We start from the raw sequence: 57671 nt of genomic DNA on the forward strand, positions 1-57671 counted from the left end.
CGCTGCAAAGCGTGCGACGCGATCAGGTGGCCGCGCGGTTTGGCTTCGTTGCGAGCCCGGCGGCGCAGGTCTGACGCGCGCTCACGTCCACCCTACCCTTTCTCGTCGAGCCGCTCCTCCTTGTAGCGGCTCTCCATCTCGTGCAGGCGCGTCGACGGTCGCGAGGTCGTAATAGCCGATCGTATTCAGGTCGCGCGCGTCCTTCAGCTGCCGGATCGCCGATGGCCACGCGCCCTCCAGCGCGAACTTCTCCGCCATCGCGCGATGCTGCGTCAATGCATCGCCACTGCCCGCGCTCGCCTGCGCGAGATAGAGCCACCACGCGGGTTGATCGGGATGCGCCCGGGTCTCCTGCTTCGCGAGCGCCTGCGCGTCGGTGAAGCGATGCAGCGTCAACAGCGTGCGGATATGCATGTCGATCGCCGCGTTCGATTGCGGCCAGCGCTTCTGCGCGAGCTCGGCGAGACGCGCGGCTTCGTAGGTGTGACCGGCACTCCGTGCGATGTCGGTCGCGAGCACGTCGAGGCTCGGCGAATCGCGCTCGGGCTCGCCTTGCGCACGCGCGCCCGAGACGAACGTCGCGCGCGCGTTCGCGAGCGAGGCCGCCGCGTCGTCGTAGCGCTCGAGCAGCATCTGCCCGTAAGCGATGCCGTACCAGTTCGCCGCGACGTTCAGCGCGGTGCGGTCCTCGATTTCCGAGCGCAATCGCGAAATCTCGTCCACCTATTCGCTGCGCGAATGGTCCTGCAACAGACGCGAGCGCGCCCGCACGAAGCCGTACTCGGGATCCTGATGCGGTTGCCGGTACGGCGCGCGGCGCGCGCGGTCCTCCATGCCCGCGATCCGCTCGACGGTCAGCGGATGCGTGCGCGCATAGGCCGGAATGCCGTTTTCGTTCATCGCCGCGGGGTCGAGCCGGTGGAGGAACGTGGGCATCGCGTATGGATCGTAACCGGCGCCGGCGAGCAGCAGAAAACCGACGCCTGCCAGCACGCCGAACAGTACACCGACGCGAGCTCGGACTCCGTCTGCGTCGTCACGATCAGCCCCGTGTTCACGCCGATGAAACCGCCCGGCAGCGAAAAGGCGTTGATCTGCGCGTCGCGCACCGCGAACAGCTCGAAATCCGGACGATTACCGCCGATGTACAGCGCGCTGGCCGCTGCCGCTAGCTTGGCGGCAACCGCATTAAGATAGTCGCACACGAGCCAGTCGTCGAGATGGTCGGGGTCGCGGCGTATCTCACGCATCACGCGCTCGCCGAGCTTGCGTTCGGCCTGTGGACTCAGCGAGCCGGCGCCGCCGCTGCCGAGATCGGGCAACTGCTGCGCGACGATCGGCGCGCGCCAGTCGTTGCTGCCGGTTTTGCCGCCAGTGCCACCGCTACCGCCGCCATTGGAAATGGCAGCTTTGCGCGCCGCCGTTGGTGCCGAACACGCCGCGCGCGATGTCGGGCGGCAGGATCGGATCGCCATGCGCGTCGCTCGGGCCGCTCACGAGCGGCGCCTCGGACGATGACGTTCCCGGCACGGTGGCTGCCCCGCCCGTCGATTGCGCGAGCGCGCCCGGCGGCATCGCGAGCGCGATGGATAGCGACGCAGCGAGGAATCGTTTTGGATGCAACGCGAAGCCGGTCTGACGAAGTCGAAAAACGCCGCCTGTGGCCCGGACTAAGATAACGGGCAAGGGCGTCGCAGGACGCGTACGAGGCAAAACTCAGAGCACGACACAGCGCAAATGTAATCAGTCGCCGCGACGATTCGAGGCCGCGCCGCACTGCTATGATAGGCGCCCTCTGAAGGAGTCAACCATGCCTGAACTCACTCATTTCGATGCGGCCGGTGACGCGCATATGGTGGACGTCGGCGGCAAGCAGGAGACCAGGCGCATCGCGATCGCGCGTGGCTCGATCCGCATGCTGCCCGACACGTTCGCGCTGATCCGCGACGGCAACGCCAAAAAGGGCGACGTGATCGGCATCGCGCGGATCGCGGCGATCCAGGCCTCGAAGCGCACCGCCGATCTGATTCCGCTCTGTCATCCGCTCGCGCTGACACGCGTGAAGGCCGATTTCGAACTCGACGAGCAGATGCCCGGCGTGCATTGCACGGTCCAGGTCGAGACGTTTGGACGCACGGGCGTCGAAATGGAGGCGCTTACCGCCGTGCAGATCGGGCTGCTGACCGTGTACGACATGTGCAAGGCGGTGGATCGCGGGATGACCATCACCGATGTGAAGGTGATGGAAAAGCATGGCGGGAAATCGGGGGATTGGGTGGCGCAAGCTTGACGTGCGGTTCGACAACTATCCGGATAGCAACATGACCATCGACGAACTGCTCGAGCAGCTACTGGCGTTTCGCGACGCGCGCGACTGGCGGCAGTTTCACACGTTGCGCAACCTGATCGTTTCCACCGGCATCGAAGCCGGCGAGCTGTTGGAGACGATTCAGTGGAAGACCGATGCGCAGATCGACGCGCTGCTCGGCGATCCCGCGCAATCGACGAATCTCAGGCACGAGTGCGCCGACGTGTTCATGTATCTGCTGCTGGTCGCCCATACCGCCGGCTTCGATCTCGTCGACGCGGCAGCGGAAAAACTGAAGCTGAACGAAGCGCGCTACCCCGTCGACAAGGCGAAAGGCACGGCCGCGAAGTATTCCGAGCTTTGAACTATGAAGGGAGGAAGCCGCGGCACCAGCACGCCTAAGCTTCCGCGGTCCGATCAATCGTCGTCGCTGTCGTCTTCCGGCGTCGCATCGGCCGCCGGTGTGCCGTAGCGCTTCACCAACTGCTGCTTGAAGCCCGCGAGCGACTTCTGCTCGTCGACGAGCTGGTAGAGGTAGCCGAGCTGCGCCGGCCAGTCTTTCAATTCCTCGGCGAAGATCCGCAAGCGTTCGACCGTATCGAGCGCCGCCGCGGTATCGCCGGTCAGCGCCTGCAGCACCGCGTAGCGACGCAGCACCGTCTCGCCCGGCAACAGCGCGATCGCCTGCTTGTGCATCGCGAGCTTGCGCTGCAGGTTCAGCGGATTCATCGGCTGCAGCGTCGCGAGACCGTATTCGCCCCACGCGCCGAACATGAACGACGGATCGGCGCCGTACTGCTCGGCCGGACGCGCGCCGTAGTAGAGCACCTCGGCACGCGCATAGTCGCGATACACCGGATACAGCGCGGCGAGTCCGCCGAACACCACCACCGCGAACGCGCCGAGCGACAGATTCGCCGGCACCGCGCGCAACGGCCGCGTTTCGAGCAGGCCGAACACGAACATCGCGGGCAACAGGAAGAACATGTACTGCTGCGGATACTCGACGAGCGCATGCATCGTCAGCACGCCGATCAGCGCGATGCCGAACACGCGCGCGGCGCTTTGCGGCGCACGCACGACGCGCACGAGCCACGCGACGAGACCCACGAGCACGATCGCGAGACCGATCAGACCGGTTTTCGCGAGCAGGTCGACGAAAATGTCGTGCGAGTTGTTGGCGATTTCGACGCCGCCCAGCTGCTTGACGAGCTCGAACTGATGGCTCGGAAATTCGCCCCAGCCGACGCCGAGCAGCGGATGCTGCTTGAACATCGTCCAGCCGTATTTCATCAGCGCGAGGCGCGGCGCAATCTGGCCGGCATCCTGGAAGCGCTCGGCCGCCGACTGCCCGAGTTCTAGGTGAAAGCGCACGTTGGTCCAGCGGATCAGCGCATTGACCACGAAAAACAGCACTGCGAGCGCGATCGGCACCAGCCATTCACGGTTGCTGCGGCGCAGTTTCGGTTCGTTGCGGGTCTGCGCGAAGGCCATCCAGAAGCCGGCGACGACGATCACGCCCATCTGCAGCCATGGACCCCGCGACACGGTCAGCGCGAGGCCGACCGAGAAAATCGTCGACACGAGCAGCCAGATGGGCACCGCGATGCGGCGCGTCTGCACGAGGTACAGCGCGCCCGCCATCGCGAACGCGATATACGTCGCGAGGTGGTTCGCCTGCGCCATGTTGCCGAACGGCCGGCGCTCGACGGTTATGTTGTACGCGACGACGAGCGGAGCCACGCGCGTCTCGAGGTGAAACAGCTGGATCACCTGACTGAACACCGCGAACAGACCGCCGACGATCAACGCCCCCGCCGCCCAGCGCAACGCGGTCTCGTCGAGCTTCACGCGCGTGAAGCCGTAGCCCACATGCACGGCCATCCACGCAGCGAGCAGGAAGCCCGCGCCGAGCCAGTTCATCGATGGCTCCGCGACCGGCAGCACCAGCGTCTGCACGACCAGCACGAGGCCGAACAGCAAGGGTACGAGCGCGACCGTGGGCGACGCGAAGCTCACGCGCGGCCGGGTGGTCGCGACCAGCAGCACGACGGCCGCCCCGGTCAGCAGAAACAGCGCGAGCGTGGTGAATTCGGCGTAGAAGGTTGGGATCGGATACGTATGGTTGGCAACCGCGTAGGGCAGGATCAACGCAAGAGCCAGCAGTACGAGAGACAGGTAGCGCGCGAAAGGGGTGGGCATCGAATCAACGGTGGGCGTCAGCAACCGGCGCACTATACAAAAATTTCGTTGCACTGTGCGCCGGTCCGGCCGAAATAGGCTGAAAATCAGCCCTTTGCGTTGTGGCTTCGACTCATCCAGTCAGCGCTCGGCTGCTGTCTCGTTCACTCACTCATTTGCCCCTTATGAACGGCATTCGGGCGGCGCCAGATTCGCGGCGAGCGTCGGCGCCTCGCCTGGCATCGGCCCCGAACCCGGCGCCGGCAACGACGACGCGCTCTTGCCGCTCGCAAAGCATTCCCACGTCAGCGCGCCGGTCTGCACCGCGTCCTTGCTCAACGCGACGCGCGCGCTCGGCGCATCGACGTTGTCCGGGACCGACGGCACCAGCGTCATGGTGTTTGCGCCGGCCTGCGCGACACGCGTCGAGTACGTGATCGTGATCTGACCAGTGTCGTCGTCGATCTGGATGGACTCGACGTTGCGGGTGGCGGGCGGCGACGCATAACCGCCGCTGAACGCGTTGCCGCTCGCGGCGTTTTCGGCCACCGCGAGCCGCGCCGACGCCGCGAGCGACAAGCCCTCGCCGACCCGGCTGCGCGCCAGATAGTCCTGATACGCGGGAATCGCGTAGGCCGCGATCACGCCGACGATCGCGAGTACGATCATCAACTCGATCAGCGTGAAGCCGACGCCGCAGCGGCGGCAGATGCGCGCGAACCAGCTCGCGCGCCAGCGTGCGCGGCGCGACCTACGCGAGGATTGCGTCGATTGAGAGTAAGGGGAATATGGCAGGGTAACGATCATCGGCAGACTCCTGATACGAGAAACGCCTGGCCCGTGGATCGGGAACAGGCGTTTTAATCGTAGCGAGCGAAACTCGCGCGTCACAGTCAGCCGGATGGCCAGGCTTGCATTCGGACGGCATCACGAATCAGACAGCGATGCACCGTCAGCGCCATGCTCACACCGCCGCGCGTTTCGCGTTACGGCGCTTCAACAGATAACCGACGATCACGACGAACAGCGCGCCCGCGATGCTCATCCCGTATTCGGCGACTGGCGTGTCGAGGATCGGCCAGCGGTCGCCGGCCGGGTCGTTGACCATCAGACCACCCGCGATCCAGCCGAGCAGGCCCGCGCCGAACAGTACGATGCCGGGAAAGCGATCGAGCAGCTTCAGAATCAGCTGGCTGCCCCACACGATCAGCGGAATGCTCACGACGAGGCCAAAGATCACCAAAGCCAACCGGTGCTCGTGCTCGGCGGCTTCGGCGGCGCCCGCGATCGCGATCACGTTGTCGACGCTCATCACCGCATCCGCGATGATGATCGTCTTCACCGCCGAGATCAGCTTGTCGGCCGGCTCCACGTTGTCGTGAGCGTCGTGCGCCGGCGCGAGCAGGCGCACGCCGATCCACAGCAGCAGCAAGCCGCCCGCGAACTTCAGGAACGGCGCGTCGAGCAGCACGACCGCGAACGCGATCAGCACGACGCGCAGCGCGATCGCGCCGGCGGTCCCCCACACGATCCCACGCATGCGCTGCGACCGCGGCAGGTTGCGGCAGGCGAGCGCGATCACGACCGCGTTGTCGCCGCCGAGCAGAACGTCGATGACGATGATCTGAAAGACCGAGCCCCAATGGAGGGTCGTGAAGAATTCGAGCATGGAAAAAAGCATAAGAAAAAATCGACCGCGCGGACAGAACCGCGGCGCAAGCGCGGACGAAAAAAAGCGGGGGAGTCTGCACTCCCCCGCTTTTCGGGACCGCCCGCTCACGAAAGGAGTTCGTAAGCGTATCAAAATCGCGCGCCAACGGCACGCGAATTCGATTTACAGCATCGCCTTCAGAAGACGCGCCATTTCCGACGGGTTCTTCGTGACCTTGATACCGCACGCGTCCATGATTTCCAGCTTTGCTTCAGCGGTGTCCGCGCCGCCCGAGATCAGCGCGCCGGCGTGGCCCATGCGCTTGCCCGGAGGCGCCGTGACGCCAGCAATGAAGCCGACGACCGGCTTCTTCATGTTGCCCTTGATCCACTCAGCGGCGTTCGCCTCGTCCGGACCGCCGATTTCGCCGATCATGATGACGGCGTCCGTATCCGGATCGTCGTTGAACATCTTCATCACGTCGATGTGCTTCAGACCGTTGATCGGGTCGCCGCCGATGCCGACTGCCGACGACTGGCCGAGGCCGATCGAGGTCAGCTGGCCGACTGCTTCATACGTCAGCGTGCCCGAACGCGACACGACGCCGATGCGGCCCTTGCGATGGATGTGACCCGGCATGATGCCGATCTTCAGCTCGTCCGGCGTGATCGTGCCCGGGCAGTTCGGTCCGAGCAGCAGCGTCTTGCGGTTTTCGCGACGCATACGGTCCTTGATCTCGATCATGTCGCGCACGGGAATGCCTTCCGTGATACAGATTGCGAGATCCAGGTCGGCTTCGACTGCTTCCCAGATGGCGGCGGCAGCGCCTGCCGGCGGAACGTAAATCACCGACACGGTCGCGCCCGTCTCAGCCTTGGCTTCAGCGACGCTCGCGTAGATGGGGATGCCTTCGAAATCTTCGCCGGCGCGCTTCGGGTTCACGCCCGCGACGTACGCTTCGCGGCCGTTTGCGTATTCACGGCAAGCACGCGTGTGGAACTGACCGGTCTTGCCGGTGATGCCCTGCGTGATGACCTTGGTGTCTTTGTTGATCAGAATCGACATGTATTGACCTCTGTTCGTTTGGCGTCGCGCGGTAGCGCCACTCGGCGCGATGCTTCACGCCTGTGTCGCTTGCGCGCCGCCACTCGTAAACCTGGCAAATGAGCTGGTAAATGCGCCGTGGACAGCTGGCTTACGCCTTGCCCGAAGCAGCCGCGACGACCTTCTGAGCCGCCTCTTCCATGCTGTCCGCCGAGATGATCGGCAGGCCGGATTCGGCGAGCATCTTCTTGCCCAGGTCTTCGTTCGTGCCCTTCATGCGGACCACGAGCGGCACCTTCAGCGATACGGCCTTCGACGCCGCGATCACGCCTTCCGCGATCACGTCGCAGCGCATGATGCCACCGAAGATGTTGACCAGAATCGCGGTCAGGTTCGGGTTCTTCAGCATGATTTTGAACGCTTCGGTGACCTTCTCGGTCGTCGCGCCACCGCCGACGTCGAGGAAGTTCGCCGGTTCGCCGCCGAACAGCTTGATGGTGTCCATCGTTGCCATTGCGAGGCCAGCGCCGTTCACCAGACAGCCGATGTTGCCGTCGAGCGAGATGTACGCGAGGTCGAACTTCGACGCTTCGATTTCAGCCGGATCTTCTTCGTCCAGATCGCGGTACGCGACGATTTCCGGGTGACGGAACAGCGCATTCGAGTCGAAGTTGAACTTCGCGTCGAGTGCGATGACCTTGCCGTCGCCGGTCAGGATCAGCGGGTTGATTTCGGCGAGCGATGCGTCGGTTTCCCAGAATGCCTTGTACAGGCCTTGCAGGATCGCGCGAGCTTGCGGGATCGAAGCGTCGGGCACGCCGATCTTCTTCGCGAGGTCGTCTGCTTCCGGGTCCTTCAGGCCAGTCGACGGATCGACGGCAACCTTGTGGATCAGCTCAGGCGTCTTTTCCGCGACTTCTTCGACGTCCATGCCGCCTTCGCTCGACGCCATCACGACGATCTTCTGCGAAACGCGATCGATCACGAGACCGACATACAGTTCCTTCTTGATGTCGGCGCCTTCTTCGATCAGCAGGCGGTTCACCTTCTGGCCTTCCGGACCGGTCTGGTGCGTGACGAGCTGCATGCCGAGGATCTGGTTCGAGTACTCGCGAACCTGTTCCAGCGACTTGGCGACCTTGACGCCGCCGCCCTTGCCACGGCCACCCGCGTGGATCTGAGCCTTCACGACCCACACCGGGCCGCCCAGCTCTTCCGCGGCCTTGACCGCATCATCCACCGAGAAGACCGGCTTGCCGCGCGGTACCGCGACGCCGAATTTCCGCAGGATTTCCTTACCCTGGTACTCGTGAATCTTCATGCGTGATTCCCTTCAGTCTGAGAGTTGGATAGAACTTCGATTCCGTTGCCGCCGTTCAGGCCGACGCGTCGCCACATCGTTCGCGGGCCGCCGCGCCGTCCGACGAGGCCGCGCGTTCCGCCGGACGCGGTGCATGACCATACCAGCGCGGATAAAACTGTTTCACCGCCTCGCCGTCGAAACGCAGCGCGTGGCAGCGTCCCAGCTGGAATGGCGGTTTGTCGTTGGAATGCTCGCCTGTGCCGTTAGACGATTCGTCTCCCGGACCCGCGTTCGCGCCAGGCGTGCCGTCATCGGTGTTCCATACGTCGCCGGCGAACGCCTGGATCGCGGCGGTCGGCAGGATCGCGCACAGCTCGGTGAGATGCGTGCAACCGGCCGTGCCGGCCAGCAAACGGGCAGCATCGCGACGGAAGTTGTGGAACAGATTGAGCCCGATGAGGGCACGGTAGGCGGGATTGCTGGCCTGGCACAACCCTGGATAGGGCACCCAGTCGGACGACGCCTCGGCGTTGACGACATTGAGCTTGCGATCGATGGTGATGCGAAGCCAGAGTTCATGGATCGGCTGACCATTGGGCCGGACACCCGACGCAAGCGCCACATCGCGTGGCTTTTCGTCGGTCAGGCACGCTTCCACATCCCACAGGCCATCGGTTCGCTCGTAAGCTTCCGCTCTGATTGCGCGACGATGGCGCAACTGACGGGACACTGGCGGGGAAAGCGACATGCGGGAAGGAAAGGCCGGATTGGAAAACTTCTGAATTTTAGCATAACGGGTATTTGGGACAGCCCCGATTGCGCACGGCCTGGCGCCAGGTTACGGCGCGGCAATTGCCCTACCCGTCGAGACTGGCGTGTTAGTCGCCGTCCCCGATGTCGTCGATACCCTTCAGTATCTTGCCGATCGTCGCGCCGGAGAAGCCGCGCGACGCGAGAAAGCGCGCCTGCTTCGCGCGCTCGGCCGGCGTTTGCGGCAACTGGCCGAACTTCTTGCGCCAGAGCGCCTGGGCGCGCGCGAGTTCGGTTTCGCGCAATTGCGCACTCGCCTCTTCGACGAGCGCCGGATTGAGCGCGTGTTGCTTCAGTTCGCCGAGAATGCGGCTCGTGCCGAGCCGCGATGCGCGCCGATGGATCAGGCTTTCCGCGAAGCGCGAGTCGGATAGCCAGTTTTCGGCCTGCAGCGCGTCGAGCACCGTGTCGAGCGAATCGGTTTCCTCGACGTAAGGCTTCAGCTTGCGGGCGAGTTCGGCGCGGCTATATTCGCGGCGCAACAGATAGCCGAGCGCGCGCGCTTTCAGCGAACGGGCGGGGCGTTGGGATTTTCTGCTGTCGTCTTCGTCGGACCGGCCCGGCTTCTCTTCGCCGGATTGGCGGCGCGAGCGGGTGTAGGTGACTTCGGAGGGGATTGGGGAATCGAGTCCGGAGGAATCCCGGCTGGACGACGCTGCAGCGGGCGCAGACCGCGTACGCTGCGGGCCGCGGCTCGCGGCGCGGTCATGTGCGTCGAACGATTCGAACGGATCGCCGGACTCAGGCGATCCGTCCGCCGCGTCGCGCGGGCCGTCCGGATAGCGTCCGGAGTCGAAACCGGACAGCGGCCGGCCTTTGCGTATCACTTGATGCTTACTCTTCTTCGCCCGCGACTTCAGCGTCCGCGCCGGTCACGGCGTTCGCCATCGCGGTGACGCCCAGCGATTCGCGGATACGGTTCTCGATTTCCCGAGCGATGTCCGGGTTTTCGCGCAGGAATTCACGCGCGTTGTCCTTGCCCTGACCGATGCGCTCGCCGCTGTAGCTGTACCATGCGCCGGCCTTGTCGACGATCTTCGCCTGCACGCCGAGGTCGATGATTTCGCCCTGACGCGAGATGCCCTCGCCGTACAGGATGTCGAAAATCGCTTCACGGAACGGCGGCGCCACCTTGTTCTTGACGACCTTCACGCGGGTTTCGTTGCCGATCACTTCGTCGTTCTTCTTGATCGAACCGATGCGGCGAATGTCCAGACGCACCGACGCGTAGAACTTCAACGCGTTACCGCCCGTGGTGGTTTCCGGGTTGCCGAACATCACGCCGATCTTCATGCGGATCTGATTGATGAAGATCACGAGGCAGTTCGTGCGCTTGATCGTGCCGGTCAGCTTGCGCAGCGCCTGCGACATCAGACGCGCCTGCAGACCCGGCAGCGAGTCGCCCATTTCGCCTTCGATTTCCGCCTTCGGCACCAGCGCCGCGACCGAGTCGATCACGATCATGTCGATCGAGCCCGAGCGCACCAGCGCGTCGGCGATTTCGAGCGCCTGTTCGCCGGTGTCCGGCTGCGAGACCAGCAGGTCGGCGACGTTCACGCCGAGCTTGCCCGCGTATTGAATGTCCAGCGCGTGTTCCGCGTCGATGAACGCCGCGGTGCCGCCGAGCTTCTGCATTTCGGCGACGACCTGCAGCGTCAGCGTGGTTTTACCGGACGATTCCGGACCGTAGATTTCGACCACGCGGCCGCGCGGCAAACCGCCGACGCCCAGTGCGATGTCGAGGCCGAGCGATCCGGTGGAGACCACCTGGATGTCTTCGACTGCCTCACCTGCGCCGAGCCGCATGACCGACCCTTTGCCGAACTGCTTTTCGATCTGCGCGAGCGCGGCGGCGAGAGCCTTGCTCTTTTCAGCAGTCAGTCCAGCCGAGCCTTTCTTGCTTTCTTCCATGAATCGTCCTTTGCTATGATGAACGGCGTCTGAGGCAGGTGTGCACCCGTGGTTCCACTCGAATTGAGCGGAGTCTCCAGGACATCACACGAAACGCAGACACTGTATAAAAAAACAGTAGTTTTGGCAAGCGCGATTGTGATGTGAACGCGCATTTTTACTGTCGCGTCGCCCCAACTACCCACAATAATGTTCGGAGACCGCTGCGCACCGGGGCAACCCCACGGTGCCGGCAAAGCCAGGCTGGCGCATCATGCGAATTCTGATTGCCGAAGATGACAGCATACTCGCGGACGGTCTGGTTCGATCACTCCGCCAATCGGCCTATGCGGTCGATCACGTGAAAAGCGGCGTGGAAGCCGATACCGCGTTGTCAATGCAGACGTTCGACCTATTGATCCTCGATCTGGGCCTGCCCCGCATGTCCGGGCTCGAGGTGCTGCGCCGCCTGCGCGCGCGCAATTCGAACCTGCCCGTGCTGATCCTGACCGCCGCCGATAGCGTCGACGAACGCGTCAAAGGCCTCGACCTCGGCGCCGACGATTACATGGCCAAGCCCTTCGCGCTGAACGAACTCGAAGCGCGCGTGCGCGCGCTGACACGGCGCGGCGCGGGCGGCGGCCCGACCGTCGTGCGGCATGGCTCGCTGTCGTTCGATCAGGTAGGCCGCATCGCCTACGTCAACGACCAGGCGATCGATCTGTCCGCGCGCGAGCTCGGGCTGCTCGAAGTGCTGCTGCAACGGATAGGCCGGCTGGTCTCGAAAGAGCAGCTCGTCGACCATCTATGCGAATGGGGCGAGGAAGTCAGCAACAACGCGATCGAAGTCTACGTGCACCGGCTGCGCAAGAAGATCGAACCGAGCGGCGTGCGCATCATCACCGTGCGCGGGCTCGGCTACTGTCTCGAAAAAGCGGCGCCGCCGGCGAATGCGAGTGCGCCCGCCACCCCGGCCGGCTCCGAGCCGCAGACGGCACAAGCGGCACAAGCGTCCACCGCGCCGTCGTCCGCCGCGATGCCGGCGAGCCACCACTACAAATAGAGGCCCGCGATGTCCGCACGCGCTGATCGCGCCACGGCGCACGCTGCGGACCTCGACGAGGCGCGCGACGCGCGCTACGCCAATCCGTTCGCCCCGCCCGACGAAACCGAAGCCGCCGCCGAAGCGCGTCCGCGCTCGCTGTTCGGCGAAATTCTCGACTGGATGCTCGCGCCGCTGCTGCTGCTTTGGCCGATGAGCCTCGCGGTCACCTATCTGGTCGCGAAGTCGATTGCGAACGGGCCGTTCGACCGCGCGCTCGAAACCGACGCCTACGTGCTCGCGCGCCAGATCCATCCGGTCAACGGCGTCGCGGAGCTGTCGCTGCCCGAGTCGACGCGCGATTTCCTGCGCGCCGACAACGTCGACAGCGTGTTCTTTCAGGTGCTCGGCACGCGCGGCGAACTCGTGGCCGGCGAGCGTGACATGCCACTGCCGCACGAGGAGGACCGCCCGCCACCGGGCCTCGTCGAATTCCGCGACGACGTGCTGCGCGGCAACGACATCCGCGTCGCCTACACGACCGTCGAGTTTCCGCAGACGCCGGGCGCGCAGGCCGTGCTCGTGCAGGTCGCCGAAACGCTCGACAAGCGCAGCCAGCTCGCCAACGACATCATCAAGGGCGTGATCCTGCCGCAGTTCGTGATCCTGCCGCTCGCGATCCTGCTCGTGTGGTTCGGGCTGTCGCGCGGGCTCGAGCCGCTGCATGCGCTGCAGGCACATATCCGCGCGCGCCGGCCGGACGATCTGTCGCCGCTCGAAGCGCGCCGCGCGCCGCCGGAAATCGAGCCGCTCGTCACGTCGTTCAACGATCTGCTCACGCGCCTCGAACAGAACATGGAGCTGCAGAAGCGCTTCATCGCCGACGCCGCGCATCAGATGAAAACGCCGCTGGCCGGCCTGCGCACGCAGGCCGAGCTCGCGCTGCGCCTGAACGCGTCGGCCGAGGTTCATCGCTCGCTCGAACAGATCGCGACGAGCTCCGAGCACGCCGCGCGGCTCGTCACGCAATTGCTCGCGCTGGCGCGCGCGGAAAACCGTCGGTCGGGACAGATCTTCACGCCGCTCGAACTGGGCGAACTCGCGCGCAGCGCGGTGCGCGAATGGGTGCAGGCCGCGCTCGCGAAGCAGATGGACATCGGCTACGAAGCGCCCGACGAGCCGGTCGAAGTCGCCGGCAATCCGGTGATGCTGCGCGAAATGCTGTCGAACCTGATCGACAACGCGATCCGCTATACGCCGGCGGGCGGCCGCATCACCGTGCGCGTGCGGCACGACGTCCCCGCGCGGCTCGTGCATCTGGAGGTTGAGGACACCGGGCTCGGCATTCCGGCCAGCGAGCGCTCGCGTGTGGTCGAGCGCTTTTACCGGATTCTGGGCCGCGAGGGCGACGGCAGCGGCCTCGGCCTCGCGATCGTGCGCGAGATTGCGGCAATGCACGGCGGCGAGCTCGCCATCGACGACAACGTCTACCAGGAGTCGCCGCGGCTCGCCGGCACACTGGTGCGCGTCAGCTTGCACGTGCTCGAACGGGGCGGGACTTACCCTAACGCGCCTCTATCGTCAGCTTGACGGGCAGCGTATTTTTGAGATATTTCAGCGCGGGTTGCGCGAACATACCAGCACATTAGCGGAAATTGAACGCCTATTCGTCGGCTTACCGGACTACCCCAGGTTCCGGCGCCGAGTCAGAACGCCGTAAGTTTCCACTCCAATAATCGGTTGCACGTGAACGCCTGTGCCGGCGATCCGCGTGTATATCAATATTGGAGACGACATATGGCTACCGTTGGCGGGCAATTCTCGCACGTGCCGATGACGCGCGAGGAGAAGCGGGTGATCTTCGCATCGTCGCTGGGTACGGTTTTCGAGTGGTATGACTTTTATCTGGCCGGCTCGCTTGCGGCCTTCATCAGCAAGAGCTTCTTCTCCGGCGTCAATCCGACCGCGGCGTTCATCTTCACGCTGCTCAGCTTCGCGGCGGGCTTCGCGGTGCGGCCGTTCGGCGCGATCGTATTCGGGCGGCTCGGCGACATGGTCGGGCGCAAGTACACGTTCCTGATCACGATCATCATCATGGGCCTGTCGACGTTCCTCGTCGGCTTCCTGCCGGGCTACGCGGCGATCGGCATCGCTTCGCCGGTGCTCTTCATTGCGATGCGCCTGCTGCAGGGTCTCGCGCTCGGCGGCGAGTATGGCGGCGCCGCGACCTACGTGGCCGAACACGCGCCGGCGAACCGCCGCGGCTTCTACACCGCATGGATCCAGACTACCGCCACGCTCGGTCTGTTCCTGTCGCTGCTCGTGATTCTCGGCGTTCGCACGTTCATGGGCGAAGACGCGTTCGGCGCCTGGGGCTGGCGCATTCCGTTCGTCGTGTCGATCCTGCTGCTCGCGGTGTCGGTGTGGATTCGCCTGCAACTGCATGAGTCGCCGGTGTTCGCGCGCATCAAGGCCGAGGGCAAGACCTCGAAGGCGCCGCTTTCCGAAGCGTTCGGCCAATGGAAGAACCTGAAGGTCGTGATTCTCGCGCTGCTCGGCCTGACGGCCGGCCAGGCTGTCGTCTGGTACACGGGCCAGTTCTACACGCTGTTCTTCCTCACGCAGACGCTGAGGGTCGACGGTTCGAGCGCCAACATCATGATCGCGCTCGCGCTGCTGATCGGCACGCCGTTCTTCCTGTTCTTCGGCTCGCTGTCGGATCGCATCGGCCGCAAGCCGATCATCATGGCCGGCCTGCTGATCGCCGCACTCACCTATTTCCCGCTGTTCAAGGCGCTCACGCACTACACGAACCCGGCGCTCGAAGCGGCAACCGCGAAGTCGCCAATCGTCGTGATCGCCGATCCGGCCGAGTGCTCGTTCCAGTTCAACCCGGTGGGCACGGCGAAGTTCACGAGCTCATGCGACATCGCGAAGGGCGCGCTGTCGCGAGCCGGCCTGAACTACAACAACGTCGCGGCTCCTGCCGGCACGATCGCGCAGATCCGCGTGGGCGATACGGTCGTCAACACGTTCGACGGCCGCGCCGGCGACGCGAAGGAGCAAGCCAAGACGTTCGAGAAGACGCTCGCCGCGACGCTGAAGGCCGCCGGCTACCCGCCGAAGGCCGATCCGGCTCAGATCAACTGGCCGATGAGCATCGTGATCCTGACGATCCTCGTGATCTACGTGACGATGGTCTACGGGCCGATCGCGGCGATGCTGGTCGAGATGTTCCCGACGCGAATCCGTTATACGTCGATGTCGCTGCCGTACCACATCGGCAATGGCTGGTTCGGCGGCTTCCTGCCGGCCACCGCGTTCGCGATCGTCGCGGCGAAGGGCAACATCTACTCGGGGCTCTGGTATCCGATCATCATCGCGTTGGTCACCTTCGTGATCGGCATGCTGTTCGTGCGCGAAACCAAGGACTCGGATATCTACGCGAAGGATTGAGTGGACCGACAACAGCCGGAGCTATCTGAAAAAGTTGGGAGCCGGGGGTTGACAGCCTCCGGCTCCCCCAGCATAATTTCGCTTCTTTCGGCGAATTAGCTCAGTCGGTTAGAGCGACGGAATCATAATCCGCAGGTCCGGGGTTCGAGTCCCTGATTCGCCACCAGCTTCAAGAAAAAGCCGCTGTCCCACAAGGACAGCGGCTTTTTTGTTTTGAAACGCTGCCACGAAGCCTGACGACCGATGGGCATCCGAGTTCAGGCAGACGCAGCGACACACCACTCAAGGTTGGGGGAATAGCGGCAACAATGCGCGCATTTTCCAGACGGATACCCCGGCTATGCCACGTTAGCTCAGGTCGTGAAGAGATTGAGCCGGTGTCGGGTGAAAGAGCAGCAGCACCACGGTCATCAGACCGAAGGCTGCGCCCGCATAAAAGGTCGTGGCTGCGCCCAGACGTTCCCACAACTGGCCTGCGATAACGCTCGAAACCAGCGTCACGATGCCGCTCAGCAGATTGAAGAAACCGAACGCAGTCCCGCGCAGATGCGCAGGTGCCGTGTGCGCGACCATCGTAGCGAGCAGGCCTTGCGTCATCCCCATGTGCAGCCCCCACAGCGCTACGCCTACGACGACTATGCTCCAGTGGGTGCCGTGTGCAAGCACGAGGTCGGCGCCAATCAACGCGATCAGACCACCTATCAGCAGCCGCGTATGCCGCATCGTGTCCGCGAGCTTCCCGAACGGATAAGCGGACAGCGCGTAGACGATATTCATTGCCACCATGACGAGCGGAACGAGCGCAATCGGTACGCCGCTGCCCATCGCACGCAGCACCAGAAAAGCCTCGCTGAATCGCGCCAACGCAAAAACGGCGCCTATCCCTACGACCCACCAGTAGTCCAAACCAAGCTCCCTGAGACTCTGCCACCGCACAGGATTGCTTCTTTTGGCGCGAGGCTCGTGCTCAGGCTCCGTGATACCAACCGTCAACAGCGCGACCGCGAGCACACCGGGAATGACGGCAAGCCAGAAGGCAAGCCGAAAATTATCTGCCCATATCAGCATGATGAGAACGGCCAGCAGCGGTCCGAGGAACGCACCGACCGTATCGAGCGACTGGCGCAGACCGAAGGCCGCGCCACGCAGGTGCTGCGGCGTGACATCCGCGATGAGTGCATCGCGAGGCGCACCGCGAATGCCCTTGCCGACACGGTCAATGATGCGCGCCGTCACCACGACTCCAACCGACGACGCAATGGCAAAAAGCGGCTTGCTCATTGCGCCGAGCGAATACCCGGTTACGGCGAGCCACTTTCGGTTGCCGAGGTAGTCACTCAGCGTTCCCGAAAACACCTTGACCATCTGGGCCGTGGCCTCCGCGATGCCCTCGATGAGCCCAATCGTGCCGGCGCCGGCGCCAAGGCTTGCCAGCAGAAACATCGGCAGCAGGCTGTGGATGATTTCGGATGAGATGTCCATGAAAAGACTCACACATCCCAGAACCCACACGCTGCGTGGAATCTGCCGGACGACATTGACTTGCGGTTCGTTTCGCATTTGATAGGAATGGCATCAAATAACACGTTCGAACGGCGCAGACGCATGCGAGCACCAAGGCAGCCCGCTACGACCGTTACATCTTATCTGGCATCGCTGAGTCGGATACCCGTCCTCTCACGCCCGAATCGAGTGCACTCCCTGACACACATCAGTGCACACCTTCCCCGCCCCAGGGCAAAAACTTGCCCTTCGCCGCACAAAGCTAACGACCAACCCGCGGTATGGCCACTGGCACACTTCCCGCTTTAAAGACCGCGCAAGGAGCCGGCGCAACCTCCGGTTCGACAAACAATCTGGAAATGGACGGCTAGGGTTCCGGCCTGCTTCACGCAGGTGCTGGTCCGAGAGCTGTCGACCTCAGGCGAGGTTACACGGCGGGACAAAAGCCCGGGAGAGAACGCGATGTTTGCGCTGCTCCCTGCCGTCGCTAACCGTCCCCTCCGAGGTCAACCCATGTTCAAGCTCGTTCGCTGTCTTGGCATCGCCGCTGTCTCCCTCGCCACCTTCGCCTCGAGCCCCACGTTCGCCGCGGGCCGCAACGACTTCAAGGTTTGCTGGACCATCTACGCCGGCTGGATGCCATGGGGTGAGGCGAAAACCCAAGGCATCGTGTCTAAATGGGCCAGGAAATACGGCATCAATGTCGACGTCGTGCAGCTGAACGACTACGTCGAGTCCATCAATCAATACACGGCCGGCAAGTTCGACGGCTGCGCGATGACCAACATGGACGCGCTCACGATTCCCGCCTCCGGCGGCGTGGATTCGACGGCCCTGATCGTCAGCGACTATTCGAACGGCAACGACGGCGTGCTGATGAAGGGCAAGAGCAAGCAGATCGCCGACCTGAAGGGGCAGCAGGTCAACCTCGTGCAGTTCTCCGTCTCCCACTACCTGCTCGCACGCGCGCTCGAAAGCGCTCACATGAGCGAGCGCGACCTCAAGGTCGTGAACACCTCGGATGCCGACATCTCGGGCGCATTCGCGACCCCCACGGTTCACAACGCGGTCACCTGGAATCCGATGCTCGCGGACCTGAAGTCACAGCCGAACGTCAGCGAAGTCTTCGACTCCAGCAAGATCCCCGGCGAAATCATGGACATGATGGTCGTCAACACGAAGACGTTGCAGCAGAACCCCGCCCTCGGCAAAGCGCTGACCGGTGCATGGTTCGAAATGGTCGCGCTGATGCACACGGACTCCGCGGCCAGCACGTCCGCGCTGAACGCGATGGCGAAGGCCTCGGGCACCGATCTCGCCAACTTCAAGGGCCAACTGTCGACGACCGCGCTCTTCTATTCGCCGCAAGCCGCGCTCGACTTCGTCACCAGCGCCGACATGCCGAAGATCATGACGCGCGTCGCGAAGTTCTCTTTCGATCACGGCCTGCTCGGACAGGACGCGAAGAGCGCGGACGCGGTCGGCATGGCGTTCGACAAGGGCGTCGTCGTCGGCAACAAGAACAACGTCAAGCTGCGTTTCGATCCGACCTACGTCGCGATGGCGGCCGCGGGCAAGCTCTGACTCGGACCTTCCAGGCACTCGCCGGGGGCTCGCTATCGCGGGCTCGCATCCCAGCTTTCCAACCAGGCGCTCACCATGCGACTCATCAATCGACATCCGAGCCGGATCGGCGGCTTGATGCTGCTTCTGCTGCCGTTCGTCGTGCTGTTCGCGGTCTACTTCACCGGGTCCTCGATGCGGCTCTCGCTCAATCCCGATGACAAGCTGCTGCCGAGCGCGGCGCAAATGAGCGACGCGGTGAAGTCGGCCGCCTTCACCGAGGACAAGCGCACCGGCGAGTATCTGTTGTGGACCGACACGCTGTCGAGCTTGCGGCGGCTCGGCATCGGCCTTGTCGTCAGTGCCGTGATCGCACTGGTGGCCGCGATCGCGACCGGTTCGTTTCCGCTCGTCAGCGCGACGCTGTCGCCATTCATCACCGTGATCTCAATGGTGCCGCCGCTGGCGGTGCTGCCGATCCTGTTCATCGTGTTCGGGCTCGACGAGTTGTCGAAGGTCGTGCTGATCGTCGTCGGCATCACGCCGGTGATCATTCGCGATCTGCATGCCCGCACCCGCGAGATTCCGGTCGAGCTGTGGGTCAAGGCGCAGACGCTCGGCGCCACCAGCTGGACGCTGATTCTGCGTCTGGTGCTGCCGCAACTGCTGCCGCGTCTGCTGGCGGCGACCCGTCTTTCTCTCGGCGCGGCGTGGCTCTTTCTGATCGCCGCCGAAGCGATCGCGTCGACCGATGGCCTCGGCTACCGCATCTTTCTCGTGCGCCGCTATCTGTCGATGGATCTGATCCTGCCGTACGTCGCGTGGATCACGCTGCTCGCATGGCTCACCGACGACCTGCTGCGCCGGATCACGCAATGGTGCTTCCCGTGGTACGGAGGCACGCGATGATCGAAGTCCGCAACGTCTGGAAAGAGTACGGCGACCAGGTCGTGCTCGAGCGTTTGAATCTGACCGTCAAGCAAGGCGAGTTCTGTTCGATGGTCGGCGCGTCCGGCTGCGGCAAGTCGACGTTTCTGCGCCTGCTGCTGGGTCAGGAGCGCGCGACGCGCGGCGAGATCCTGCTGGACGGCAAGCCGCTGCCCGGCGAACCGGACAGGCATCGCGGCGTCGTGTTTCAACGCTACTCGGTGTTCGACCATCTGAGCGTGTTGCGCAACGTAATGCTGGGGCTGGAGCTTCCACAGGCGAAGTTCACCGGCCGGCTATTCGGTGCCCGTCGGCGCGTGGCGCAAGACGAGGCAGCGGCCATGCTCGAGCGCGTCGGGCTGGCCGCGGCCTTGAACAAGTTTCCGCAGCAGCTGTCGGGCGGCATGCAGCAACGCCTCGCGATCGCGCAGGCGCTGATGATGAAGCCTCGCGTGCTGCTGCTCGACGAACCGTTCGGCGCGCTCGACCCCGGCATCCGCAAGGACATGCATGAGCTGCTCTCCGGCCTGTGGCGCGAAGCGAAGCTCACGATCTTCATGGTCACGCATGACCTGAAAGAAGGCTTCACGTTGGGAAGCCGCGTGCTGGTTTTCGACAAGGTGCGCGTCGACCCACAGGCGCCGGGCGCCTATGGCGCGCGCATCACCTACAACATTGCGCTCGACCGTAGCCGCGATTCCATGTCCGCCGTGCATATCGCCGAGGCTGCCGTGCGAGGCGCATCGCATATCGAACTGGTCTCCGACTGAAGGGAACTCAGGTATGAACTCAGCTACGACCTTATTGCTTGAAGAAACCGTCCCAGGCGGCGGCCATACGTCGCTGATCGTCAAGCGCGGTCAATCGCTGCGCGTGACCGACCTGCGCGGCGGTGCGAACGTCAGCGTGATGATGGTCAACGCGACGGAAAAGAGCGAACGGCTCAATCTGCCGGATTCGTTGAAGTGCCAGCACACGGCCAGGCTCACGGTCGGGCACTGCCTGTACTCCGACATGGGCCGCGTGCTTGCCGCGATCGTCGCGGATACCTGTGGCTGGCACGACAGCATCGGCGGAGCTTCGAACGCCGACGAGGTCCGCGAACGATACGGAGCAGGCCGCTACCAGGAGCTGCGCAACGCGTTCTATCGCAACGGCACGGACAACCTGCTCGTCGAAATGGGCAAGTGGGGACTCGGCATCACTGACCTGCTGATGACGCTCAATCTGTTCAGCCGTGTCGATGTCAGCGACGACGGCGTTCTCAGTTTCGTGCCAGGAAACTCAAAAGCCGGCAACTACATCGAGCTCTACGCACCGATGAACACGCTCGTCGTGCTCACCGCGATCCAGCACCCGCTCGACCCGAACCCCGAGTACGCGCCGAGACCCGTCAAGCTCGAGTTGAGCGACGCGCGGCCCGAGGTCGCCGAAGTTTGCCGCACCGCATGCGAAGAGAACGCACGCGGTTTCATCAACACAGAACGCTTCTTTCTTTGAGCGAAGGCCACGCTTATGACCAGCACGCTTATCGTCAGCGACAAACGTCCGGAAACCGCGGTCTATCGCGAGACACTCGCCGCCGGCGAGCCGTGGCTTCACGAGGTGAAGGCCGGGCAAACGCTGCGCATCGTCGATCTCGAAGGCAACCAGGCGGTCGACACGCTGTTCTACAGCCTCGCCGATCCGCGCGAGCGCTTCGACCCTCAACGCACGTTGCGCCGGCAAAAAAGCCTCTACCTGACGTCGGGCTCGGTGCTGTACTCGAACCTCGGCAATCCGATGCTGACGATCGTCGCCGACACGTGCGGCCGCCACGATACGCTCGGCGGCGCCTGTGCGCAGGAGAGCAACACGGTGCGCTACGCATTGGAGAAGCGCTACATGCACAGCTGCCGCGACAACTTCCTGCGTGCCTGCGCTCATGACGGCCGCCTGTCGAAGCAGGACATCGGCGCGAACGTCAACTTCTTCATGAACGTGCCGGTGACGGCCGAAGGTGGGCTCACCTTCGAAGACGGCATTTCCGCGCCGGGCAAGTACGTCGAATTGCGCGCCGAGATGGATGTCATCGTGCTGATCTCCAACTGCCCGCAACTGAACAATCCGTGCAACGCCTACAACCCGACGCCCGCGGAGCTGCTGATATGGAATTGAAGCGCATCCGCCACTGGCTTTTTCTCCTCATGCTGGTTCGCTCGGGCCGGTACTTCAGCCGTACGCGCGAAGAACTGACCCAGACGCATCGCTGACGCGACTTCGGCCGTGGACGACCACGGCCGGCCATTCCCACGGCGGGACGGCCCGCCTCCGAATCAACACACCTTCCATGTTCGAGAAGATTCTGATCGCCAATCGCGGCGCTATCGCGTGCCGCATTCTCAGGACGTTGCGCGAACTCGACGTGACCGGCGTCGCCATCTATGCGGAAGCCGACAGAGCGAGCCGCCACGTCAGCGAAGCGCCCGCAGCGCATGCGCTAGGCGACGGTCCAGCCGCGCTGACCTATCTCGACGTGGACAAAATCCTCGCGATTGCGCGTCGCGAAGGCGTGCAGGCGATCCATCCCGGCTACGGCTTCTTATCGGAGAACGCGGCGTTCGGCGAAGCCTGCGAAGCGGCCGGCATCGCGTTCATCGGACCGACACCCGCGCAGCTTCGCGCGTTCGGCCTCAAGCACACGGCCCGCGAAATCGCGGCCAACGAAGGGGTCCCGATGCTCAAAGGCACCGGGCTGCTCGCGGACTTGCCGGCGGCGCTCGCGGCGGCACAGGGCATCGGCTATCCGGTGATGCTGAAGAGCACCGCGGGCGGCGGCGGCATCGGCATGCGGGTGTGCTGGAACGCCGACGAACTCGGCGCCCATTTCGATGCCGTGAAGCGCCTCGGCGAAAACAATTTCAGCGATGCCGGCGTATTTCTGGAGAAGTACATCGAACGGGCGCGGCATCTGGAAGTGCAGGTATTCGGCGATGGCAAAGGCGACGCGCTCGCGCTTGGCGTGCGTGACTGCTCGGTGCAGCGGCGCAATCAGAAAGTGCTCGAGGAAACGCCCGCCCCTTGCCTGCCGGACGGCATTCAGGCCGCGCTCTGCGAGGCAGCGGTCAAGCTCGCGAAAGCCGTCGACTATCGCTCCGCCGGCACCGTCGAATTCGTGTACGACAGCGCCGCCGAACAGTTCTACTTCCTCGAAGTCAATACGCGTCTGCAGGTCGAGCACGGCGTCACCGAACAGGTGTGGGGCGTCGACCTCGTGCGTTGGATGATCGAACTGGCGGCCGGCACGCTCGCGCCGCTGAAGCACCTGGCGGCGAGTCTAACGCCGCGAGGGCACGCGATCCAGGCACGACTCTACGCGGAAGATCCGGGGCGTGATTTCAAACCGAGTCCGGGCCTCTTGACCGATGTCGCGTTCCCGCACGCTGACGGGCGCGCATTGCGCATCGATACATGGATCGAGGCCGGTTGCGAAGTGCCGCCGTACTTCGACCCGATGCTCGCGAAAGTGATCGCGTGGTCGCCGACTCGCGATGAAGCGCGCAATGCGCTCGACGATGCGCTGCGCAACACCCGCCTCTACGGCGTCGAGACCAATCGCGACTATCTGCGCCAGATTCTGCGCGACCGGCCGTTCGCGTCGGGCGAACCGTGGACTCGATGTCTCGAAGGGCTCAGGTATCGGGCCAGCACGGTCGAAGTCGTCAGCGGCGGCACGCAGACGACGGTGCAGGACTATCCCGGCCGGCTGGGCTACTGGGCAGTCGGCATCCCGCCGTCGGGGCCGATGGATGACCGGGCGATGCGGCTCGGCAATCGCCTGCTCGGCAATGCGGCCGACGCCGCCGCTCTTGAAGTCACGATGAGCGGGCCAACGCTGCGCTTCAACGCAGATGCCGTGGTCGCCATCACCGGCGCGCAGATTCCGGTGCTGCTCGACGATGTCGCTCAGCCGCTGAACACGAGCCTCCATGTGCCGGCGGGTTCGACGCTGGCGCTCGGCACGATACGCGGCGCGGGCGCGCGCGCTTATCTGTGCGTGCGCGGCGGCTTCGACGTCGCACTGTATCTCGGCAGCCGCAGCACCTTTACGCTCGGCCAGTTCGGCGGACATGGCGGCCGCGCGATCCGCGCGGGCGACGTGCTGCATCTTTATCCGCTCGACGATGCGCAGGCCGGCGCGGCGCTCGTCGACGCGCCGACGCTCGACGGCGTGCGCACCCTTCGCGTGATCTATGGCCCGCACGGCGCACCCGAATACTTCAGCGCCCGCTATATCGCGCAGTTGCTCGACACCGAGTGGGAGGTTCACTTCAACTCCAGCCGTACCGGCGTGCGCCTGATCGGACCGAAACCCGAGTGGGCGCGCGAGGACGGCGGCGAGGCTGGACTGCATCCGTCGAACATTCACGATAATCCGTACGCGGTCGGCGCCGTCGACTTCACCGGCGACATGCCCGTGATTCTCGGACCCGACGGCCCGAGTCTCGGCGGCTTCGTCTGTCCGGTGACGATCATCGAGGCGGACCTCTGGCAGATCGGCCAGTTGAAAGCAGGCGACAAGATCCGCTTCGCGCCCGTCGAAGTCGAAGAAGCGCGTGAGGCTGCGCGTGAGCGTCGTCGGGAACTGGAGAGCCTCGAGATTGCACCGAGTGCGCCGAGCGAAAGAAGAGCATCGCTGACGTCGCCGATCGTGCTCGATACCGGGGCGGACCGCGACAGACTCGTCGCACGTGTATCCGGCGACACACATCTGCTGCTCGAAATCGGTCCAGCGGAACTCGACCTCGTGGCACGGTTTCGCGGACATGCGCTGATGCAGTCCCTCGAAGCGCAGCATCTGACTGGCGTCATCGATCTCACGCCAGGCATCCGTTCGCTGCAGATCCACTACCGGCCCGAGGATCTGCCGCTCGCCAGGTTGCTCGACATCGTCGCGCGGGCGTGGGACGAGGTCTTGTTGCACAAGGATCTGCGCGTGCCGTCGCGGGTCGTTCATCTGCCGCTGTCATGGGACGACCCCGCATGCCAGCTCGCGATCGAAAAATATATGACCACCGTGCGCAAGAACGCGCCGTGGTGCCCGAGCAACCTCGAATTCATTCGCCGCATCAATGACCTCGACTCCATCGACGCGGTCAGGCAAATCGTCTTCGATGCGAGCTATCTGGTGATGGGCCTCGGCGACGTGTACCTCGGCGCACCCGTCGCGACACCGCTCGACCCTCGTCACCGGCTGGTCACGACAAAATACAACCCGGCCCGTACGTGGACCGCGGAGAACTCGGTCGGCATCGGCGGCGCTTATCTGTGCGTGTATGGCATGGAAGGGCCTGGCGGCTATCAATTCGTCGGCCGCACGTTGCAGATGTGGAATCGCTACCGCGAAGTCGCGGATTTCGCCGGACAGCATTATTTGCTGCGCTTCTTCGACCAGATTCGTTTCTACGAAGTATCGGCCGACGAACTGTTGCGCATCCGCGCGGACTTTCCGCTTGGGCGTTTTCCGTTGCGGATTGAAGAGTCCGAGCTTTCGTTGCCGGACTATCAGGCGTTTCTCGCTAGCGAATCCGCCAGCATCGAGCAGTTCCGTTCAAGGCAGCAGGCGGCCTTCCAGGCCGAACGCGAGCGGTGGCGTGAAGCGGGCACCTCGGAAGTCACGTTCGAGACGCCGGTCACCGAAGACACTCAGTTAGCTCCGCTTCACGACGGCGAAGTCGCCGTGGACAGCGAGATCGCCGGCAGCCTCTGGCAAGTCAAGGTGAAAACCGGCGACGCGGTCGACGCGGGCGACGTGCTGCTCATCATCGAGTCGATGAAGATGGAAATCCCGGTGTGTGCGCCGTGCGCCGGAACGGTCGGCGAGATCTACGTGGCGCCGGGTTCGCCCGTGCGCGCGGGGCAACGCGTCGCTGTCGTCGAACGTCACTAATTATCTGGACGCAAACCATGTCTTCATTCTCGTCATTCGATCTTCGCCTCCCGACACTTCGCTCCGCATACCTTGATGGAACGCTCACACCGCGCAGGCTCGTCGCTGAACTGCTCGAAAAAGCTGCGATGCTCAATCCATCGTTCAATCTGTTCATCCATCTTCTGACCGAAGATGAAGTCGCACCCTACCTCGACTGGCTCGACACGCAGGACGTTGAAAGCCTGCCGCTCTATGGCGTTCCGTTCGTGATCAAGGACAACATCGATCTCGCCGGCATTCAGACGACCGTCGGGTGCCCCGCGTTCGCGTACACGCCGTCGCGATCGGCGAGCGTCGTTGCGCAATTGATCGCGCTCGGCGCGGTGCCGCTCGGCAAAGCCAATCTCGACCAGTTTGCGACCGGTCTGAACGGCACCCGGTCGCCGTATGGCAAGTGTCGCAATAGCGTGCATCCCGACTATCCGTCGGGCGGCTCGAGCGCGGGGTCGTCACTCGCGGTCGCGCTCGGCGTCGCCAGTTTCGCGCTCGGGACCGACACGGCCGGTTCCGGTCGCGTGCCTGCCGCGCTGAACAATCTCGTCGGTCTCAAGCCAACTAAAGGCCTACTGTCCACCGCGGGTGTGGTGCCCGCGTGCCGCACGCTCGATTGCGTGACGTTCTTCACGGCGACGGCGGAAGAAGCGAGCGAGTTGCTTGCGTTGAGCGCGCACCCCGATCCTCGCGATGCATACAGCCGCGCGAATCCGCAATGGAATACGGCACGCGCGTTTGGCAAGCCCACGGCGTTCAAGTTCGGCGTGCCGGCGCAACTGGAATTCGCCGGCTGTTCCGAGAGCCCCGGGCTGTTCGCGAAGGTGCGCGCGTTGCTCGAAGAAGCAGGTGGTGAAGCTGTCGAAATCGACTTCACGCCGTTTGTCGAAGCCGCCAATCTGCTCTATCAGGGGCCGTGGGTGGCCGAGCGTTACAGCGTGGCGGGCGAGTTGATGACGGAGAAACCCGCTGCGGTTTTGCCCGTCATTCGCGATGTGTTGGCGAAGGCACCCGGCGCGAGCGCGGTCGAACTGTTTCGCGCGCAGTACCGCTTGCAGGAATTGAAGGCCGTCTGCGATGCGTCGATCGATCCACTCGATTTCGTTCTGACGCCGACGTATCCGCGTGCCGTGACGCTCGACGAGTTGGAGCGCGACCCCATTGGTCCGAACTCCTTGCTCGGCTATTACACGAACTTCATGAATCTGCTGGACTATGCTGCCGTCGCTACGCCGACCGGTTTCATGAAAAATGGTTTGCCCTGGGGCGTGACCGTCTTTGGCCGCGCGTTCACCGACCAGTATCTGTTGGCTGTGGCCGACCTGCTGCAACGAAAGAGCGGCGCGCACTGCGTCGGAGGTCTAACCGTCGGGCCGGAGCCGCGCGGCGAACGATGCGCGGCGAGCCACGATCGCATGCGGATCGCGGTCTGCGGCGCACACATGCAAGGTTTGCCCCTCAACCGCGATCTGCTTGCCCGACGCGCGCGGCTCTTGCAGGCCACTCAGACTGCCGCGCAATACCGGTTGTCGGCGCTGTCTGCGTCAGCGGACGGCACGAGGCGTCCAGGCCTGTGGCGCGTCACCGATGGCGGCGCAAAAATTGCTGTCGAAGTGTGGGAAATGCCCACCGCGGAGTTCGGCTCGTTTATTTCGACCGTTCCGTCTCCGCTGGTTCTGGGGAAGGTCGAACTCGTCGACGGTTCGTGGGTTACCGGTTTCCTCTGCGAGCCGTATGGCGTGCAGTCGGGAACCGATATCTCGGAGTTTGGCGGATGGCGAGCATGGCTTGCCAGCGAGCGTTGCGCGAGCTTCTGATGGAACGAACGATGAGCAGCGGCGTCGCAGGGAATGGGCAGTGAAGCGCCGCGGGTTTGGTCGGCACCTCCCTCTCTTGAGAGAATAGCGTCACGAGCAAGCCTGGCAAGTTCTCTCTTAGGGGTTCTAATGCGCCCCTACGATGCAGGACCCGACAGGCTTCCTTCCGCAATTCCGTCGCAACTACGAGAGGTTCCTTGATGACGCTCCGCACCGTCGCGCTCGCCGCAACCACCGCTGCGCTCACGCTCGCCGGCACGACCGCCGCCCTCATCGCACAAGCTCAAACGCCGAGCACCGCCGACAGTCAATGGCGCGCCAGTTCCACCATGCTCGCGACGCTGCTGCAGGACGGCTACAAGATCGTCGCCGTGGTCAACAACGGTCCCGCCGACACGATCTTCGTGCAGCGCGATCAGAGCGCGTTCAAATGCATCGATCCGCAGCAACCGGATGCAAAAGCAAAAACGTCGGTGGCGCCGGGCTGTTACGAGCTGGTACCGCCGAGCGGCGCCACGCCGGCGTCGGAATCCAGATAACGTGATTTGAAGCGCGAGCTCAACGTAACCCCGGCTCGCGCGAAAGACTTCGGCGTCGCGCCAACACCGCGACGCTTCAGCGATCCACGAGCCGGCTCAGATTGCCGCGCACCCGCTGCAGCAGCGCGATCAACCGCGCCGCTTCTTCATCGCTGAAACCATTGAGCGCTTCGAGCGCGACCTCGTCGCCGACCTTGCGCGCCTTGCCGAGCGTGCGCTCAGCCTTCGGCGTCATGCGCACCTGGCGCTCGCGGCGATCCTGCGGATTCGCGGTCCGCTCGATCCAGCCGCCCTCCTCCATCCGGTCGAGCAGCCGGCCCGCCGAGATCGGCGCGACTTCGAGCAGATCCGCCAGCCGGGCCTGATTGATGTCGCCGTAGTGGCCGAGATAGGCCAGCACGCGACACTGCGCGCGCGTCAGATCGACCGACGACCTCGCGAGATCGTCGAACCGCTTGCCCGCCAGCCGGCCGACGTCGTAGATCAGAAAGCCGAAGCGCTCTTCGAATTGGGTTTTCATGCGCCGATTATACGGAAGCACTTCGGCGTACAGCGCGGACTGCGTATGCGTTCTATCCTCAGCACAACTCCCGATAGCGCCAATCCGTATTGACGATATACTAAGCATGCTTACCATATCGAGCCTCCCCACCATTCATGTCTTCCGCCTCCACGTCGGCGAGCGCCACTGAGCTGCTCAACCGGCCGATGATCACGATCTCGATCATGCTTGCGACGCTCATCCAGACGCTCGACAGCACGATCGCCAACGTGGCGCTGCCGCATATGCAAGGCACGCTGTCCGCGTCGCAGGACGAGATCACGTGGGTGCTGACCTCCTATATCGTCGCCGCCGCGATCGCCACGCCGCTCACCGGCTGGCTGGCGGATCGCCTCAGCGTCAAGCGGCTGCTGCTGATCGCGATCGGCGGCTTCACGGTGTCGTCCGCGCTATGCGGGCTCTCCGAGACGCTGCCGCAGATCGTCGTGTCGCGTCTGTTGCAAGGGATCTTCGGCGCGTCGCTGGTGCCGCTGTCGCAGTCGATCCTGCTCGACATCAACCCGCGCGAAAAGCAAGGCCAGGCGATGGCCGTGTGGGGCATGGGCGTGATGGTCGGGCCGATTCTCGGCCCGACGCTCGGCGGCTGGCTCACCGATAGCTACAACTGGCGCTGGGTGTTCTTCATCAACGTTCCGATCGGCGCGATCGCGCTGTTCGGCGTCGCGAGCTTCCTGCCGACGCGCGAGCCGAAACACGACGTGAAGTTCGACGCGTTCGGCTTCCTCACGCTCGGCCTCGCGATCGGCGCATTGCAGGCGATGCTCGATCGCGGCGAGCAGCTCGACTGGTTTTCGTCGACCGAGATCGTGATCGAGGCGCTCGTCGCGGCAATCAGCTTCGCGTTCTTTCTCGTGCACACGGCCACGATCGGCGAGCGCTCGTTTTTCAAGTACAAGTTGCTGAAAGACCCGAACTTCGCGACCGGCACGTTGTTCATCTTCGTGATCGGCGCGGTGATGTACGCGACGCGTGCGCTGCTGCCGCCGATGCTGCAAAACCTGATGGGCTATCCGGTCGCGACCACGGGCCTCGTCACCGCACCTAGCGGCGCCGGCACGATGGTCGCGATGCTGATCGCCGGCCGGCTGCTCAAGCGCGTCGACGCGCGGCTGTTGCTGCTCTGCGGTTTCCTGATATCGGCGTTCGCGCTGTGGCAGATGATGCAGTACACGATCGTGCTATCGGCATCGGACATCGTGTGGCCCGGCGTGATCCAGGGCTTCGGACTCGGCCTCGTGTTCGTGCCGCTGTCCACGCTGACGTTCTCGACGCTGTCGCCGGAGCTGCGCGCGGACGGCACCGCGACTTATAGCCTGATGCGCAACATCGGCAGCAGTATCGGCATTTCGGTCGTGCAGACGCTGATGACGCGCAACACGCAGATCTCGCACGCGGACCTCGCTGCGAACGTCACCGCGTTCAATCCGGCGCTCCAGTCGATGCTCAACAGCGGCTCGAACTATGACATCGCGGCGCTGAACGCGTCGATCACGCAGCAGGCGGCGATGGTCGCGTATCTGAACGACTTCAAGCTGATGTTCGTGGCGACGCTGCTGGTCATCCCGCTGTTGGTGCTGATCCGGCCGTCGCACAAGGCACCGGATGCGTCGATCGCGCATGCGGCGATGGATTGAGACCGAATGCGCCGACGTCCGTCTTAGCCTTCGATTCGCCCGCGCGTCACGCCGAGCAATGACGCCATCGCCGCGTACGCCGCGGCGGCATCGCGCGCGCGAATCGCGTCGAACACCGCCGTGTGCTCGGCGAGCGACGCGTTGAACACATCGGCGCGTTTCGCATTGAGCCGCAATTGTGCCTCGAGCGTGCGCTCGATCAGCGCGCCAAGCGGGATCAGCAGCTCGTTGCTGCACGCGGTGAGCACGCACAGGTGGAACTGCAGATCCGCGCGCACCCATTCGTCGACGTTGCGCGCCGCCACCATCGCGGTATGCGCGGCCGCAAGCGCACCCAACGTGTCGTCGGTGTGCGCGGCGGCCGCGAGGCCGGCGGCATAAGGCTCGACCATCTCGCGCATTTCCTGCAGCTTGAGCGCGAACGCCATCGGCTCGGCGACGCGTGAATACCAGTCGAGCAGATCGGCATCGAGCAGATTCCACGCGGACTTGACCCGCACGCGCGTACCCACGCGCGGCCGCGATTCGATCAGCCCTTTCGACGTCAACGTGCGCAGCGCCTCGCGCAGCACCGTGCGGCTCACGCCGAACATCTCCATTAACTCGGCTTCACGAGGCAGGATCGACTCCGGCGCATAGTCGCCGCGCAGAATCGCGGTCGCCAGCAGTTGGGCGACTCGCCCGTGCAGATCGTGCGGAATGGTTTTCTCCTCGCGGTTGATGCTCCCGTCGCGCAACGCGCGCGGTAAGTCGGCCAGATCTCACCACTATGTGACAAATAATACTATTAATAGTATTTTAGTGCAGTTTTGTTGTAGCATGGAATTCCTCGAAATTTTGCATGCCCGCAGACCTGCTTTGCATGGGTTCGGAGTAAGCGCCAAAGCGCCAACTTCGATCGACACCGGAGACACACATCATGAAAATCACCAAGCTCGAAACCTTCATCGTCCCGCCGCGCTGGTGCTTCCTCAAGATCGAGACCGACGAGGGCATCGTCGGTTGGGGCGAGCCGGTGGTGGAAGGCCGCGCGCACACGGTCGCCGCGGCCGTCGAGGAACTGTCCGATTATCTGATCGGCAAGGACCCGCTGTTGATCGAGGATCACTGGCAGGTGATGTACCGCGCGGGCTTCTATCGCGGCGGCCCGATCACGATGAGCGCGATCGCCGGCGTCGATCAGGCGCTGTGGGACATCAAGGGCAAGCATCACGGCGTACCGGTGCATGCGCTGCTCGGCGGCCAGGTGCGCGACAAAATCAAGGTGTACTCGTGGATCGGCGGCGACCGTCCGAGCGATGTCGCGAACAACGCACGCGCGGTGGTCGAGCGCGGCTTCAAGGCCGTCAAGATGAACGGCTCGGAAGAGTTGCAGATCATCGACACCTTCGACAAGGTGCAAGGCGTGATCAACAACATCGCGGCGGTGCGCGAGGCGGTCGGGCCGAACATCGGAATCGGCGTGGACTTCCACGGCCGCGTGCATAAGCCGATGGCGAAGGTGCTCGCCAAGGAACTCGACCCGTACAAGCTGCTGTTCATCGAAGAGCCGGTGCTGTCGGAAAACGCCGAGGCGCTGCGCGACATCGTCAATCAGACCAACACGCCGATCGCGCTCGGCGAGCGTCTCTATTCGCGCTGGGACTTCAAGCACATCCTGTCGGGCGGCTACGTCGACATCATCCAGCCGGACGCGTCGCACGCGGGCGGCATCACCGAGTGCCGCAAGATCGCCGCGATGGCGGAAGCCTACGACGTCGCGCTCGCGCTGCATTGCCCGCTCGGCCCGATCGCGCTCGCAACCTGTCTGCAGATCGACGCGGTCAGCTACAACGCGTTCATCCAGGAACAGAGCCTCGGCATCCACTACAACCAGGGCAACGACCTGCTCGACTACATCAGGAATCCGGAAGTCTTCAAGTACGAAGACGGCTTCGTGTCGATTCCGCAGGGCCCGGGACTCGGCATCGAGGTCAACGAAGAGAAGGTGCGCGAGATGGCGAAGGTCGGTCACCGCTGGCGCAATCCGGTGTGGCGTCACGCGGACGGCAGCGTCGCCGAATGGTGATCTGAACACCTGAGCGAAGCAGGCGGAACGCCGCCGGCGGGCCACGTGACGCGCGGGCCGTCGCAGTAACGTAACATCCCGGACCAGGCGGCTCGAACCGGCGTTCGAGCGCTGCCGCACCGACCTGCATCACTCCCCGCCGAGCCTTATCCCGCCTGGTTTTCGCGACGTTTGTTCGGTATCGGACATACGTATGGCCTGCTCCTTGCTGAAATGCATGCCAACAACGCATGCAGCGAGGAGCACCATGGGCGAATTCCTTCCTGACTATCTGATCCGCGAACAGGCGGCGGTCGGCGCGCTGGTTGCGTTTGGCGTGCTGCGCATCATTGGCGCGATGCTCGCGTACGAGCGCGGATGGAACATCTCGGTAGTCGGGAAATGCTTTGTCGCCGCGGCGGTGCTGTACTGTCTGCCGCAGGTCTTCGATCTGCTCACGCAGATGGTCGGCCCGCACGCGGCCGGCGCCGAACTCGAAGGCAAGGCCGCGGGCTGCGCGATCGCGTTGTTCTGCACGCCGATTCTCGGTCATCGCCTCGGCTTCGAGTAAGCGGGCTTCGTAGTGCGGCGCTTTTTTATGCGGCGCTTATGCGCGGGTGCTGTCGTAGAACTGACGCACGATGGACGCGCGCGGCCGTCGCGCATCGATCGCCGATTGGTCAATCGCCTATGCCGCGCCGCGCGTTCAACCGAGCGCAGCGAACGCCGGCACGGTGTGTGACAACGCGGCCGCGACGACGAACACGCCGATCATCACGAGCGCTTCCAGATACATCACGTTGACGAAGGTGTGCGCATCCATCGTCGATGCGGTGCGACGCAGGCGTGGCAGCGCCGATGTGCGGTTCAGCGCGCCGAGCACCAGCGCGAGCGCGACCAGCACGAGCTTCAACGTCAGCACATGACCCCACGTGCTCGCCTGAATCGCTTCGAACGAACTGCCCGAGTCGCGCACCGCATTGAAGACGCCCGACAGCAACACCAACGCGACCGCGACGATCGACACGTTCGACACCTGGGTCGCCGTGCGGATCAGCATGCCCCGCGCGGTGGATGCCCCGAGCGCCGGCAGCACCGCCAGGCCGGAGGCCATCGCGAGTCCGCCCCATACGCTCGTTGCGAGCACGTGCAGCGTCTGCATGCCGATCGCGGCCGACACCACGCCGGCATCGGCCGCATGACCGAGCGACGCCTTACCCGCCGCGATCGCGAGCACCGCGAGCCACAGCAGCGTATTGCGCAGCATGCCCGTGCCATGGCTCAGCGCAGTGCCGAGCAGCACCAGCGCGCCGCCGAACGCGACGCTCCAGCCATAGCCGACATGCGTTTGCGTCAGCACCGTCGGCACCACGCCGAACGCCGCGGACAACGCGACACCGCTCATCGACGCCGCCTGATACAGGAGCCAGCCGAGATCCGCGAGCACCAGCACGATGGTGGCCGCGAGCATCGAGCGTTGCGCGCGCATCCAGCCGGGACGCGCCGGTGAAGTGCCCTGGAGCCCGTCCCTCGCGAGCCATGCGCCGAGTATCGCCGAGCCGACGGCGAAGCCGAACGAGACGTTCATGAGCGCGGCCATTGCGACCTGCCCGATCCACAGTCCGTCGAAGTTCATTTGACGTTGAACGCGAAGTCGCCATGGGTACGATGGCCATCGGTGGCCACCGCGATCCAGTGCACCGCATAGCGGCCGCTCGTCAACTGAGGCAGCGCGAGGTGCATCACGCGGGCGTCCGCGCTATCGACCGTCGACGCGCCCGGCGTCGCGGGCTTGCCGCTTGCATCGGCGAGTGTGATCTTGCTGAATGCGGGCTCGAGCGGCTCGGTGAAATGGATCGTCAGGTCGGTAGGCGCGACGGCGTCGGCGTTCGCGGCCGGCACGCTCGAGATCGGATGCGCATGCGCGAACGCGGTGGACGACATGGCCAGCGCCACCGTGCCGGACATCAACGCTCGCAGCGTCGACGAGGAGAAATCGAATAGCTTCATGTAAGGCCGATAGCGGATGAGAACGAACGGGACATAGCGGGGCCGGCGAGGCGCATCGTCTGCACGACGGCCGGCGAGCCCGGAAGTGTACGCTTCGATGGTGCGCGCGGGGATCGGTTCAACGTGGCTTGATCGAATGCGTCACACGGCATCACGTTTGCGGCGGCGACGCCGTGATTATTTTTGAGGCAAAGACGTCGACCACGTTCCGTGACGCAACCAAAGTCCGAAACCGGCATAACGCGACACACTGTCGCATGGCAGTCACACCTGGAACCGTCTCTAATGCGGCAAATAGTCACCATTACCCTTCGATGATAGAATGCTGCGTCGCCGCAGCGACGGCTGTCCTTCACACCGAGCCGCCCGAAGTTCGGTCAGGTCCCCGATTCTGATGGAGTTACGCGTGTCTTCAAGACGCCTCTTCCGCCCGTTGCTTGCCCTTCTGTTGATCGGCACCGCGGGTGTCTATAGCGCTGCGAAAGCGCAGACTCAACCGAAGGCCCCCGACACGATGGAAGCGCGCGTGCAAGGCTGCACGGCCTGCCATGGCTCGCATGGGCAAGGTACCGACAACGACTACTTCCCGCGCCTCGCCGGCAAGCCGGCGGAATATCTGTTCAATCAGTTGCAGAACTTCCGTGAAGGGCGCCGCAGGTACCCGCCGATGAACTACCTCGTCACGTATCTCTCCGACGACTACCTGCATCAGATCGCCACGTTCTTCTCGCAGCAGCGCCCGCCGTATCCGACGCCGGCCAAGCCGACGGTCTCGGCCGCCACGCTCGCGCGCGGTGAGCAGATCGTGCTGCACGGTGATGCATCGAAGCAGGTGCCCGCTTGCGCGGCCTGCCACGGCAAGGCACTGACCGGTATGGAACCGGCGATTCCGGGTCTCGTCGGTCTGCACGCCGACTACATCAGCGCGCAGCTCGGTTCATGGCGCTCGGGCACGCGTCACGCGATCGCGCCGGACTGCATGCACACGATCGCCACACGCCTGTCCGACGAAGACGTGAACGCCGTCGCGGCCTGGCTTTCCACGCAGCAGGCTCCGCAAAACCCCGTGCCGGCTCCGGCCCGCTCCTTGAAGACTCCGCTTGCCTGCGGCAGCGAACCGCAATAAGGCGCCGGGAGAGACATTCAAATGAAACGCAAGTCTTTGTTCGCCCTCTCGGCAGTCGTCGTGGTCGCGGCCGCCGCACTCGTTCCCGTCCTGTGGTCGGGCGGCGACAATCTGCATAGCAGCGGCGCAGCCGTGGCGGCAACGCCCGCGGACCAGGCCGACCTGATCAAGAAGGGCGAGTACCTCGCCCGCGCCGGCGACTGTATCGCCTGCCACACGGTGCGCGGCGGCCTGCCGTTCGCGGGCGGCCTGCCGATGGCCACGCCGTTCGGCACGATGTTCACGCCGAACATCACGCCGGACGACCAGTACGGCATCGGCAAGTGGACCCAGGACGACTTCTATCGCGCGATGCACACCGGCCGCTCGAAAGATGGCAGCCTGCTCTATCCGGGCTTCCCGTTCACGAGCTACACCAAGGTCACGCGCGCGGACTCCGACGCGATCTACGCATATCTGCGCTCGGTCACGCCGGTCAACGTGCCGAGCCGTCCGCACGAACTGAAATTCCCGTTCAACCAGCGCAACATGCTGATCGGCTGGCGCACGCTGTTCTTCCGTGAAGGCGAGTTCAAGCCGGATCCGACCAAGTCGGTCGAATGGAACCGCGGCGCGTATCTGGTCGAGGGCCTCGGCCACTGCGGCATGTGCCATACGTCGATCAACGCGATGGGCGCCCCGGTCAGCTCGGCGGCGTTCGCTGGCGGTCTGATTCCGCTACAGAACTGGTATGCGCCATCGCTGACGTCGAACAGGGAAGCCGGCCTCGGCGACTGGGACCTCAAGGACATCGCCGATCTGCTGAAGACCGGCGTGTCGAGCCGCGGCGCGGTGTTCGGTCCGATGGCCGAAGTAGTTCACAACAGCCTGCAGTATCTGTCGGCCGAAGACATCAACGCGATGGCGACGTACCTGAAGACGATTCCGCAGAAGAGCGAAGCACCGGAACCGCTGCAGCTCGAAACCTCGGAAAGATTCGGCGGCGAACTGCTGAAGCAAGGTCAGAAGATCTACGCTGACAATTGCGCGAAGTGCCACGAGGAAAACGGTCTCGGCCGGCCGCCGGCATTCCCGCCGCTCGCGAACAACCAGTCGATCCAGATGCCGTCCGCGGTCAACCCGATCCGCATGGTGCTGAACGGTGGTTATCCGCCGAGCACGGAAGGGAACCCGCATCCGTATGGCATGCCGCCCTTCGCGCAAGCTCTGTCGAATCAGGAAGTGGCAGCGGTCGTGACGTACATCCGTATGTCCTGGGGCAACCACGGCACGGCCGTGTCGCCACAGCAGGTGGCCAATCTGCGTTCGGCGCCGCTCGACTAAGCAGGGTTCGACGCACCCCGGGCGCGGCCTGCGAAATTCGCGGCCGCGCCCTTCGTTTTTTCAGGACCGGTATCATGTGGGCCTGTTTGTGTTGGTGGTCGCCCTCGCGGGACCGTGCAGGAGGAAAGAGTTGTGCCCTTCGGTGAGCGTTTGAACAGCATCACCCATCTCGTCGGCGCCGTGCTGTCGGTGGTGGGGCTGGCGGCGCTCGTCACGATGGGCGCGCTCGCCGGCGACGCGTACAAGGTCGTCAGCTTCGCCGTATATGGTGCGATGCTGTTCGTGCTGTATGCGATCTCGACGCTGTATCACAGCGTCAGCCATCCGCGTCTGAAGGCGATTCTGCAGAAATGCGATCATTCGGCGATCTACCTGCTGATCGCCGGCAGCTACACGCCGTTCACGCTCGTTACGTTGCGTGGACCGTGGGGCTGGTCGTTATTCGGCGTGAGCTGGGGGCTCGCTGCCCTCGGCATCGTGCAGGAACTCACGCTCGGGCGACGCACCCGCAGCGTGTCGATGGTGCTGTATGTGTTGATGGGATGGCTCGCGCTCGTAGCCGTCCACCCGCTGGTGCAGGCGTTGCCGGCCGCGGGGACCGCGTGGCTCGTGGCCGGCGGCGTCATCTATAGCGTCGGCATCTATTTCTTCATCAACGACGAGCGCATCCGCCACGGACATGGTATCTGGCACCTGTTCGTACTGGCGGGCAGTCTGTGTCAATTCGTCAGTGTCGCGCGCTATGTCGCGTGACATTCCACGGCGACGAATTGCAACTTAAGGCCAGTCGACGTGTCTGCATAGCGCGTTGAAACATTCGGCACATCTGTGAGCGTGCCGCCGATTTCTCCGTGAACGGAACCGGGCCTCGGCCTCGAACACGCCATGCGGGCGTGTCGATGCCGCGCTGGTTTTTCCGCGTTGGGGTCCTTTGGGCCCAGCGGGGCCGTTCGCGACACTGCATTGCAAAGAGCTTTTATGTCTTTTGATTCCCTCGGCTTGTCCGAACCGCTGGTCCGCGCTGTCAATGAACTCGGCTACACCAGCCCGACTCCGATCCAGACTCAGGCGATCCCGGCCGTGCTCAACGGCGGCGATCTGCTCGCCGGCGCGCAAACCGGCACCGGCAAGACCGCCGGCTTCACGCTGCCGATCCTGCAGCGCCTGAATTCGATGCCGCCGGCCGCCGGCGGCAAGCGCGTGGTGCGCGCGCTGATCCTCACGCCGACTCGCGAACTCGCCGCGCAGGTCGAAGAAAGTGTGCGCGCCTACGGCAAATATCTGAAGCTGAAGTCGACCGTGATGTTCGGCGGCGTCGGCATCAATCCGCAGATCGATGCGCTCAGGCGCGGCATCGATATCGTCGTCGCGACGCCGGGCCGTCTGCTCGATCACATGCAGCAGAAGACCATCGACCTGTCGCATCTCGAGATCCTCGTGCTCGACGAAGCGGACCGCATGCTCGACATGGGCTTCATCCACGACATCAAGCGCGTGCTCGCGAAGCTGCCGCCGAAGCGCCAGAACCTGCTGTTCTCGGCGACCTTCTCCGACGAGATCAAGACACTCGCCGATGGCCTGCTGGACTCGCCGGCGCTGATCGAAGTCGCGCGCCGCAACACGACGGCCGAAACGGTCGCGCAGAAGATTCACCCGGTCGATCGCGACCGCAAGCGCGAGTTGCTCACGCATCTGATCCGTCAGCACAGCTGGTTCCAGGTGCTCGTGTTCACGCGCACCAAGCACGGCGCGAATCGCCTCGCCGAGCAGCTGACGAAGGACGACATCAGCGCACTCGCGATTCACGGCAACAAGAGCCAGTCGGCACGCACGCGCGCGCTCGCCGAGTTCAAGGACGGTACGCTGCAGGTGCTGGTGGCGACCGACATCGCCGCACGCGGCATCGATATCGATCAGTTGCCGCACGTGGTCAACTTCGATCTGCCGAACGTGCCGGAAGACTACGTGCATCGTATCGGCCGCACGGGTCGCGCGGGTGCGACCGGCGAGGCGGTGTCCCTCGTGTGCGTCGATGAACTGCAGTTGCTGAAGGACATCGAGAAGCTGATCAAGCGTCCGGTCCCGCAGGAAGTGATCGCCGGTTTCGAGCCGGACCCGACCGCGAAGCCGGAGCCGATCCTGCGACGCGGGCAGGGCGGCGGCGGGCGCTCGCCGCGCCAGGGACAAGGTGCGGGGCGTCGTGACGGCGGTGCTGGTGGTGGCGCACCGGCCAAGCCGGCTCAAGGCTCCGGTCAGCGTTCGGGACAAGGCACGGGTCAGCGTTCGGGCCAGCGTGCGTCGAACGCTCAGCCCACGCCGCGGCCACAAGGTGCGAAGCCGGCCGGCAATGGCAATCAGCCGCGTCGCGATACGCAGCGTCACGACGATCGGCCGCGTACCGCCGCGCATGATGGCGCTCCCGCGCATCATGCGCCGCGCAAGCCGCAGGGCAATCGTTCGCAAAACGGCAATCCGGGCGCGTTGCTCGGCGGCGGCGCGAAGCGCAACGATGCGCCGCGTGGTGCGCAACCGTCGCGCAACGGCGACCGTGGCCGTTAAGCGTCGCGCGGCCTGAAGGCTGCCCGCGCATCAGCCGTTAGCGCTTCCCTGCTCGAAGACTAACGGCTGCTCGCGGCGGCAGCCTGCTTCAAATGCTCGACCTGCAGTTCCCATCGCTCGAGCACCTCACTCCCCTCTCCTTGCAATTCGAACGTGATGCCGCCCGTGAGGCGCGCATAACGGACGCTTTGCGCTTCCGCTGTGTCGATCGAGCCGAGCAGATAGACGAGGCCGCTGTCGTCGCCAGCAACACCGGGCAGCGGCGCGACACGCAACTGCACCTGATAGAACGCCGCATCGCAGACGAAGCTCAGCGCCGCGCGCCCGCTTTGCGCGATCGCGCGCGTCGCGCGCGCCTGCGGCCATAGCGCGATGCACAGCGTGCGCGAGTCGGGCGCATAGAGTTCGCCGACGCTCAGCAGAGATGTGCGCACGTGGCCGTTCGCATCGACGGTCAGTAGCGACGCGGTGAAGCCCAGCTTGTCCGCAAGCGACGAACCGTCGAACAACGCGCGCACGTTGGCCGGCCATTCGTCGAACACGATCTGTTCGAGCGGACGCGCGGACGTAGATGCGGAGGAGGAAGCGCTCATGCCATCGATCCAGTCGAAGTAGTCGGTAAAGCTCCATCATGCCTCGAAAAAACCAAAGCCCGCATGAGCGGGCTCCGGTTCGCTTCGTCAGGGTGTTGCAGCTGCATTCAGCCGATGCCTCGCGCAACGATCGATGGCTCAGCGAAAGAATACGTGCTGCGTGATCTTCGCGAGCGGATAATGCACGCCCGGCTGAATGCGCGCCGGCAGATCGAGCGGCTTGAGCAGCATCTTCACGCACATGTCGGCGGACAGATTACGGCGCACCAGCTTGTTGATGCGCGCCGCGCGCTCGCGGTTATACGCGGAGTCGTGCACGCGCTCCGGATAGCGAATCGCGAACACGTGCCGCAACGCGATCTCCGAATCTTCGTTCTTGATTTCCATCACGCGACGCATCAACGCGCCGAGCACCGCGAGCCGACCGTTGCCCTCGATCCGGTTGTACTTCTTGAAGTACCTGAAAAAGTGCTTGTAATGACGGACTTCGTCGGTGCGGATGTTGTCGGTGATCTGCTTGAGGACCGCTTCGTCCGAGCACTCGTTGATCGCGCGATACAGCGTCGCGGTACCCGTTTCGACTACGCAACGCGCGACCATCTCCAGCGCACGGGTCTTTTCGAAATCCTCGATCGAGCACGTAAGCGAATACTCGCCCATGAAATTGCGGAATGCGGTGTCCCAGTCGAACTCGGGCCATACATACGCGATATAGGTCTTCAGCGCCCGGCCGTGCTGCATTTCCTCGGGCTCCCACTCGTGGTTGAGCCAGGCCGAGACCTCGGGGTCGTCGTTGAAAAACGTGCTCAGATTGCTGGTGTAGAGATCGGTGCCGCTTTCGATGAACGAAGCCGCGCACAACAACAGCAGCAGGTCCTCGTTGGCCGCGGCCTTCTGACGGTCAATGCGCGTCAGATCGATGTCTTCGATCCGCCAGGGCATGACATGGTTCAGCTCTGTGTGCATCGTGTCTTGCTCCCATGCTGTACCGACCCGTGGAGTTCTTCGCAACTGCCACCGCGCTCGCAGTGATGTTTCTGCGTGTCGGATACAACGCCGTGAATTAGAATTGGCCCTTGTACTCTGCATGTTAGCTGGAGATATCCGACCATGCAGATCACACAGCACAGACCATGCCGCATCGACGCAGTTCCGATTTCAAGATAGTCGAAATCTTCCAACGTGTTAAAACGATGTGCGCAAGGCAAAAAAAGCCAGCCCAAAAGGCTGGCTTTTCGGACAGACATCAGACCCGGCGGGGTTGGGGACACGGGCGGGCGCCCTGGGCGGGCCCCATAGACGGCCCCCCTGGGCGGGCCCCCTCCTCCTCAGGCAGGTTGGACGTCGCCCGGGATGGGACGCACGCGACGCATGCGCAGCGCGACGATGATCAGCGATACACCCGAGAGCACCGCCGCAAGCAGGACGTAATAACTTGGCGCGAGTTTGTCGCCGGTCAAATGAATGAAGGTTTCGACGATGGTCGGCGCGAAGCCGCCGAAGATCGTCACGCCGATGCTGTAACCGATTGAAAGGCCAGTCGAGCGCACCTGGGTCGGGAAGATCTCCGACATCAGCGCGGGCATCGGCCCCGAGTACGAGGCCTTGAAAATACCGGCGACGCCTTGCAGCACGAGCAGCCAGCCAATCGTCGGATGTGTCTGCAGCCATGCGAACATCGGATAGATCAGCAGGCCCATCAGGATCGACGTGCTCAGCATGATGCGAATTCGGCCGATGCGATCGGACAGCGCGCCCATGATCGGCGAGAAGATGAACTGCATGCCGCCGTTCAGCACGACCACGCCAAACGACGCGGCCGCCGCCATGTGCAGCTGCTTGACCGCGTAAAGCGGCATGTAGAGCTGCAGCACGTACACGCCGACCGTCGACTGCGCAACCATGCCGATCGCGAGCAGCAGGTTGACCCACTGATTCGAGAACGACGCGTCCTTCGTTCCGCTGACGACCTTGTGCTCGCCAGCCGCCTCGCGAGCCGCGCGTTCTTCTCGCAATGCGAGGAATTCGGGCGTCTCGTCGAGATGCGAGCGGATGTAGTAGCCGACCGGCCCGACCAGCAGACCGAACACGAACGGCACACGCCAGCCCCAGCTGTTCAGATGCTCGGCCGGCAGCCACGCGGTCAGCAGCGAACCGAAGGCCGCCGCGGTGATCGCCGCGAGACCCTGGCTCGCGAACTGCCAGCTCGCGTAGTAGCCGCGCCGAGTCGCGCTGTGCTCGACCATGAACGCGGTCGCGCTGCCGAACTCGCCGCCGACCGCGAAGCCCTGCACGAGCCGCGCCAGCAGCACCAGCAGCGGCGCCGCGAGACCGATCGTCGAAAACGGCGGCATCACGGCCATCGTGAAAGTACCGACCATCATCAGCGCGATCGCGAGCGTGAGCGCCGCCTTGCGGCCCTTGCGGTCGCCGTACACGCCGAGCACGATCGCGCCGAGCGGGCGCATCAGGAACGAGAGGCCGAAAGTGGCGATCGCGAGCAGGGTCGACAGCCACTCGTCCTGCATCGGGAAGAACTGTTTCGCGATGATCGTCGCGAAGTAGCCGTAGACCAGGAAGTCGAACCACTCGAGCGCGTTACCGATCGACGACGAGAAAACGATCCGCCGCACCATCGCTTTCGAAAGCGGCGCGGCGTGGGGGGAAGCAGTCGTCGAGTGCGACGCGGGGGTGTTCATGATGGTCTCCTGCCTGTCTGCTGCGTGATAGCTGTGGTAGGTGCGGCACCGCCTGGGTCAGCGAGTGGGCTGGCGGGCGCGCAATAGCGCGGCATACGGCATGCCGCGCGTTCGTTACGTGTTACCCGGGTGTCGGACCTGAGTCCCGGTGCGGACCTCGGCCCCGGGCATTGCCTCGTTGTGGCCTAGAAGCCGGCGGCGAGACCGTCGCGGCGGCTGTCGCTGGCCGCCACGTAGCCGCGCTCCGGCTCGTTGCGATCGAGTTTCCAGATGAACTGGCCGGAGCCGAAGTCCATGTACGGATCGTCGACCGACTTGATCGTGTGGCCGAGCTTCTGCAGGCCCTCGGTGGTCTTCGGATCGAGCGTCGACTCGATATCGACCGTGAAGTCGCGGTTGACCTTCCAGCGCGGCGCGTCGCACGCGGCCTGCGGTTGCTGACCGTAGTCGAGCATGCGCACCACCGTTTGCAGATGGCCTTGCGGCTGCATGTCGCCGCCCATCACGCCGAAGCTCATCACCGCTTCCTGCTGACCGTTCACCTGCTGCGTGAGGAACGCCGGGATGATCGTGTGGAACGGCCGCCTGCCGCCCTCGACGACGTTCGGCGACTTCGGATCCATCGAGAAGCCGCAGCCGCGGTTCTGCAGCGCGATGCCGCTGTCCGGCACCACCACACCCGAGCCGAAGCCCATGTAGTTCGACTGGATGAAGCTGACCATCATGCCGCTCTCGTCCGCGGCCGACATGTAGATGGTGCCGCCCGCCTTCGGCATGCCGAAGTCGAAGTGCGTCGCCCGCTTCGGATCGATCAGCTTCGCGCGCGAGCTCAGGTACGCGTCGTCGAGCATCTGCTCGGGCGTGACTTCCATCGACCGCGGATCGGCCACATAGCGATACAGGTCGGCAAACGCGAGCTTCATCGCTTCGATCTGCAGATGCTGCGACTCGACGCTGTCGACCTTCAGCGACTTCACGTCGAACTTCTCGAGGATGCCGAGCGCAACCAGCGCCGCGATGCCCTGGCCGTTCGGCGGAATCTCATGCACGGTGTAGCCGCGATAGTCCTTGCCGATCGGCTCGACCCAGTCCGCGCGGTAGTTGCGGAGATCGTCGGCGCTCAGCGCGGCGCCGCCTTCGCGTGCGAACGCGGCGATCCGCTCGGCGATCTCGCCTTCGTAGTACGCGCGCGGACCCTGCTCGGCGAGCTGGCGCAGCGTCTTCGCGTGACCGGGGAAGCGCACGAGTTCGCTGACCTCGGGCGCGCGGCCGCGCGGCATGAAGGTCTGCGCGAAGCCCGGCTGATCCTTCAGTTCCGGCACCGCGGCCGCCCATTTGTACGCGACGATGCTCGCCACCGCGTGACCGCGCTCGGCGATCTCGATGGCCGGCTCCATCAGGTCGGCGAACGGCAGCTTGCCGAACTTCTGGTGCAGCGCTTCCCAACCAGCGATCACGCCCGGCACCGTGACGGCGTCCCAGCCACGCTTTGGCTGTTTCGCGAAGCCGTTTTCCTCGCCGTATTTGCGCTTGAAGTAATCGACGTTCCACGCAGCCGGCGACACGCCCGACGCGTTCAGACCATGCAGCTTCTTGCCGTCCCACACGAGCGCGAACGCGTCGCCGCCCAGGCCGCACGACACAGGTTCGACCACTGTGATCGCTGCGGCGGCCGCGATGGCCGCGTCGACGGCATTGCCGCCCTTCCACAACATGCGCAGCCCGGCCTGCGCCGCAAGCGGATGCGAGGTCGAAACGATATTGCGTGCGAATACGGGCAGACGTTGCGTCGGATAAGGGTTGTGCCAGTTGCTGAAGCCAGTCATGTCGAACACTCTCGAAAGCGCGGGCCGGCACGAAAAGTCGCCGGACATCATGGGAAAGGTTGTAAAGCAGGTAAATCGCGGAACCCCGGATTGCATCGCGAAGCGCGCCAAAAAACAAATTCATTTATCAAATGAATAAATGCGTATTGCGCCTGAATGAAGGTTCGAGCAGGTCCGGAGCGTTCCCGGCGAGTTCCAGCGGATTGCGCCAGTTGGCGGACATGGGGCGCGATGGTCTTACAATAGCGGCAATCGCGCTCGTCGACGGCGGGCTTCCTGCCAGCCGCTTGATGATCGCGACGGAGCACGCCGACACGACAGCCACCACCCGAGACACATGACACGAGACCCCCGCCTGACTCTCAACGCCCGGCAACAGGAATTGCTGGAGTGGGTGCAACGCGACGGCTTCGTGACTGTGGACGACCTCGCGAGCCACTTCGACGTCACCCCGCAGACGATCCGCCGCGACGTCAACTGGCTCGCCGATATGAATCTGCTGCGCCGCTATCACGGCGGCGCCAGTCTGCCGACCAGTTCCGAGAACGTCTCCTACACCGCGCGCCAGCGCATGTTTCATGAAGAGAAAAGACGCATCGCGGCGCTAGTCGCCACTCACATTCCCGATCAGGCATCGCTCTTCATCAACCTCGGCACGACCACCGAGGAAGTGGCACGCGCGCTGAACCGCCACCGTGAACTGCGCGTGATCACGAACAATCTGAACGTCGCGAGCATGATGAGCGGCTACCCGGATTGCGAAGTACTGGTGACGGGGGGCATCGTGCGGCCGTGGGATAAGGGCATCGTCGGTGAACTGGCGATCGACTTCATCCGGCAGTTCAAAGTCGATTTCGCGATCATCGGCACGTCGAGCATCGAAACGGACGGTACGCTGCGAGATTTCGACACGCGCGAAGTGCGTGTCGCCGAGGCGATCATCGAGCACGCACGCACCGTGTTCCTCGCCGCCGATCACTCCAAGTTTGGCCGCCCGGCGCTAGTTCGCCAGGGACATCTGGAGCAGATCGACGCGTTGTTCACCGACGCCGCGCCGCCCGCCGACATGGCCGAGGCGCTGAACGCCGCGAATTGTCAAATCTATATCGCCGGATAATTCCAGGCGATCTCCGCCATGCTGCGGTGCACGCGAAACCTCGCGTGAAATCAAGAATTTGGCCGCGGGACCGGACCGCCTATCGCGCGGCCAATTGTCAAATGGAAAATTTACGAGGACCGGGTTGGCGTTTCATCGGTGCTCGCCTACACTCCAGTTCCCCAACGTGCGTTGCGAGTTTCGCACGGCGTCGGTTGTATGAATCTGTCGTGTAAGCCGTACCCCCCGCCCTGATCCTTTAGCGGACCCCGCCCCGGCCTGCCGGTCGACTGCAAGGTTGTCCGCAATTTGCTGACATGGAGAGAACGATGCTGAGTCCGCATGAATTCGCCACGTTGTTGCTCGTCAAGGACGCCCCCAACCAGGTCGAAATGGGCCGAGAAGAACTCGATGCGTTGCTCGAACGCCAACTGGTGCAACTCGAGCGCCTCGCATCGGGCAACGAAGAATGGCGCGTGACCGAAACCGGCGACACCGCATTGCGGGCCATCAAACGTTTTTCCTGAGATTCCCTGTCGTTCGATCCGAGAGCCGTTGGCGGCGTATCCGCGCCGCCTTGGCGGATGCGCCGCGCGCTTCGCTCGCGACTACCGGTCTCGTATCGTTCAATTCCCCTGACAGCGGGCCGCCTTCGCGGCCCTTTGTTGTGCGCATCTCATTTACACAGTAAATTCACGCGACGGACTTCCCCGCCCTCGCGCATGCCCAAGACGCTCTCCGCCGACGACATCCAGCAGTTTCGCGAAGCCATGCGACGCGTCGCGGAAAACGCATTTGCGACCCGCGGCGCGCAAGGCGTGACGATGCGCGAGCTGGCGAAGGAGCTCGGCTGCAGTGCGATGACACCGTATCGCTATTTCCGCGACAAGGAAGAAATTCTGGCGATGGTCCGCGCCGCCGCGTTCAACCGCTTCGCCGCGCGCCTCGAAGCGGCCGCGCGCGGCATCCCCGCGAACGCCCCCGCCATCGATCACAGCGCCGTCGGCCGGGCCTACGTCGACTTCGCGCTCGATGAACCGCACGCCTACCGTTTGATGTTCGATCAGACGCCGCAACAGCAAGGCGCTTACCCTGAACTGGCCGCGGCGTCGCAGCGCGCGTGGCGTCTGCTGGAAGCGCACTTCGAGCGGCTCGTCGAGGCGGGTATTCTCGAAGGCGATCCGCGCCTGATCGGCTATGCGTACTGGACGAGCCTGCACGGCTTCACGATGCTCGCGCTCGCGAACCAGCTACCGCCGTCGGCCGCGCAACAGGCGGATTCCGCCGACGACGGAGCGCCGCAGCCATCACGTGAAGCCGTGTTCGCGCAGATTTTGCGCATGCTGTGGCGCGGAGCGTTGGCGCCGCACAAGTGAACCGGTGCGCCGGTCAACCCGCTGCTGCTTACCCGCTACGCAAGGTCGGATCGGCACTCGCACGCCAGCTGATCGCCCTTGCGCGCTGCTCGTTGAAGAACTCGACCCACTGGTTGCGCACCTTCGGATCGCTGCTCGTCGCCTCGCTCGCATGGCGCTGCGCGATCGATGCCTGGAACGCGCAGAAGTCGTCGTTCGACAGCCGGCCGCGCCGGTTCGCCACATAGGCATCGAAGAACGTCTCATAGACGATCTGCGCGTCGCTGCCGTAGTCGACGGTTTGCGGCGAGCACATCTTCTGCAACGCCTCGAACGACGTTGCGCCCCTCGTCCCTTCCAGACTCGGCGTACTCACGCATCCCGCCAGCAGCGCCGCCGCGCCGATCATCAAAAGTCCACGCATACATCACCTCGAAATGGCTGCTACCGAGAGTATCGTCCGCGGTCGCGCGTTGCGCCACTCCGTGCCATCCGACCCAGGCTCGCTCGGGTCGAAGCGAACTTTACTTTTTCGAATATGTTCATTAGAGTTCGAAAACGAACATGATTCGTTCAATTGGCTTTCCAACTTACTTCCAGATTCGATGCAGAGGCTCACCAGGTGACGCAAGGCACGAAATACGATTTGCTCGTCGTCGGTGGCGGGATCAACGGCGCCGGCATCGCCCGCGACGCGGCCGGCCGCGGCCTGGCGGTGCTGCTGTGCGAGCAGGACGATCTGGCCGCGCACACCTCGTCGGCGAGTACCAAGCTGATCCACGGCGGCCTGCGCTACCTCGAGTACCGCGAGTTCGGGCTCGTGCGCAAGGCGCTGCAGGAGCGCGAGACGCTGCTGCGCGCGGCGCCGCACATCATCTGGCCGCTGCGCTTCGTGATGCCGCATATGCCGGATCTGCGCCCCGCCTGGCTGATCCGCGCGGGTCTGTTCCTGTACGACCATCTGGCCAAACGTGAGCTGCTGCCGGGCTCGCGCGGCATCGTGATGAGCCGGCATCCGGCCGGCGCGCCGCTTGTCGAAACGATCAAGCGCGGCTTCGTTTATTCGGACGGCTGGGTCAACGACGCGCGCCTCGTCGTCCTGAACGCGCTCGACGCGCACGAGCGCGGCGCGACGATCCTCACGCGCACGAAGCTGGTCAACGCAGAGCGCGCCGGCGGCGAGTGGCGCGCGCAACTGCAACGCGCGGACGGCACGACGCTCGACGTGCGCGCCGCCGCGATCGCGAACGCGGCGGGCCCGTGGGTCGGCGAGCTGCTGAAGGGCGCGCTCGGCCGGCCATCGGCGCATAGCGTGCGGCTCGTCAAGGGTAGCCACATCGTCACGCGGCGCCTGTTCGAGCACGACCACGCGTACATCTTCCAGAACGCCGATAAGCGGATCATCTTCGCGATTCCCTACGAGCACGACTACACGCTGATCGGCACCACCGACCTCGAATATCGCGGCGACCCGTCGCAAGTCGCGATCGACGCCAACGAAACGCAGTATCTGTGCGATTCGATCAACCGCTACTTCAGGCAGAAGATCTCGCCGGCCGACGTGCGCTGGAGCTATTCGGGCGTACGCCCGCTGTTGGAGGACGAGAACGCGGACAATCCGTCGGCGGTCACGCGCGACTACTCGCTCGAACTCGACGCGCCCGCGGAACAGGCGCCGCTGCTGTCGGTGTTCGGCGGCAAGATCACGACGTTTCGCAAGCTCGCCGAGCAGGCCGTCGATACGCTCACCGACGCGCTGCGCCACTGCGGGTCCGCGTGGACCGTCGACGCGCCGCTGCCGGGCGGCGACATCGCACAGGCGAACTTCAATCGCTTCCTCGGTGAGTTCTCGCGCGAGCATGCGTGGCTGCCGGCGTCGCTCGCGCATCGGCTCGCGCGCGCGTATGGCACGCGCGCGAATCGCGTGATCGGCCTCGCGCGCTCGCGCGCCGAGCTCGGTCGCGAGTTCGCGCCGGGACTGCACGAAGCCGAGCTGGTTTATCTGCGCGATACCGAATGGGCGCGCACCGCGCAGGACGTGCTGTGGCGGCGCTCGAAGCTCGGCCTGCACGTCGAGCCGGGCACGCTCGATGAGGTTACGCGCGATATCGACGCGTGGTTCGCGCGCGAACCGGCCCGGCAGAGCGCGTAGGCGGCCCCGCCGGGCAAACTGGCATTCCCCGACAAAAGCGGCGGCAAACACAACGCGGCGCCAATGCCGGGTGAAGCAAACGGCGCGAGCCCGTAGAAACGGCGCACACCATCCGCGCGTCCCGGGCCGGCCCCACCGCAGCTTCGGCTGGACGACACCGGCACGCGCCCTCACACTATGGCGGCCCGCTCACAACAACACGCCGCTCGCATCGCCGGCCAGCAATCCGGCGATCCGTAACATGCATGGAGAAGAGACAATGCTGGATCAGTACGTTCTCGCGCTTGACCAAGGCACCACCAGCTCGCGCGCGATGCTGTTCGACCGGCGCGGCAACGTCGTGTCGACCGCACAAAAGGAATTCCAGCAGATCTACCCGCACCCGGGCTGGGTCGAGCACGATCCGCAGGAAATCTGGTCGACGCAGGCCGGCGTCGCCGCCGAAGCGGTCACGCGAGCCGGCATGAACGGCACGTCGATCGCGGCGATCGGCATCACGAACCAGCGCGAAACCACGATCGTGTGGGATCGCGAAACCGGCCACCCGATCTACAACGCGATCGTCTGGCAGGACCGCCGCACCGCCGATTTCTGCGACGACCTGAAAGCGCAGGGTCTCGAAGCGAGCGTGCGCGCGAAGACCGGCTTGCCGATCGACTCGTATTTCTCGGCGACCAAAATCCGCTGGATTCTCGACAACGTCGAAGGCGCGCGCGAAAAAGCGCGTCAGGGCCGGCTCGCGTTCGGCACCGTCGATAGCTGGCTGATGTGGAATTTCACGAAGGGCGCGCTGCACGTCACCGACGTGACCAACGCGTCGCGCACGATGCTGTTCAACATCCACACCCTGAAGTGGGACGACGAACTGCTCGCCGCGCTCGACATTCCCCGCAGCATGCTGCCGGAAGTGCGGCCGTCGTCGGAGGTGTACGGGCCGACGGTGACCACCGTGTTCGCGTCGAAGATTCCACTCGCGGGCATCGCCGGTGATCAGCACGCCGCGCTATTCGGCCAGATGTGCACCGAGTCCGGCATGGTCAAGAACACCTACGGTACCGGCTGCTTCCTCGTGATGAACACGGGCGCCAAACCGATCGAATCGAACAACAATCTCGTCACGACGATCGCCTGGCAGATCGGCGAGCGTATCGACTACGCGCTCGAAGGCAGCATCTTCATCGGCGGCGCCGTGGTGCAGTGGCTGCGCGACGGCCTCGGCATCATCAGGAACGCGGCGGAAATCGAAACGCTCGCGCGCGGCGTGCCGCATTGCGACGGCGTGTATCTCGTGCCCGCGTTCGCCGGCCTCGGCGCGCCGCACTGGAACGCGCATGCGCGCGGCACGCTGTTCGGCGTCACGCGCGGCACGACCTCCGCGCATATCGCGCGCGCGGCGCTCGATTCGATCGCCTATCAATCGCTCGACGTGCTGAAGGCGATGGAAGCCGACTCGGGCATTCGCATCGGCGAGTTGCGCGTGGATGGCGGCGCCTGCGCGAACAATCTGCTGATGCAGTTCCAGGCCGACATCCTCGGCGTCGACACGGTGCGCCCCCAGGTGTCCGAGACCACCGCACTCGGCGCCGCCTATCTGGCCGGTCTTGCGGTGGGCTACTGGAAGGACATCGACGAGTTGAAAAGCCAGTGGAAGCTCGAGCACCGCTTCACGCCGGCGCTACCGCATGCGGAGGTCAGGACCTGCCTCGATGGCTGGCAGCGCGCGATCCGCGCGGCGAAGGCCTGGGCCGATACGCCGTAAGGTCGCGGGCACGCAACCCGCCGCCCGCGCGCTTTGCGCTTACCGTTTTTCAGGCATGATCGACCACCTCATCTGTGACTGCGACGGCGTGCTCGTCGACAGTGAAGTCATCGCCGATCGCGTGATGTTCGACACGCTGACGGCCACCTTCCGCGGCATCGATTTCGCCCCCGTCGTCAAAACCGCGTTCGGCCAGCAAACCTCGCGCTTTCTCGCCGGCCTCGAAACGCGGTTCGACATCACGCTGCCTGTGAACTTCCTCGACACGATCGAGCACCATGTCGAGCTCGCGCTCGCCGCGTCGCTCGGTCCGATCCACGGCGTGCGCGACGCGCTGCAACGCGTGACGCTGCCGGCTGCGGTCGTGTCGAACAGCCGTATGTCGCGCGTCGCCGCATCGGTACGGCGCGCGGGTCTGCAGCAGATTTTCGGCGAGCGCGTGTTCAGCGCCGAGCAGGTCGCGCGGCCGAAGCCGTATCCGGACGTCTATCTGTTCGCGGCCACGACGCTTGGCGTCGTGCCGGCGCGTTGCCTCGTCGTCGAGGACAGCGTCGCGGGTTTGAACGCGGCGCGCGCGGCCGGCATGAAGACGATCGCGTTCGTCGGCGCGAGCCATATTCCGGACGGCTACGCGGATGCGCTGCGCGCGATGGGTATCACGCGAATCATCAAGCATATGGATGAACTGCCGGCGCTCATCGAGGCGGGCGTGCGCGGCGAATTCGGCGACGTGCAGTCGTAGCGGTTTTGCGCAACGCCGATAAAAAAGCCGGTTCTTCGGAAGACGAACCGGCTTTTTTGCGTCATGGCGTCGCGTGCCGCTCGATGGATTGCCCGTCAAGCCTCGGCCATCGCGCCCTCGCGCACCTGCGCGAGCGACTCGCGAAACTCGACCAACTCGGCGATCGTCAGCATCGGCAGATCATGTTGCGCGGCGAAGCGCTCGACGTCCGCGCCGCGCGTCATCGTGCCGTCGGCGTTCATCAGTTCGCACAGCACGCCGGCCGGCTTCAGGCCCGCGAGAATCGCCAGATCGACGGTACCTTCGGTGTGGCCGCGCCGCGCCAGCACGCCGCCCGGCATCGCGCGCAGCGGGAACACGTGGCCGGGGCGCACGATGTCGGCGGGTTTGGCCGTATCGGCGACCGCGGCGCGGATCGTGGTCACGCGATCCTGCGCGGACACGCCGGTGCTGACGCCTTCGCGCGCTTCGATCGACACCGTGAACGCGGTGCCGTGACGGCTTTCGTTGTTGACGGCCATCGGCGGCAGTTCGAGCGCGCGGATCTTGTCGTCGGGCAGGCACAGGCAGACGATGCCGCTGCATTCCCGGATCAGCAGCGCCATCGTTTCGACCGACAGGCGCTCGGCCGCGACGATCAGATCGGCTTCGTTCTCGCGGTCGTGGTCGTCCTGCAGCACCACGGCGCGGCCCTCGCGCAGCGCCTGCAAGGCGGCGGCGATACGCGGCGGAACGGCTTCGGTGGCAAGCAGCGGGAGATCGGCGAAGGCATCGTCTGCAATCGTCGACGGAGCGGGAAAAGTAGCAAAGGACATGGTTGAAACGCTCATCGCAAAAGTTGGGCGAGAGACGTTTCAGGGCATTGCAAACAGACTGACACGCGCCGCCCAGGCGCCGCGCGAAAGCGGACGCTGATACGCCACCCGGCTACAGGCGGCGTCGCGGAACGCACATGACCATCTGCACATCTTCTTCCATCCGGACTATGACCGTCGGCTCTGGCTTCTGACCAGATCTGCTGACCCCGCTCCTGTCTCCGCTATTCCGAAGGCCAAGCGATGCGGGCGCTCGCGGGCTTGCCGGCTCGCGCTGTCGCGCTGCCGGCCCACCGCCGGTGGGGAATTTCACCCCGCCCTGAAGACGCACTGATTGCCGGTTCGACCGGCGGGCGAAGCATACAACAGTCGCGCGAGCGCTGCAGCGCGACGAACAAAGATCCTACTCACTGCATTGGACCTGCATCGACGCCCTGACCCGCGCTTGAACCTCGGACGCCGTCGATTCTCAACCCGGCACACCTTCGCGTGCGGCTTCGTCGCGTGCGCCGCCCGCGGCCGGCACTTCCCAGCGCGGCGGCGTCTCAGCCCGCAGCGTCACGCGAAACGCGCGCGCCTCGGTGTCGCCGGGATTGCGCAGGCTGTGCGGCTGGTCGGCGTCGAACACGATCGCGTCGCCGGTCGCGAGCAGTTGACGCTGGTCGTGCACGCTGACTTCGAGCGTACCGTCGCTGACCACCAGATTCACCGTCGTGCCAGGCGCGCGGCGCACGCCCGCTTCGGTATGTAGCGGGGCGATCCGCAGTTCGTGAAACTCGGCGGCGATCGACTCGTCGTCGGGACACAGCGGCCGCACAGAGTAGCGACCGTTCGCGCTGACCACGCGGGCCGAGCGCTCGGCCGGCAGATGCTCGAAGCCATTGGTCGCGTGACGCCGCAGGAACGCCGCCACCGACACCTTCAGTGCCGCCGCCACCTTGCACAGCACCTTGATCGACGGCACGCTGCGCGCCGATTCGATCTGCGCGAGCATGGCGCGCGATACGCCTGACGCGCGCGCCAGCGCATCGAGCGAAAGCTGCCGTTCGGCGCGCAGCCGCGCCAGATTCACGCCGACCAGCTGTTCGAGCGCATCGAAGGGTTCGGCGGAGCGCGGCGCCGCGTCGGTGTCGGCATCGGCAGACGGATCGCGGACCAGCGCGAGCGGGGAATGCATATTGGCCTCCAGAGCGCCGCCAGGCGGCACAAGAGCAGTAAGTGGAAGCAAGATAGCATCGGCTTTCGCCGCACCCAACGAAGTTATCTTCACACTGTTATCAGCATTGCGGAGGCAAGCAACTGACGACTCACGCGCTTTGCGCGAGCGCGCGCGCGGGCGCATCCATGCGCGCCGCGAACCACGTCAGCAGCAGCGCGGCCACGCTGACCGCGGCGGCAACCCACGGCAAGGTATCGAGCGCGTGACCGTGATTGATCACGAGACCGCCGAGCCACGCACCCGCCGCATTGCCGACGTTGAACGCACCGATGTTCAGTGTCGACGCGAGATTCGGCGCGGCGGCGGCCTTCTCGACCACGCGCATCTGCAACGGCGGCACCGTCGCGAACGCCGCGATGCCCCACACGAACACCGTGATCGCGGCAGCCGCTTGCGAATGGCTGGTGCGCGCGAAGATCGCCATCACGACCGCGAGCGCGGCGAGAATGCCCATCAGCGACGGCATCAGCGCGCGGTCCGCAAGCTTGCCGCCGACCATGTTGCCGACCGTCAGGCCCACGCCGAACAGCACGAGGATCACGCGTCACGCCGCGCGGCGAAAAACCGCTCACCTGCTCGAGGATCGGCGCGATATAGGTGAACACGACGAACACGCCTCCGAAGCCGAGCACCGTCATCGCGAGGGCACTCCACACTTGCGGGTCTTGCAGCACGCGCACTTCGTGGGCGAGGCCGGCGGGGCCGGTGTCGTGGCGGTTCGGCACCAGCGCGCCGATGCCCGCGAGCGACAGCACGCCGAAGCCGCTGACGATCCAGAACGCCGCGCGCCAGCCGAACTGCTGGCCGATGAGGGTGCCGAACGGCACGCCGAGCACGTTCGCGAGCGTTAGGCCCGTGAACATCAGCGCGATCGCGCTCGCGCGCTTTTCGGCCGGCACGAGCGAGGCCGCGACCACCGCGCCGATGCCGAAGAACGAGCCGTGCGCGAACGAGGTCACGACGCGCGCGATCATCAGCACCGAATAGCCCGGCGCCACCGCGCACAACACATTGCCGACGATGAACACGCCCATCAGCAGCAGCAGCGCGAACTTGCGCGACATCCTGCTCGTGACTACCGCGAGCAGTGGCGCGCCGACCGCGACGCCGAGCGCATAGCCGCTGACGAGCAGGCCCGCGGACGGGATCGACACGGCCAGATCGCGCGCCACTTCGGGCAACAGGCCCATGATGACGAATTCGGTCGTACCGATGGCGAATGCGCTAATCGCGAGCGCGAGTAATGGAATGGGCATTTTTCCGCTCCGGGAATGAGGCGGGATCAGGGTTTGGGTTGAAAGAGCTGGCGCGCCGCCGTCACGAATTCGATGACGACGCCCGGCGCGAGCGCGACGAACAGCTGCTGCTGCTCCGGTTGCACGGCGCTCGCCGGCACCTGCGCGGTTTGATAGCCGATGTCGTGCGCGTCGAGCCGCTCGAGCAACGCTTGCCATTCGCCGGCGCTATCGAGCCGAAAGGCGTTGTGATCGATGCGCGGCATGACGCGGCCCGCCGCGCCGGAAGCCGGCGCGGCGATCAGATGCACTACCGGGCGGCCGCTTGCGTTCAGCCAGTAGCCGTCGACGGAAAACGGCGGGCGCGCGCCTTCGATGAGCCCGACGATGTCGACGAAGAAACGTCGGGCGGAATCGAGGTCGGCGGTGACGATGGTCGCGTGATCGAGTTGCATGACGAAGGACAGCAGCGGAGGTGTCGACGGCTGCATTGTCGCGGCGCGACGCAAATTTGATAATTGGCGTAGCGTTTGAAGCATTTTCAAATTCTGCTTGAAAGCCAGCGATGGATAACCTCGGTGACATCCGCCTCTTCGTCGAAGCGGCGCAGCAAGGCAGCCTGTCGAAGGCGGGCCGCAAGATGGGCCTGACACCCGCCGCGGCGAGCGCGCGGCTCGCGAAACTGGAAGCGAGGCTCAAAGCGCGCCTGTTCGAGCGCACCACGCGGCAGCTACGGCTCACCGACGAAGGCCGCCTCTACCTGAACTGCTGCCGCCAGGCGCTGCAATCGCTGGACGACGCCGAAGCCGCGCTGCAAGCGGGCCAGGGCGTCGTGCGCGGCAAGGTGCGGGTGTCGGCGACCTCGGACTTCGGCCGCAACCTGCTGATGCACTGGCTCGACGAATTCAACGCGCTGTACCCGGACGTGACGTTCGCGTTGACGCTGTCGGATGCGCTGGCCAATCTCGTGCAGGAGGACATCGATCTGGCGATCCGCTTCGGCGTGCCACAGGACAGCTCGCTGGTCGCGCGCCGGCTCGCGCCGAACCGGCGGGTGCTGTGCGCATCACCGGAATACGTCGGGCGTCGCGGCGAGCCGAAGGACCCGCTCGACCTCGCCAATTTCGACTGCATCGTGCTCGGCACCGCATCGGGGCCGGCCAGCGAATGGCGCTTCACGCGCGGTGACGAGGTGCAGCACTACAGCGTGCCGTTCGAAGCGGCGCGCGAAACCAACGACGGCGCGGTCGCGCGCGAATGGGCGCTGCGCGGCTACGGTATCGCGATCAAATCGATGTGGGACGTGGAAGCGGACCTGCGCGCCGGCCGCCTGAAGATCCTGCTGCCGGAATGGCGCTACCCCGATGCGCCGCTGCACGCGCTGTATCACCGCAATCGCTTCATGGCGCCGCGCGTGCGCGTGCTGCTCGATTTCCTCGCCGAGCGCTTCGCGCAGGTGTCGGATGAACTGGAAAGCCTGCTGGGACTGCCGCCGGACCGGCCAATGAGCGCCGAAACCCCCGTTGCGTGAAGGGCTATAATATGCAGTTACGCTGCAAAGACACGCGCAAGCCGGCCATCACGCGCCGCGCTGCCCCGCGCCGCGGCCTCCTTCACCTTTTTACGACGCCCCCAGGTTAACCACTGAGACCGGCGAAATTCGATGACCAAGAAAGTTTATGTAAAGACCTTTGGCTGCCAGATGAACGAGTACGACTCCGACAAGATGGTCGACGTGCTCGGTGCCGCTGAAGGGCTCGTCAAGACCGACACGCCGGAAGACGCCGACGTGATCCTGTTCAATACCTGCTCGGTGCGCGAAAAAGCGCAGGAAAAAGTCTTCTCCGACCTCGGCCGCGTACGCGAGCTGAAGGACGCGAATCCGAATCTGATCATTGGCGTGGGTGGCTGCGTCGCGAGTCAGGAAGGCGCATCGATCGTCGCGCGCGCGCCGTACGTCGATATCGTGTTCGGTCCGCAAACGCTGCACCGCCTGCCGCAGATGATCGACGAACGCCGCGCGAGCGGCCGCGCGCAGGTCGACATTTCGTTTCCCGAAATCGAGAAATTCGATTACCTGCCGCCGGCGCGCGTCGAAGGTCCGAGCGCGTTCGTGTCGATCATGGAAGGCTGCAGCAAGTACTGCAGCTACTGCGTCGTGCCGTACACGCGCGGCGAGGAAGTGTCGCGTCCGCTCGACGACGTGCTGACCGAAATCGCCGGCCTCGCCGACCAGGGCGTGCGCGAAGTCACGCTGCTCGGCCAGAACGTGAACGCTTATCGTGGAAAATTCGGCGGCGCGCTGACCGTGGGTTCGACCGAGATCGCCGACTTCGCGACGCTGATCGAATACGTCGCGGACATCCCCGGCATCGAACGGATCCGCTACACGACGTCGCATCCGAAGGAGTTCACGCAGCGCCTGATCGACACCTACGCGAAGGTGCCGAAGCTCGTCAGCCACCTGCATCTGCCGGTGCAGCACGGCTCCGACCGCATCCTGATGGCGATGAAGCGCGGCTACACCGTGCTCGAGTACAAGTCGGTGATCCGCAAGCTGCGCGCGATTCGCCCGGACCTGTCGCTGTCGACGGACATGATCGTCGGATTCCCCGGCGAGACCGAGGAAGACTTCGCGAAGATGATGACGCTCGTCGAAGAGATGAAGTACGACACGAGCTTCTCGTTCATCTACAGCCCGCGTCCCGGTACACCGGCCGCGAACCTGCACGACGACACGCCGCGCGAGGTTAAGCTCAAGCGCCTGCAACATCTGCAGGCCACGATCGAAGAGAACGTGCGGCGCATCAGCGACGCGATGGTCGGCAAGGTCGAACGCATTCTGGTCGAGCGCCCTGCGCGCAAGGACCCAAACGAGCTCGCGGGCCGCACCGAGAACAACCGCGTCGTCAATTTCCCGGCG

Annotated in this window: 50 protein-coding genes, 1 tRNA gene, 2 pseudogenes and 2 riboswitches (2 of these 55 cut by a window edge); of the genes and pseudogenes, 30 read left to right on the top strand and 23 right to left on the bottom strand. The window is 64.5% G+C overall.

Features of this window, described 5'->3' with window-relative positions; all coding sequences use genetic code 11:
* Window positions 1-74 carry the 3' portion of a DUF2946 family protein gene (locus tag OKW28_RS32385; protein WP_429451602.1) on the top strand. The gene continues 502 nt to the left of window position 1, outside the view, so 74 of the gene's 576 nt are visible here — the last part of the coding sequence; its start codon lies off the left edge, out of view; the stop codon is at window positions 72-74.
* An 18-nt stretch (window positions 75-92) separates the two neighbouring features.
* Here the strand turns inward: OKW28_RS32385 and OKW28_RS32390 are convergent.
* Window positions 93-1623, bottom strand: a pseudogene (locus OKW28_RS32390) (M48 family metalloprotease).
* 187 nt (window positions 1624-1810) lie between these two features.
* On the opposite strand from OKW28_RS32390, the gene moaC reads away from it, so the two are divergent.
* Together moaC and OKW28_RS32400 are read left to right on the top strand one after the other, a co-directional pair.
* On the top strand, window positions 1811-2290 hold the full coding sequence (gene moaC / locus OKW28_RS32395) for a cyclic pyranopterin monophosphate synthase MoaC (protein WP_018421713.1): 480 nt from the start codon (window positions 1811-1813) through the stop codon (window positions 2288-2290).
* A gap of 31 nt (window positions 2291-2321) precedes the next feature.
* Window positions 2322-2672 carry a nucleotide pyrophosphohydrolase gene (locus tag OKW28_RS32400; RefSeq protein ID WP_184051401.1) on the top strand — a complete coding sequence of 117 codons (351 nt, stop codon included), beginning with the start codon at window positions 2322-2324 and terminating at the stop codon, window positions 2670-2672.
* A gap of 53 nt (window positions 2673-2725) precedes the next feature.
* Here the strand turns inward: OKW28_RS32400 and OKW28_RS32405 are convergent, their stop codons facing one another.
* The 8 genes from OKW28_RS32405 to recA form a co-directional block, all read right to left on the bottom strand.
* The gene (locus OKW28_RS32405) at window positions 2726-4510 is read right to left on the bottom strand and encodes a PglL family O-oligosaccharyltransferase (protein ID WP_429451604.1); all 1785 of its coding nucleotides are present in this window, start codon (window positions 4508-4510) and stop codon (window positions 2726-2728) included.
* A 162-nt stretch (window positions 4511-4672) separates the two neighbouring features.
* Window positions 4673-5296 (bottom strand): pilin, encoded by a 624-nt coding sequence (locus OKW28_RS32410; RefSeq protein ID WP_184022992.1) that lies wholly within the window; start codon window positions 5294-5296, stop codon window positions 4673-4675.
* A gap of 157 nt (window positions 5297-5453) precedes the next feature.
* Entirely contained in the window at window positions 5454-6158 is a 705-nt protein-coding gene (locus tag OKW28_RS32415; protein WP_429454535.1) for a TerC family protein, read from the bottom strand.
* A 165-nt stretch (window positions 6159-6323) separates the two neighbouring features.
* Window positions 6324-7205, bottom strand: a complete 882-nt coding sequence (gene sucD, locus OKW28_RS32420) for a succinate--CoA ligase subunit alpha (protein WP_429451606.1) — start codon at window positions 7203-7205, stop codon at window positions 6324-6326.
* Window positions 7206-7335: 130 nt separating this feature from the next.
* Complete coding sequence (gene sucC, locus OKW28_RS32425; RefSeq protein WP_429451608.1) at window positions 7336-8505, bottom strand: ADP-forming succinate--CoA ligase subunit beta; 1170 nt, start codon at window positions 8503-8505, stop codon at window positions 7336-7338.
* A gap of 55 nt (window positions 8506-8560) precedes the next feature.
* Entirely contained in the window at window positions 8561-9235 is a 675-nt protein-coding gene (locus OKW28_RS32430) for a DUF2889 domain-containing protein (protein WP_429451609.1), read from the bottom strand.
* Between the two features lie 130 nt (window positions 9236-9365).
* Window positions 9366-10124 carry a recombination regulator RecX gene (gene recX / locus OKW28_RS32435; RefSeq protein ID WP_429451610.1) on the bottom strand — a complete coding sequence of 253 codons (759 nt, stop codon included), beginning with the start codon at window positions 10122-10124 and terminating at the stop codon, window positions 9366-9368.
* 7 nt (window positions 10125-10131) lie between these two features.
* The gene (gene recA, locus OKW28_RS32440; protein WP_018421721.1) at window positions 10132-11208 is read right to left on the bottom strand and encodes a recombinase RecA; all 1077 of its coding nucleotides are present in this window, start codon (window positions 11206-11208) and stop codon (window positions 10132-10134) included.
* Window positions 11209-11461: 253 nt separating this feature from the next.
* Here recA and OKW28_RS32445 point away from each other — a divergent pair, with 253 nt between their 5' ends.
* The 4 genes from OKW28_RS32445 (at window position 11462) to OKW28_RS32460 (ending at window position 15851) form a co-directional block, all read left to right on the top strand.
* Window positions 11462-12250, top strand: coding sequence for a response regulator (locus OKW28_RS32445; protein WP_429451612.1), 789 nt, complete (start codon window positions 11462-11464; stop codon window positions 12248-12250).
* 9 nt (window positions 12251-12259) lie between these two features.
* Window positions 12260-13819, top strand: a complete 1560-nt coding sequence (locus OKW28_RS32450; RefSeq protein ID WP_429451613.1) for a sensor histidine kinase N-terminal domain-containing protein — start codon at window positions 12260-12262, stop codon at window positions 13817-13819.
* A 207-nt stretch (window positions 13820-14026) separates the two neighbouring features.
* The gene (locus OKW28_RS32455) at window positions 14027-15685 is read left to right on the top strand and encodes an MFS transporter (RefSeq protein WP_429451615.1); all 1659 of its coding nucleotides are present in this window, start codon (window positions 14027-14029) and stop codon (window positions 15683-15685) included.
* 89 nt (window positions 15686-15774) lie between these two features.
* Window positions 15775-15851 (top strand) — tRNA-Met (locus OKW28_RS32460).
* 182 nt (window positions 15852-16033) lie between these two features.
* Here the strand turns inward: OKW28_RS32460 and OKW28_RS32465 are convergent.
* On the bottom strand, window positions 16034-17245 hold the full coding sequence (locus tag OKW28_RS32465; RefSeq protein WP_429451616.1) for an MFS transporter: 1212 nt from the start codon (window positions 17243-17245) through the stop codon (window positions 16034-16036).
* 299 nt (window positions 17246-17544) lie between these two features.
* Window positions 17545-17644: riboswitch (guanidine-I (ykkC/yxkD leader) on the top strand.
* A gap of 57 nt (window positions 17645-17701) precedes the next feature.
* On the opposite strand from OKW28_RS32465, the gene OKW28_RS32470 reads away from it, so the two are divergent.
* From OKW28_RS32470 to OKW28_RS32505, 8 genes are all read left to right on the top strand, one after another.
* The gene (locus tag OKW28_RS32470) at window positions 17702-18772 is read left to right on the top strand and encodes a putative urea ABC transporter substrate-binding protein (RefSeq protein ID WP_429451618.1); all 1071 of its coding nucleotides are present in this window, start codon (window positions 17702-17704) and stop codon (window positions 18770-18772) included.
* Window positions 18773-18847: 75 nt separating this feature from the next.
* The gene (locus tag OKW28_RS32475) at window positions 18848-19660 is read left to right on the top strand and encodes an ABC transporter permease (protein WP_429451619.1); all 813 of its coding nucleotides are present in this window, start codon (window positions 18848-18850) and stop codon (window positions 19658-19660) included.
* Window positions 19657-20448: an ABC transporter ATP-binding protein gene (locus OKW28_RS32480; RefSeq protein WP_429451621.1), complete on the top strand. Its 792-nt coding sequence runs from the start codon at window positions 19657-19659 to the stop codon at window positions 20446-20448. Before OKW28_RS32475 ends, OKW28_RS32480 begins: the two co-directional genes overlap by 4 nt.
* Window positions 20449-20461: 13 nt before the next feature.
* Entirely contained in the window at window positions 20462-21178 is a 717-nt protein-coding gene (locus tag OKW28_RS32485; RefSeq protein ID WP_429451622.1) for an urea amidolyase associated protein UAAP1, read from the top strand.
* Window positions 21179-21193: 15 nt separating this feature from the next.
* Entirely contained in the window at window positions 21194-21835 is a 642-nt protein-coding gene (locus OKW28_RS32490; protein ID WP_429451623.1) for an urea amidolyase associated protein UAAP2, read from the top strand.
* Window positions 21836-22007: 172 nt separating this feature from the next.
* Window positions 22008-25607, top strand: a complete 3600-nt coding sequence (gene uca, locus OKW28_RS32495; protein WP_429451625.1) for an urea carboxylase — start codon at window positions 22008-22010, stop codon at window positions 25605-25607.
* A gap of 17 nt (window positions 25608-25624) precedes the next feature.
* Window positions 25625-27457 (top strand): allophanate hydrolase, encoded by a 1833-nt coding sequence (atzF, locus tag OKW28_RS32500; protein WP_429451627.1) that lies wholly within the window; start codon window positions 25625-25627, stop codon window positions 27455-27457.
* Between the two features lie 200 nt (window positions 27458-27657).
* Window positions 27658-27996 (top strand): hypothetical protein, encoded by a 339-nt coding sequence (locus tag OKW28_RS32505; protein ID WP_184066583.1) that lies wholly within the window; start codon window positions 27658-27660, stop codon window positions 27994-27996.
* Window positions 27997-28072: 76 nt separating this feature from the next.
* Here OKW28_RS32505 and OKW28_RS32510 read toward each other — a convergent pair whose 3' ends face one another.
* A complete protein-coding gene (locus OKW28_RS32510; RefSeq protein ID WP_090801762.1) occupies window positions 28073-28516 on the bottom strand; it encodes a MarR family winged helix-turn-helix transcriptional regulator in 444 nt (147 codons plus the stop codon).
* A 206-nt stretch (window positions 28517-28722) separates the two neighbouring features.
* Between OKW28_RS32510 and OKW28_RS32515 the strand changes: the two genes are divergently transcribed.
* Window positions 28723-30192: a DHA2 family efflux MFS transporter permease subunit gene (locus OKW28_RS32515; RefSeq protein WP_429454537.1), complete on the top strand. Its 1470-nt coding sequence runs from the start codon at window positions 28723-28725 to the stop codon at window positions 30190-30192.
* A 23-nt stretch (window positions 30193-30215) separates the two neighbouring features.
* Here OKW28_RS32515 and OKW28_RS32520 read toward each other — a convergent pair whose 3' ends face one another.
* The gene (locus OKW28_RS32520) at window positions 30216-30929 is read right to left on the bottom strand and encodes a FadR/GntR family transcriptional regulator (RefSeq protein ID WP_429451628.1); all 714 of its coding nucleotides are present in this window, start codon (window positions 30927-30929) and stop codon (window positions 30216-30218) included.
* 182 nt (window positions 30930-31111) lie between these two features.
* On the opposite strand from OKW28_RS32520, the gene dgoD reads away from it, so the two are divergent.
* Both dgoD and OKW28_RS32530 read left to right on the top strand, forming a co-directional pair.
* The gene (gene dgoD, locus OKW28_RS32525) at window positions 31112-32260 is read left to right on the top strand and encodes a galactonate dehydratase (RefSeq protein ID WP_429451630.1); all 1149 of its coding nucleotides are present in this window, start codon (window positions 31112-31114) and stop codon (window positions 32258-32260) included.
* Window positions 32261-32507: 247 nt separating this feature from the next.
* Entirely contained in the window at window positions 32508-32810 is a 303-nt protein-coding gene (locus tag OKW28_RS32530; protein ID WP_429451632.1) for a hypothetical protein, read from the top strand.
* 135 nt (window positions 32811-32945) lie between these two features.
* Here OKW28_RS32530 and OKW28_RS32535 read toward each other — a convergent pair whose 3' ends face one another.
* Together OKW28_RS32535 and copC are read right to left on the bottom strand one after the other, a co-directional pair.
* Entirely contained in the window at window positions 32946-33875 is a 930-nt protein-coding gene (locus OKW28_RS32535) for a CopD family protein (RefSeq protein WP_429451634.1), read from the bottom strand.
* The gene (gene copC / locus OKW28_RS32540) at window positions 33872-34249 is read right to left on the bottom strand and encodes a copper homeostasis periplasmic binding protein CopC (protein WP_429451636.1); all 378 of its coding nucleotides are present in this window, start codon (window positions 34247-34249) and stop codon (window positions 33872-33874) included. Before copC ends, OKW28_RS32535 begins: the two co-directional genes overlap by 4 nt.
* 394 nt (window positions 34250-34643) lie before the next feature.
* Here copC and OKW28_RS32545 point away from each other — a divergent pair, with 394 nt between their 5' ends.
* The 4 genes from OKW28_RS32545 to OKW28_RS32560 all read left to right on the top strand — a co-directional run bounded on the left by OKW28_RS32545 (window position 34644) and on the right by OKW28_RS32560 (window position 39257).
* A complete protein-coding gene (locus OKW28_RS32545; protein WP_429356121.1) occupies window positions 34644-35375 on the top strand; it encodes a c-type cytochrome in 732 nt (243 codons plus the stop codon).
* Between the two features lie 21 nt (window positions 35376-35396).
* The gene (locus OKW28_RS32550) at window positions 35397-36698 is read left to right on the top strand and encodes a c-type cytochrome (RefSeq protein WP_429451637.1); all 1302 of its coding nucleotides are present in this window, start codon (window positions 35397-35399) and stop codon (window positions 36696-36698) included.
* 132 nt (window positions 36699-36830) lie between these two features.
* Complete coding sequence (gene trhA, locus OKW28_RS32555) at window positions 36831-37451, top strand: PAQR family membrane homeostasis protein TrhA (protein WP_035471054.1); 621 nt, start codon at window positions 36831-36833, stop codon at window positions 37449-37451.
* A 225-nt stretch (window positions 37452-37676) separates the two neighbouring features.
* Entirely contained in the window at window positions 37677-39257 is a 1581-nt protein-coding gene (locus OKW28_RS32560) for a DEAD/DEAH box helicase (RefSeq protein ID WP_429451639.1), read from the top strand.
* 59 nt (window positions 39258-39316) lie between these two features.
* Here OKW28_RS32560 and OKW28_RS32565 read toward each other — a convergent pair whose 3' ends face one another.
* From OKW28_RS32565 to OKW28_RS32580, 4 genes are all read right to left on the bottom strand, one after another.
* Window positions 39317-39850, bottom strand: coding sequence for a hypothetical protein (locus OKW28_RS32565; RefSeq protein ID WP_429451641.1), 534 nt, complete (start codon window positions 39848-39850; stop codon window positions 39317-39319).
* Between the two features lie 138 nt (window positions 39851-39988).
* Window positions 39989-40816 (bottom strand): ferritin-like domain-containing protein, encoded by an 828-nt coding sequence (locus tag OKW28_RS32570; protein ID WP_184050847.1) that lies wholly within the window; start codon window positions 40814-40816, stop codon window positions 39989-39991.
* Between the two features lie 362 nt (window positions 40817-41178).
* Complete coding sequence (locus OKW28_RS32575) at window positions 41179-42549, bottom strand: MFS transporter (RefSeq protein WP_429451642.1); 1371 nt, start codon at window positions 42547-42549, stop codon at window positions 41179-41181.
* 185 nt (window positions 42550-42734) lie between these two features.
* A complete protein-coding gene (locus OKW28_RS32580; RefSeq protein ID WP_429451644.1) occupies window positions 42735-44375 on the bottom strand; it encodes a gamma-glutamyltransferase family protein in 1641 nt (546 codons plus the stop codon).
* A gap of 337 nt (window positions 44376-44712) precedes the next feature.
* Between OKW28_RS32580 and OKW28_RS32585 the strand changes: the two genes are divergently transcribed.
* The 3 genes from OKW28_RS32585 to OKW28_RS32595 all read left to right on the top strand — a co-directional run bounded on the left by OKW28_RS32585 (window position 44713) and on the right by OKW28_RS32595 (window position 46847).
* A complete protein-coding gene (locus OKW28_RS32585) occupies window positions 44713-45492 on the top strand; it encodes a DeoR/GlpR family DNA-binding transcription regulator (protein WP_429451646.1) in 780 nt (259 codons plus the stop codon).
* Between the two features lie 308 nt (window positions 45493-45800).
* Complete coding sequence (locus tag OKW28_RS32590) at window positions 45801-45998, top strand: hypothetical protein (protein WP_018421753.1); 198 nt, start codon at window positions 45801-45803, stop codon at window positions 45996-45998.
* Between the two features lie 195 nt (window positions 45999-46193).
* Window positions 46194-46847, top strand: coding sequence for a TetR/AcrR family transcriptional regulator (locus tag OKW28_RS32595; RefSeq protein WP_429451648.1), 654 nt, complete (start codon window positions 46194-46196; stop codon window positions 46845-46847).
* Between the two features lie 28 nt (window positions 46848-46875).
* On the opposite strand, the gene OKW28_RS32600 is transcribed toward OKW28_RS32595, so the two are convergent.
* Complete coding sequence (locus tag OKW28_RS32600) at window positions 46876-47250, bottom strand: hypothetical protein (RefSeq protein WP_429451650.1); 375 nt, start codon at window positions 47248-47250, stop codon at window positions 46876-46878.
* Between the two features lie 198 nt (window positions 47251-47448).
* Between OKW28_RS32600 and glpD the strand changes: the two genes are divergently transcribed.
* The 3 genes from glpD (at window position 47449) to OKW28_RS32615 (ending at window position 51479) form a co-directional block, all read left to right on the top strand.
* Window positions 47449-48978, top strand: coding sequence for a glycerol-3-phosphate dehydrogenase (gene glpD / locus OKW28_RS32605; RefSeq protein ID WP_429451651.1), 1530 nt, complete (start codon window positions 47449-47451; stop codon window positions 48976-48978).
* A 259-nt stretch (window positions 48979-49237) separates the two neighbouring features.
* Window positions 49238-50737, top strand: a complete 1500-nt coding sequence (gene glpK / locus OKW28_RS32610) for a glycerol kinase GlpK (RefSeq protein WP_184022960.1) — start codon at window positions 49238-49240, stop codon at window positions 50735-50737.
* Between the two features lie 55 nt (window positions 50738-50792).
* A complete protein-coding gene (locus OKW28_RS32615; RefSeq protein ID WP_429451653.1) occupies window positions 50793-51479 on the top strand; it encodes an HAD family hydrolase in 687 nt (228 codons plus the stop codon).
* A 95-nt stretch (window positions 51480-51574) separates the two neighbouring features.
* Here the strand turns inward: OKW28_RS32615 and ribB are convergent, their stop codons facing one another.
* The 4 genes and pseudogenes from ribB to OKW28_RS32635 form a co-directional block, all read right to left on the bottom strand.
* Complete coding sequence (gene ribB / locus OKW28_RS32620) at window positions 51575-52294, bottom strand: 3,4-dihydroxy-2-butanone-4-phosphate synthase (protein WP_429451655.1); 720 nt, start codon at window positions 52292-52294, stop codon at window positions 51575-51577.
* Window positions 52295-52441: 147 nt separating this feature from the next.
* A riboswitch (FMN riboswitch) is annotated at window positions 52442-52625 on the bottom strand.
* Window positions 52626-52763: 138 nt separating this feature from the next.
* On the bottom strand, window positions 52764-53471 hold the full coding sequence (locus OKW28_RS32625; RefSeq protein WP_429451657.1) for a helix-turn-helix domain-containing protein: 708 nt from the start codon (window positions 53469-53471) through the stop codon (window positions 52764-52766).
* 130 nt (window positions 53472-53601) lie between these two features.
* Window positions 53602-54769: pseudogene (locus OKW28_RS32630) on the bottom strand (MFS transporter).
* A gap of 26 nt (window positions 54770-54795) precedes the next feature.
* Window positions 54796-55203 carry a VOC family protein gene (locus tag OKW28_RS32635; protein ID WP_429451659.1) on the bottom strand — a complete coding sequence of 136 codons (408 nt, stop codon included), beginning with the start codon at window positions 55201-55203 and terminating at the stop codon, window positions 54796-54798.
* Between the two features lie 110 nt (window positions 55204-55313).
* Here OKW28_RS32635 and OKW28_RS32640 point away from each other — a divergent pair, with 110 nt between their 5' ends.
* Together OKW28_RS32640 and miaB are read left to right on the top strand one after the other, a co-directional pair.
* The gene (locus tag OKW28_RS32640; protein ID WP_429451660.1) at window positions 55314-56279 is read left to right on the top strand and encodes a LysR family transcriptional regulator; all 966 of its coding nucleotides are present in this window, start codon (window positions 55314-55316) and stop codon (window positions 56277-56279) included.
* Between the two features lie 132 nt (window positions 56280-56411).
* Window positions 56412-57671 carry the 5' portion of a tRNA (N6-isopentenyl adenosine(37)-C2)-methylthiotransferase MiaB gene (miaB, locus tag OKW28_RS32645; RefSeq protein WP_429451661.1) on the top strand. 126 nt of this gene lie beyond the right edge of the window, so 1260 of the gene's 1386 nt are visible here — the first part of the coding sequence; it begins with the start codon at window positions 56412-56414; its stop codon lies beyond the right edge, outside the window.

The organism is Paraburkholderia sp. 40 (genome assembly GCF_050434105.1).
GTDB lineage: Bacteria > Pseudomonadota > Gammaproteobacteria > Burkholderiales > Burkholderiaceae > Paraburkholderia > Paraburkholderia tuberum.

Bases quoted from the DNA above. Each gene is read 5' to 3' on its own strand.
- OKW28_RS32535 (WP_429451634.1), bottom strand. From the start codon at position 33,875: ATGAACTTCGACGGACTGTGGATCGGGCAGGTCGCAATGGCCGCGCTC.
- OKW28_RS32600 (WP_429451650.1), bottom strand. From the start codon at position 47,250: ATGCGTGGACTTTTGATGATCGGCGCGGCGGCGCTGCTGGCGGGATGC.
- OKW28_RS32400 (WP_184051401.1), top strand. From the start codon at position 2,322: ATGACCATCGACGAACTGCTCGAGCAGCTACTGGCGTTTCGCGACGCG.
- glpK (WP_184022960.1), top strand. From the start codon at position 49,238: ATGCTGGATCAGTACGTTCTCGCGCTTGACCAAGGCACCACCAGCTCG.
- OKW28_RS32615 (WP_429451653.1), top strand. From the start codon at position 50,793: ATGATCGACCACCTCATCTGTGACTGCGACGGCGTGCTCGTCGACAGT.
- atzF (WP_429451627.1), top strand. From the start codon at position 25,625: ATGTCTTCATTCTCGTCATTCGATCTTCGCCTCCCGACACTTCGCTCC.
- OKW28_RS32510 (WP_090801762.1), bottom strand. From the start codon at position 28,516: ATGAAAACCCAATTCGAAGAGCGCTTCGGCTTTCTGATCTACGACGTC.
- OKW28_RS32635 (WP_429451659.1), bottom strand. From the start codon at position 55,203: ATGCAACTCGATCACGCGACCATCGTCACCGCCGACCTCGATTCCGCC.
- sucC (WP_429451608.1), bottom strand. From the start codon at position 8,505: ATGAAGATTCACGAGTACCAGGGTAAGGAAATCCTGCGGAAATTCGGC.
- OKW28_RS32550 (WP_429451637.1), top strand. From the start codon at position 35,397: ATGAAACGCAAGTCTTTGTTCGCCCTCTCGGCAGTCGTCGTGGTCGCG.
- OKW28_RS32455 (WP_429451615.1), top strand. From the start codon at position 14,027: ATGGCTACCGTTGGCGGGCAATTCTCGCACGTGCCGATGACGCGCGAG.
- OKW28_RS32595 (WP_429451648.1), top strand. From the start codon at position 46,194: ATGCCCAAGACGCTCTCCGCCGACGACATCCAGCAGTTTCGCGAAGCC.
- OKW28_RS32470 (WP_429451618.1), top strand. From the start codon at position 17,702: ATGTTCAAGCTCGTTCGCTGTCTTGGCATCGCCGCTGTCTCCCTCGCC.
- OKW28_RS32570 (WP_184050847.1), bottom strand. From the start codon at position 40,816: ATGCACACAGAGCTGAACCATGTCATGCCCTGGCGGATCGAAGACATC.
- OKW28_RS32465 (WP_429451616.1), bottom strand. From the start codon at position 17,245: ATGCGAAACGAACCGCAAGTCAATGTCGTCCGGCAGATTCCACGCAGC.
- copC (WP_429451636.1), bottom strand. From the start codon at position 34,249: ATGAAGCTATTCGATTTCTCCTCGTCGACGCTGCGAGCGTTGATGTCC.
- OKW28_RS32565 (WP_429451641.1), bottom strand. From the start codon at position 39,850: ATGAGCGCTTCCTCCTCCGCATCTACGTCCGCGCGTCCGCTCGAACAG.
- OKW28_RS32560 (WP_429451639.1), top strand. From the start codon at position 37,677: ATGTCTTTTGATTCCCTCGGCTTGTCCGAACCGCTGGTCCGCGCTGTC.
- OKW28_RS32445 (WP_429451612.1), top strand. From the start codon at position 11,462: ATGCGAATTCTGATTGCCGAAGATGACAGCATACTCGCGGACGGTCTG.
- OKW28_RS32515 (WP_429454537.1), top strand. From the start codon at position 28,723: ATGCTTGCGACGCTCATCCAGACGCTCGACAGCACGATCGCCAACGTG.
- OKW28_RS32640 (WP_429451660.1), top strand. From the start codon at position 55,314: ATGGATAACCTCGGTGACATCCGCCTCTTCGTCGAAGCGGCGCAGCAA.
- OKW28_RS32485 (WP_429451622.1), top strand. From the start codon at position 20,462: ATGAACTCAGCTACGACCTTATTGCTTGAAGAAACCGTCCCAGGCGGC.
- OKW28_RS32590 (WP_018421753.1), top strand. From the start codon at position 45,801: ATGCTGAGTCCGCATGAATTCGCCACGTTGTTGCTCGTCAAGGACGCC.
- OKW28_RS32410 (WP_184022992.1), bottom strand. From the start codon at position 5,296: ATGATCGTTACCCTGCCATATTCCCCTTACTCTCAATCGACGCAATCC.
- dgoD (WP_429451630.1), top strand. From the start codon at position 31,112: ATGAAAATCACCAAGCTCGAAACCTTCATCGTCCCGCCGCGCTGGTGC.
- OKW28_RS32415 (WP_429454535.1), bottom strand. From the start codon at position 6,158: ATGCTCGAATTCTTCACGACCCTCCATTGGGGCTCGGTCTTTCAGATC.
- OKW28_RS32450 (WP_429451613.1), top strand. From the start codon at position 12,260: ATGTCCGCACGCGCTGATCGCGCCACGGCGCACGCTGCGGACCTCGAC.
- OKW28_RS32475 (WP_429451619.1), top strand. From the start codon at position 18,848: ATGCGACTCATCAATCGACATCCGAGCCGGATCGGCGGCTTGATGCTG.
- recA (WP_018421721.1), bottom strand. From the start codon at position 11,208: ATGGAAGAAAGCAAGAAAGGCTCGGCTGGACTGACTGCTGAAAAGAGC.
- moaC (WP_018421713.1), top strand. From the start codon at position 1,811: ATGCCTGAACTCACTCATTTCGATGCGGCCGGTGACGCGCATATGGTG.
- OKW28_RS32405 (WP_429451604.1), bottom strand. From the start codon at position 4,510: ATGCCCACCCCTTTCGCGCGCTACCTGTCTCTCGTACTGCTGGCTCTT.
- OKW28_RS32430 (WP_429451609.1), bottom strand. From the start codon at position 9,235: ATGTCGCTTTCCCCGCCAGTGTCCCGTCAGTTGCGCCATCGTCGCGCA.
- OKW28_RS32585 (WP_429451646.1), top strand. From the start codon at position 44,713: ATGACACGAGACCCCCGCCTGACTCTCAACGCCCGGCAACAGGAATTG.
- OKW28_RS32625 (WP_429451657.1), bottom strand. From the start codon at position 53,471: ATGCATTCCCCGCTCGCGCTGGTCCGCGATCCGTCTGCCGATGCCGAC.
- sucD (WP_429451606.1), bottom strand. From the start codon at position 7,205: ATGTCGATTCTGATCAACAAAGACACCAAGGTCATCACGCAGGGCATC.
- OKW28_RS32505 (WP_184066583.1), top strand. From the start codon at position 27,658: ATGACGCTCCGCACCGTCGCGCTCGCCGCAACCACCGCTGCGCTCACG.
- OKW28_RS32580 (WP_429451644.1), bottom strand. From the start codon at position 44,375: ATGACTGGCTTCAGCAACTGGCACAACCCTTATCCGACGCAACGTCTG.
- OKW28_RS32545 (WP_429356121.1), top strand. From the start codon at position 34,644: ATGGAGTTACGCGTGTCTTCAAGACGCCTCTTCCGCCCGTTGCTTGCC.
- uca (WP_429451625.1), top strand. From the start codon at position 22,008: ATGTTCGAGAAGATTCTGATCGCCAATCGCGGCGCTATCGCGTGCCGC.
- OKW28_RS32575 (WP_429451642.1), bottom strand. From the start codon at position 42,549: ATGAACACCCCCGCGTCGCACTCGACGACTGCTTCCCCCCACGCCGCG.
- OKW28_RS32530 (WP_429451632.1), top strand. From the start codon at position 32,508: ATGGGCGAATTCCTTCCTGACTATCTGATCCGCGAACAGGCGGCGGTC.
- ribB (WP_429451655.1), bottom strand. From the start codon at position 52,294: ATGTCCTTTGCTACTTTTCCCGCTCCGTCGACGATTGCAGACGATGCC.
- OKW28_RS32480 (WP_429451621.1), top strand. From the start codon at position 19,657: ATGATCGAAGTCCGCAACGTCTGGAAAGAGTACGGCGACCAGGTCGTG.
- OKW28_RS32490 (WP_429451623.1), top strand. From the start codon at position 21,194: ATGACCAGCACGCTTATCGTCAGCGACAAACGTCCGGAAACCGCGGTC.